This is a genomic window from Pseudomonas sp. CFBP 13727, assembly GCF_014841915.1.
In the GTDB taxonomy this organism is placed as follows: Bacteria; Pseudomonadota; Gammaproteobacteria; order Pseudomonadales; family Pseudomonadaceae; genus Aquipseudomonas; species Aquipseudomonas baltica.
Genome location: NZ_JACYUT010000004.1, coordinates 57,672 through 113,957, shown reverse-complemented (window position 1 = coordinate 113,957; position 56,286 = coordinate 57,672). Strand labels below are relative to the sequence as shown.

53 protein-coding genes and 1 pseudogene (2 of these 54 running past the window's edge) are annotated in these 56,286 nt (G+C 62.5%); 30 read left to right on the top strand and 24 right to left on the bottom strand.

Translation table 11 applies throughout. From position 1 onward, the window contains the following. The 5 genes from IFT76_RS13805 to IFT76_RS13785 form a co-directional block, all read right to left on the bottom strand. Positions 1–2,157: the 5' portion of a TonB-dependent siderophore receptor gene (locus tag IFT76_RS13805; protein WP_192058887.1), read on the bottom strand. It extends 264 nt beyond the left edge of the window; 2,157 of the gene's 2,421 nt are visible here — the first part of the coding sequence; it begins with the start codon at positions 2,155–2,157; its stop codon lies off the left edge, out of view. A gap of 108 nt (positions 2,158–2,265) precedes the next feature. After that, a complete protein-coding gene (locus IFT76_RS13800; RefSeq protein WP_192058885.1) occupies positions 2,266–3,228 on the bottom strand; it encodes a FecR family protein in 963 nt (320 codons plus the stop codon). Next, positions 3,225–3,722 (bottom strand): RNA polymerase sigma factor, encoded by a 498-nt coding sequence (locus tag IFT76_RS13795; protein ID WP_192058884.1) that lies wholly within the window; start codon positions 3,720–3,722, stop codon positions 3,225–3,227. Before IFT76_RS13795 ends, IFT76_RS13800 begins: the two co-directional genes overlap by 4 nt. A gap of 99 nt (positions 3,723–3,821) precedes the next feature. Next, positions 3,822–4,661 carry an alpha/beta hydrolase gene (locus IFT76_RS13790; RefSeq protein WP_192058882.1) on the bottom strand — a complete coding sequence of 280 codons (840 nt, stop codon included), beginning with the start codon at positions 4,659–4,661 and terminating at the stop codon, positions 3,822–3,824. Positions 4,662–4,815: 154 nt separating this feature from the next. Further along, positions 4,816–5,049: a DUF1127 domain-containing protein gene (locus tag IFT76_RS13785; protein WP_122795872.1), complete on the bottom strand. Its 234-nt coding sequence runs from the start codon at positions 5,047–5,049 to the stop codon at positions 4,816–4,818. 95 nt (positions 5,050–5,144) lie between these two features. Between IFT76_RS13785 and IFT76_RS13780 the strand changes: the two genes are divergently transcribed. Then, a complete protein-coding gene (locus tag IFT76_RS13780; protein ID WP_192058880.1) occupies positions 5,145–5,999 on the top strand; it encodes a LysR substrate-binding domain-containing protein in 855 nt (284 codons plus the stop codon). Positions 6,000–6,052: 53 nt separating this feature from the next. Here IFT76_RS13780 and IFT76_RS21055 read toward each other — a convergent pair whose 3' ends face one another. The 5 genes and pseudogenes from IFT76_RS21055 to IFT76_RS13760 form a co-directional block, all read right to left on the bottom strand. After that, positions 6,053–6,547, bottom strand: a complete 495-nt coding sequence (locus tag IFT76_RS21055) for a methyl-accepting chemotaxis protein (RefSeq protein WP_446730952.1) — start codon at positions 6,545–6,547, stop codon at positions 6,053–6,055. Positions 6,548–6,919: 372 nt separating this feature from the next. Continuing rightward, positions 6,920–8,074, bottom strand: a pseudogene (locus IFT76_RS21050) (FIST signal transduction protein); the annotation flags it as partial. A 196-nt stretch (positions 8,075–8,270) separates the two neighbouring features. After that, positions 8,271–10,226, bottom strand: coding sequence for a hypothetical protein (locus IFT76_RS13770; protein WP_192058877.1), 1,956 nt, complete (start codon positions 10,224–10,226; stop codon positions 8,271–8,273). Between the two features lie 60 nt (positions 10,227–10,286). Continuing rightward, entirely contained in the window at positions 10,287–10,616 is a 330-nt protein-coding gene (locus tag IFT76_RS13765; RefSeq protein WP_185794863.1) for a hypothetical protein, read from the bottom strand. Positions 10,617–10,892: 276 nt separating this feature from the next. Next, positions 10,893–11,831, bottom strand: coding sequence for a hypothetical protein (locus IFT76_RS13760; RefSeq protein ID WP_192058875.1), 939 nt, complete (start codon positions 11,829–11,831; stop codon positions 10,893–10,895). A 366-nt stretch (positions 11,832–12,197) separates the two neighbouring features. Between IFT76_RS13760 and IFT76_RS13755 the strand changes: the two genes are divergently transcribed. Both IFT76_RS13755 and IFT76_RS13750 read left to right on the top strand, forming a co-directional pair. Further along, positions 12,198–12,401, top strand: a complete 204-nt coding sequence (locus tag IFT76_RS13755) for a hypothetical protein (RefSeq protein ID WP_192058873.1) — start codon at positions 12,198–12,200, stop codon at positions 12,399–12,401. A gap of 133 nt (positions 12,402–12,534) precedes the next feature. Then, positions 12,535–13,665 carry a Fic family protein gene (locus IFT76_RS13750; RefSeq protein ID WP_192058871.1) on the top strand — a complete coding sequence of 377 codons (1,131 nt, stop codon included), beginning with the start codon at positions 12,535–12,537 and terminating at the stop codon, positions 13,663–13,665. Between the two features lie 28 nt (positions 13,666–13,693). Here IFT76_RS13750 and IFT76_RS13745 read toward each other — a convergent pair whose 3' ends face one another. Then, on the bottom strand, positions 13,694–14,473 hold the full coding sequence (locus IFT76_RS13745; protein WP_122480588.1) for an IclR family transcriptional regulator: 780 nt from the start codon (positions 14,471–14,473) through the stop codon (positions 13,694–13,696). Positions 14,474–14,688: 215 nt separating this feature from the next. Between IFT76_RS13745 and IFT76_RS13740 the strand changes: the two genes are divergently transcribed. The 7 genes from IFT76_RS13740 (at position 14,689) to IFT76_RS13710 (ending at position 19,286) form a co-directional block, all read left to right on the top strand. Beyond that, complete coding sequence (locus IFT76_RS13740) at positions 14,689–15,453, top strand: ABC transporter substrate-binding protein (protein WP_192058870.1); 765 nt, start codon at positions 14,689–14,691, stop codon at positions 15,451–15,453. A 14-nt stretch (positions 15,454–15,467) separates the two neighbouring features. Then, positions 15,468–16,136 (top strand): ectoine/hydroxyectoine ABC transporter permease subunit EhuD, encoded by a 669-nt coding sequence (gene ehuD / locus IFT76_RS13735; protein WP_192058868.1) that lies wholly within the window; start codon positions 15,468–15,470, stop codon positions 16,134–16,136. Then, positions 16,133–16,885: an amino acid ABC transporter ATP-binding protein gene (locus IFT76_RS13730; protein WP_192058866.1), complete on the top strand. Its 753-nt coding sequence runs from the start codon at positions 16,133–16,135 to the stop codon at positions 16,883–16,885. Before ehuD ends, IFT76_RS13730 begins: the two co-directional genes overlap by 4 nt. A 5-nt stretch (positions 16,886–16,890) precedes the next feature. Then, complete coding sequence (locus IFT76_RS13725) at positions 16,891–18,159, top strand: NAD(P)/FAD-dependent oxidoreductase (protein ID WP_342365582.1); 1,269 nt, start codon at positions 16,891–16,893, stop codon at positions 18,157–18,159. Positions 18,160–18,255: 96 nt separating this feature from the next. Further along, a complete protein-coding gene (locus IFT76_RS13720) occupies positions 18,256–18,531 on the top strand; it encodes a hypothetical protein (protein ID WP_122480593.1) in 276 nt (91 codons plus the stop codon). A gap of 172 nt (positions 18,532–18,703) precedes the next feature. Beyond that, positions 18,704–18,982, top strand: a complete 279-nt coding sequence (locus tag IFT76_RS13715) for a type II toxin-antitoxin system RelE/ParE family toxin (RefSeq protein ID WP_122480594.1) — start codon at positions 18,704–18,706, stop codon at positions 18,980–18,982. Between the two features lie 13 nt (positions 18,983–18,995). Further along, the gene (locus IFT76_RS13710; protein ID WP_192058861.1) at positions 18,996–19,286 is read left to right on the top strand and encodes a HigA family addiction module antitoxin; all 291 of its coding nucleotides are present in this window, start codon (positions 18,996–18,998) and stop codon (positions 19,284–19,286) included. 21 nt (positions 19,287–19,307) lie between these two features. On the opposite strand, the gene IFT76_RS20905 is transcribed toward IFT76_RS13710, so the two are convergent. Further along, positions 19,308–19,436: a hypothetical protein gene (locus tag IFT76_RS20905; protein WP_274598216.1), complete on the bottom strand. Its 129-nt coding sequence runs from the start codon at positions 19,434–19,436 to the stop codon at positions 19,308–19,310. A 54-nt stretch (positions 19,437–19,490) separates the two neighbouring features. On the opposite strand from IFT76_RS20905, the gene IFT76_RS13705 reads away from it, so the two are divergent. Genes IFT76_RS13705 through IFT76_RS13695 form a run of 3 tightly spaced genes read left to right on the top strand, consistent with a single transcriptional unit; the run spans position 19,491 to position 22,809 of the window. Then, the gene (locus IFT76_RS13705; protein WP_192058859.1) at positions 19,491–20,864 is read left to right on the top strand and encodes a CHASE2 domain-containing protein; all 1,374 of its coding nucleotides are present in this window, start codon (positions 19,491–19,493) and stop codon (positions 20,862–20,864) included. Continuing rightward, positions 20,861–21,220: a hypothetical protein gene (locus IFT76_RS13700; protein ID WP_192058857.1), complete on the top strand. Its 360-nt coding sequence runs from the start codon at positions 20,861–20,863 to the stop codon at positions 21,218–21,220. The genes IFT76_RS13705 and IFT76_RS13700 overlap by 4 nt, the downstream gene beginning before the upstream one ends. Then, positions 21,217–22,809: a M48 family metallopeptidase gene (locus tag IFT76_RS13695; protein ID WP_192058855.1), complete on the top strand. Its 1,593-nt coding sequence runs from the start codon at positions 21,217–21,219 to the stop codon at positions 22,807–22,809. Before IFT76_RS13700 ends, IFT76_RS13695 begins: the two co-directional genes overlap by 4 nt. A gap of 14 nt (positions 22,810–22,823) precedes the next feature. On the opposite strand, the gene IFT76_RS13690 is transcribed toward IFT76_RS13695, so the two are convergent. Next, positions 22,824–23,450: a glutathione S-transferase family protein gene (locus tag IFT76_RS13690; RefSeq protein ID WP_192058852.1), complete on the bottom strand. Its 627-nt coding sequence runs from the start codon at positions 23,448–23,450 to the stop codon at positions 22,824–22,826. Between the two features lie 291 nt (positions 23,451–23,741). On the opposite strand from IFT76_RS13690, the gene IFT76_RS13685 reads away from it, so the two are divergent. The 8 genes from IFT76_RS13685 to IFT76_RS13650 all read left to right on the top strand — a co-directional run bounded on the left by IFT76_RS13685 (position 23,742) and on the right by IFT76_RS13650 (position 32,727). Further along, positions 23,742–24,794, top strand: a complete 1,053-nt coding sequence (locus IFT76_RS13685; RefSeq protein ID WP_192058850.1) for an ABC transporter substrate-binding protein — start codon at positions 23,742–23,744, stop codon at positions 24,792–24,794. Positions 24,795–25,098: 304 nt separating this feature from the next. After that, a complete protein-coding gene (locus IFT76_RS13680) occupies positions 25,099–26,019 on the top strand; it encodes an ABC transporter permease (protein WP_192058849.1) in 921 nt (306 codons plus the stop codon). Next, on the top strand, positions 26,019–26,816 hold the full coding sequence (locus tag IFT76_RS13675) for an ABC transporter permease (RefSeq protein WP_122480602.1): 798 nt from the start codon (positions 26,019–26,021) through the stop codon (positions 26,814–26,816). The genes IFT76_RS13680 and IFT76_RS13675 overlap by 1 nt, the downstream gene beginning before the upstream one ends. Before the next feature lie 137 nt (positions 26,817–26,953). Further along, positions 26,954–28,414, top strand: coding sequence for an NAD-dependent succinate-semialdehyde dehydrogenase (locus IFT76_RS13670; protein WP_192058847.1), 1,461 nt, complete (start codon positions 26,954–26,956; stop codon positions 28,412–28,414). Between the two features lie 180 nt (positions 28,415–28,594). Next, a complete protein-coding gene (locus IFT76_RS13665) occupies positions 28,595–29,683 on the top strand; it encodes an ABC transporter ATP-binding protein (RefSeq protein WP_192056596.1) in 1,089 nt (362 codons plus the stop codon). A gap of 214 nt (positions 29,684–29,897) precedes the next feature. After that, the gene (gene gabT / locus IFT76_RS13660; RefSeq protein ID WP_192058845.1) at positions 29,898–31,190 is read left to right on the top strand and encodes a 4-aminobutyrate--2-oxoglutarate transaminase; all 1,293 of its coding nucleotides are present in this window, start codon (positions 29,898–29,900) and stop codon (positions 31,188–31,190) included. A gap of 320 nt (positions 31,191–31,510) precedes the next feature. Continuing rightward, a complete protein-coding gene (locus IFT76_RS13655; RefSeq protein WP_185794848.1) occupies positions 31,511–32,197 on the top strand; it encodes a hypothetical protein in 687 nt (228 codons plus the stop codon). 38 nt (positions 32,198–32,235) lie between these two features. Next, positions 32,236–32,727: an Lrp/AsnC family transcriptional regulator gene (locus tag IFT76_RS13650; protein WP_043191751.1), complete on the top strand. Its 492-nt coding sequence runs from the start codon at positions 32,236–32,238 to the stop codon at positions 32,725–32,727. Between the two features lie 107 nt (positions 32,728–32,834). On the opposite strand, the gene IFT76_RS13645 is transcribed toward IFT76_RS13650, so the two are convergent. The 4 genes from IFT76_RS13645 to IFT76_RS13630 all read right to left on the bottom strand — a co-directional run bounded on the left by IFT76_RS13645 (position 32,835) and on the right by IFT76_RS13630 (position 36,701). Further along, a complete protein-coding gene (locus IFT76_RS13645; RefSeq protein ID WP_192058843.1) occupies positions 32,835–33,545 on the bottom strand; it encodes a cupin domain-containing protein in 711 nt (236 codons plus the stop codon). Between the two features lie 33 nt (positions 33,546–33,578). Beyond that, positions 33,579–34,862 carry an NAD(P)/FAD-dependent oxidoreductase gene (locus IFT76_RS13640; RefSeq protein ID WP_192058842.1) on the bottom strand — a complete coding sequence of 428 codons (1,284 nt, stop codon included), beginning with the start codon at positions 34,860–34,862 and terminating at the stop codon, positions 33,579–33,581. Positions 34,863–34,909: 47 nt separating this feature from the next. Beyond that, positions 34,910–35,614, bottom strand: coding sequence for an HAD-IA family hydrolase (locus IFT76_RS13635; RefSeq protein ID WP_122480608.1), 705 nt, complete (start codon positions 35,612–35,614; stop codon positions 34,910–34,912). A gap of 139 nt (positions 35,615–35,753) precedes the next feature. Continuing rightward, complete coding sequence (locus IFT76_RS13630; protein WP_192058840.1) at positions 35,754–36,701, bottom strand: LysR family transcriptional regulator; 948 nt, start codon at positions 36,699–36,701, stop codon at positions 35,754–35,756. A 278-nt stretch (positions 36,702–36,979) separates the two neighbouring features. On the opposite strand from IFT76_RS13630, the gene IFT76_RS13625 reads away from it, so the two are divergent. Continuing rightward, entirely contained in the window at positions 36,980–38,407 is a 1,428-nt protein-coding gene (locus IFT76_RS13625) for an aldehyde dehydrogenase family protein (RefSeq protein ID WP_192058838.1), read from the top strand. A gap of 115 nt (positions 38,408–38,522) precedes the next feature. Here the strand turns inward: IFT76_RS13625 and IFT76_RS13620 are convergent, their stop codons facing one another. The 3 genes from IFT76_RS13620 to IFT76_RS13610 all read right to left on the bottom strand — a co-directional run bounded on the left by IFT76_RS13620 (position 38,523) and on the right by IFT76_RS13610 (position 42,445). Next, a complete protein-coding gene (locus tag IFT76_RS13620; RefSeq protein ID WP_192058836.1) occupies positions 38,523–40,196 on the bottom strand; it encodes a GMC family oxidoreductase N-terminal domain-containing protein in 1,674 nt (557 codons plus the stop codon). Positions 40,197–40,209: 13 nt separating this feature from the next. Then, on the bottom strand, positions 40,210–41,247 hold the full coding sequence (locus IFT76_RS13615) for an ABC transporter substrate-binding protein (RefSeq protein ID WP_122480612.1): 1,038 nt from the start codon (positions 41,245–41,247) through the stop codon (positions 40,210–40,212). 283 nt (positions 41,248–41,530) lie between these two features. After that, positions 41,531–42,445, bottom strand: a complete 915-nt coding sequence (locus IFT76_RS13610) for a LysR substrate-binding domain-containing protein (RefSeq protein WP_192058834.1) — start codon at positions 42,443–42,445, stop codon at positions 41,531–41,533. A 107-nt stretch (positions 42,446–42,552) separates the two neighbouring features. On the opposite strand from IFT76_RS13610, the gene IFT76_RS13605 reads away from it, so the two are divergent. Both IFT76_RS13605 and IFT76_RS13600 read left to right on the top strand, forming a co-directional pair. Further along, a complete protein-coding gene (locus tag IFT76_RS13605; protein ID WP_122714417.1) occupies positions 42,553–43,632 on the top strand; it encodes a tartrate dehydrogenase in 1,080 nt (359 codons plus the stop codon). A gap of 275 nt (positions 43,633–43,907) precedes the next feature. Next, positions 43,908–44,834, top strand: a complete 927-nt coding sequence (locus IFT76_RS13600) for a 2-hydroxyacid dehydrogenase (RefSeq protein WP_192059168.1) — start codon at positions 43,908–43,910, stop codon at positions 44,832–44,834. Between the two features lie 120 nt (positions 44,835–44,954). On the opposite strand, the gene ptsP is transcribed toward IFT76_RS13600, so the two are convergent. Both ptsP and IFT76_RS13590 read right to left on the bottom strand, forming a co-directional pair. Further along, entirely contained in the window at positions 44,955–47,234 is a 2,280-nt protein-coding gene (gene ptsP, locus IFT76_RS13595) for a phosphoenolpyruvate--protein phosphotransferase (RefSeq protein ID WP_043191774.1), read from the bottom strand. A 22-nt stretch (positions 47,235–47,256) separates the two neighbouring features. Next, on the bottom strand, positions 47,257–47,736 hold the full coding sequence (locus IFT76_RS13590; RefSeq protein ID WP_043191776.1) for an RNA pyrophosphohydrolase: 480 nt from the start codon (positions 47,734–47,736) through the stop codon (positions 47,257–47,259). Positions 47,737–47,876: 140 nt separating this feature from the next. On the opposite strand from IFT76_RS13590, the gene IFT76_RS13585 reads away from it, so the two are divergent. Continuing rightward, a complete protein-coding gene (locus tag IFT76_RS13585; protein WP_192056504.1) occupies positions 47,877–48,530 on the top strand; it encodes a histidinol-phosphatase in 654 nt (217 codons plus the stop codon). Positions 48,531–48,689: 159 nt separating this feature from the next. Here the strand turns inward: IFT76_RS13585 and IFT76_RS13580 are convergent, their stop codons facing one another. Together IFT76_RS13580 and ilvA are read right to left on the bottom strand one after the other, a co-directional pair. Next, entirely contained in the window at positions 48,690–49,136 is a 447-nt protein-coding gene (locus IFT76_RS13580; protein ID WP_192058832.1) for a DUF2269 family protein, read from the bottom strand. 171 nt (positions 49,137–49,307) lie between these two features. Beyond that, positions 49,308–50,822, bottom strand: coding sequence for a threonine ammonia-lyase, biosynthetic (ilvA, locus tag IFT76_RS13575; RefSeq protein ID WP_192058831.1), 1,515 nt, complete (start codon positions 50,820–50,822; stop codon positions 49,308–49,310). 137 nt (positions 50,823–50,959) lie between these two features. Here ilvA and rpiA point away from each other — a divergent pair, with 137 nt between their 5' ends. From rpiA to IFT76_RS13550, 5 genes are all read left to right on the top strand, one after another. Then, positions 50,960–51,637, top strand: coding sequence for a ribose-5-phosphate isomerase RpiA (rpiA, locus tag IFT76_RS13570; protein WP_192058829.1), 678 nt, complete (start codon positions 50,960–50,962; stop codon positions 51,635–51,637). A gap of 358 nt (positions 51,638–51,995) precedes the next feature. Then, positions 51,996–53,246 carry an SfnB family sulfur acquisition oxidoreductase gene (locus IFT76_RS13565; RefSeq protein WP_192058827.1) on the top strand — a complete coding sequence of 417 codons (1,251 nt, stop codon included), beginning with the start codon at positions 51,996–51,998 and terminating at the stop codon, positions 53,244–53,246. Positions 53,247–53,266: 20 nt separating this feature from the next. Then, a complete protein-coding gene (locus IFT76_RS13560) occupies positions 53,267–54,472 on the top strand; it encodes an SfnB family sulfur acquisition oxidoreductase (protein WP_192058825.1) in 1,206 nt (401 codons plus the stop codon). Next, positions 54,472–55,830, top strand: coding sequence for an LLM class flavin-dependent oxidoreductase (locus IFT76_RS13555; RefSeq protein WP_192058823.1), 1,359 nt, complete (start codon positions 54,472–54,474; stop codon positions 55,828–55,830). Before IFT76_RS13560 ends, IFT76_RS13555 begins: the two co-directional genes overlap by 1 nt. Positions 55,831–55,948: 118 nt before the next feature. Beyond that, positions 55,949–56,286, top strand: partial view of a MetQ/NlpA family ABC transporter substrate-binding protein gene (locus tag IFT76_RS13550; protein ID WP_192058821.1) — the beginning only. 454 nt of this gene lie beyond the right edge of the window; the window shows 338 of its 792 coding nt (coding positions 1–338); it begins with the start codon at positions 55,949–55,951; its stop codon lies off the right edge, out of view.

Genomic DNA, 56,286 nt, shown 5'->3' with positions numbered 1-56,286 from the left:
CAGGCGGTAGGTCAGGCTGCCGCGCAGGGTGTGGGTGGGGATGTACTTGCGGGTGTCGTCGCCGTTGTCGTCTTCGATCTGCACAAAGGTGTAGCCGCCCGCTATGTCCAGGCCGGGTAGCGCTTCGCCCGACGCGCCCAGTTCGAAGCCATGGCTTTTGACGTTGGTGCCGCGGTACAGGTACTGGCCACCGACGATTTCGCCGGTGAGTTCGGCGACGTTTTGCTGATCGGTTTTGAACGCGGCAGCGGTGAGGGTGAGTCGCTCGTCGAGCACGAGGCCTTTGACACCCACTTCCAGGCTTTTGCCTTCGAGCGGAAGGATCAAGCCGCCGCTGGTGCTGCGCAGGTATTGCGGTTTGAAGATTTTCGTCCAGCTGGTGTACAGGCTCCACTGTGGGGTGAGGTCGTAGACCAGGCCGGTGTACGGGGTCACTTTGCCGTGCACCCGTGTGTCGTGAGGCGATCCGTAGCCGGCGCCATCGCCGTCGGCGCTGAGCATGCGCGCGCCGGCAATCCAGTGCAGGTCGTCGATGACGCTGAAGCGCGCGCCGGCGAACAGGCTCTTTTGTCGGTCGGTGAACAGCTGGGTATTGAGGTCGTCGGTGTAGTTCAGCGGCGGTTGCACGACGTTGCCGGACAGCGCGTCGGCCAGGCTCACCATTTGGTTGCCGGTTGAGTCTCTGTAATGGCCGATCTCATCGTGGTGGGTGCGGCCGTAGTTGGCGCCCAGGGTCAGTTCATGTTCCCTGCCGAACAGCGCGAAGGGTCCGGACAGTTTCGCTTCGGCGGTGACTTGCTCTTCCTTGCTGGTGGTACGGTTGATGTAGCCGTACACCTGGTCCGCGGTGGCGGGGATGGCGTAGAACATCTTGGTGTCGGAATCCTGCTTCATTCCGGCCAGGGTCAGGGTGCTGGTCCAGCCATTGTCGAACGCGTGGGTCAGCTCGGCGAAGGCGCGCTGGGTGTGCACGTCCCAGTGAGTCCAGGGCTGGCCGACACTGGAGCTGCGGCTGCTGTAGTGAATGCGGTTGCCCTGGTAGTCGGCGATGGGCAAGGCGCCCCAGGTGCTGCCATTGGAGTAGCTGTTCTGCTGGGTGAAGCCTACGGTGAGGGTGTCGGCATCGGACAGGTCGAAAGCCAGCAGACCTGCCGCGACGTTGACCTCATGGCCGTACTGATCGAGGTAGGAGTTGCCTTTGTCATGGGAGGTGATGAAGCGGCCGCGAACGTTTCCGCTTTCGCTGAGAGGTCCCGACACGTCAAAGCTCAAGCGGCGGTTGTCCCACGAGCCCACGCTGCTGTCGACCCGCGCCTGGAACGTGTCCGTGGGGCGTTTGCGCACCAGGTTGACCGTGGCAGACGGATCGCCGGTGCCGCTCATCAAGCCGTTGGCGCCGTGCAGCACGTCGACCTGCTCGAACTCGGTCATGTCCTGATCGCCGACCAATACGCCACCGGAGAACGGCAGGCTCATGCCGTCGAACTCGAAGTTTTCGATCTTGAAACCACGTGAGGTAAAGGCGGTGCGATCGGTTTCGAACTGTTCCACGGTCACCGACGGTGCGTTGCGCAGCGCGTCCTTCACGCTATTGAGCTGGAAATCGTCCATCTGCTCGCGCGTAATCACGGTGATCGCTTGCGGGGTTTCCTTGTCGCTCAGGCCCAGGCGAGTGGTGCTGGACACCGGGTTTGCCCGGTAACCGCGGGTTGGGCTGACGTCGCCGGAGGTTTGATACTGGATCTGCGTGGGCGCCAGCAGGATTTCGCTGCTGGCCTGCGTGTTCTGCACCGGGACCAGGTAAACGGTCATGGCATCGGTTCGGGCGAAGGTGTAGCCACTGCCCTGCAACAACTTCGTCAGTGCCTCTTCCGACGAGTAGCGGCCGTCTACGGCAGTGCTGCGCAGGGCACTGTCCAGGTTGCCGTCCAGCAGCACGTTCTGGCCGGACTGCTGGCTGAACTGGAGCAAGGCCTGACGCAGGGGCTGCGCGGAAATATTGAGTGACAGCCGCTCTACGGACGTCGCCGCCGAATGAACCTGCGCGCCATGAGCCTGAAGTGCGCCGACGAGCAGTGTGCACGCCAATGCGGTGCCCAGTGCGTTGCGCTGCCAGCGGCTGTCGATGCTGGATTCATGGTTGAGTTGCCTTGCCATTGCGGTCGTACCCCAGGAAGTGCGCGAAAATGCGAATACCAATCAGTCAGGCTAAGACGCATGAGCGCAGGCAATTCCTTGAGGCTGCGTGAATTATTTCCTGCAAGATCAGGCGGGATAGATCAGCGTGATCAGGTCGGTGTAGCGATCCACACGGACCGCCAGGGCTTTGGTGATGGCATCGAGCATCTGCTCGGGCTTGTTCAGATTGAGGATCAAACTGACCCGGCGGCTGGCAAGTTGCTTGTCCATGATGAAGATTCGGCCTTCGCGCCAGCGTTGCAACTCATCGATGACCGTGAACAAGGGCTTGTCGAAGAACACCAATCGTCCGCTGCGCCAGGCGAGTACCTGGGCCAGTTCGGCATGCTGGATGGGGCCGGTCCGATCACTGCTGAAACGCAGCGATAAGCCCTCCGCCAGATCGATCTGCTGGTTGGCCGTTATCACACGGACCGTCTTGCGGCTTACCGTCAGCAGCGTCGATGCGTCATCGCATGACAGACAGAATTCGCCCTCGGCGGCCACTACCTGCCCGGATCGGCTGTTGACCGTGAACTCATCGGCGGCTGCGGGCAGCACATTGAAGTAAGCCTCGCCGTGAAGCAGTTCCACGGCGCGCCGGGTCGGTGAAAAATCCACATTCAGTGCGGTGTGACCGGCAAGGTCGACGGTGGACCCATCGGGCAAGCTGACCGTCCGCCGCTCGCCCACGGCGCTGCGAACATCGGCGAACGGCAAGCCCATATCGTTGAGCCACAGCATGGAGGCGCATGCGCTGACGGCCACGGCACTGGCGGCGATGCCCATGCCGACGAAACGCCGTCGAGACAGGTGCGCAGCGGCCGGTGCCGCGTTGAGCGAAGGCAACTGCGCGGACGCGGCCCACAGGTGCTCGAGCTGGGCATAGGCCTCGGCATGTCGGGGGTCGGCATCCAGCCACGCGGCCAACTCCGCCTGTTCCGCCGCAGTGGGCGACCCGCCCTGCATCAACGCAAACCAGGCGCTGGCTCGATGGCTTATGTCGTCGACGTGCGCCACAGGGGACGTTGGCGGTGGTTCGGCGCTCATTCGGACATACCGATCTTGAGCAGATCCAGGGCGCGCACCATGCGGCTGTAAGCGGTTTTGGCGGGAATACCCAGGCGCTGGCCTATTTCCACATAGGTCAGGCCTTCCACGCGCACCATCAGGAACACCTCGCGACAGGGCGCGGGCATGTTCTGGATCACGACGTTCAACGTATTCAGTTGTTGATGGGCAATTGCCGCTTGTTCAAGCGTTGGGGTGGTGGGCTCGAAGCTTGAGGTTGTCTGCGGGTCGAGGGCCTCGCCTTTGCGATGTTCCTGACGCCGGGTGTGATCGATGAACAGATTGCGGGCGCTGGAGAACAGATACGCGCGGAAATTCGCAATCGGCGTTCGACCCATCTGTTCGGAGAGGCGAATGAACGTGTCCTGAGTCAGATCGGCGGCGGTCTCTTTGCAACGCAAACGACGGTCCAGGTAATCCTGAATTTCGCTGCGGTGGGCGAGGTACAGCGCCTTGAGATCTGGGCCGGACATGAAGGAACCTTGAAAGGCGGAGTGGCAAGGGCAGGAAAATATCACAAAGAGAATCATTTGCGCTTGCGAAGGCGTTGGTGCCTGCGCTTTCCTGCCTGCTCAATAGCGCCTTGCGCCAATCAACTCACCCAGGACCTGATTGGGGATGCGAAAGGGTATGGAGGCGTGGTCCTCGCCAGGTTCGACCACAAAGCCGGTGCGCAGCCCGGTACCGGACAACTGCTGCAGGCGTGAATACAACGCCTTGGCATCCTGGATGCCCTGAACCGAATCGCGCTCGGCCATCACGATGCTCAGGCTGGTCTGCGTCATGTCGAGTTGCCCGGCGCGGACGCGTTCGGTGAAGGCGCGTTCAGGTGCCAGCAGGAATTGGTCGCGCCACCACAGACTGGGGCTGACCGCTACAACGTGTTGAAACAGAGTGGGACGAGTGAACATCGCGTACACGCCCAGCATGCCGCCGAACGAGTGCCCGACCAGGCTGCGCTGGTCTTCGTCGACTTTGAAATGCTCGGACACCTTGGGCATCAGGCGCATCTGGATAAAATCGAGAAACAGATCCTGACCGCCTTGTGGAGGTGTGTTGCGATCGGCGGGCGCAGGTGGGGTCAGGTCGAACGCGCGCCTGGCAAAGTCCAGGGGCGTGTCACTCGGATAACCGATGGCTACCAGGATGGATCCGCGCAATTTAGCCTGGGCACGCTTGGCGGCATGAAACGCCGGGAAATAGGCATTGCTGTCCAACAGATAAATCACTGGATAACCGCCGGTGTAAGGCACGTCACCCTCGGGAAGGCTGATCATGATGCGGTATTCCAGCCCGCCTTCGCTTTGCATGGTCCATTGCTCGGTACCGTCCAGCGTGACCGGCTGCGCATGAGCGGCCATCGCCGCGCCAAGAAGCCAGGCGGTGAACACTGCTATTACTTTACGAATCATGATTTCAGACGGTCCTCGTTGGGCAGGCCCGCAAGCGGATGCCGTCGACGTCAAAGAAGCCGACCGGCACACCTGCGCGGTGGAGAATGCTCTCGCATGCCCATAAGACGGATGACGGCGTCGTTTGTCTTGATCTGGCGATGGCCAAACCGATTTACTTGCAGAACGGATCGTCCCAGAACGGACGCTCGATCTCTTTATAGATATCCGCCCGGCTCAAGCCCAGGTCCTTGAGCCCGGCGTCACTCATCTGCTCCAATTGGTGCCGTTGCCGAGCTAGTTCATACCAGCGCGTGATGCGCTTCCAGAGATTGGCTAGAGGCCCCAACGACTTATGCTGGGTGCAGCCGTCGTTCGAAACACAGGCATTCACTGTTTGACCTTTCATCTGCTCATCCTCGTGGTTGATGGCTTGATTCTCGGTTCAGGCCTAACATCAATCCAACGAATGTTTTGAATGCCGTGCATCTCGGAGATTGATCAATGTCCCACTACCAGAGCATCGACTCGGAAGTGCTCCGTACCTTCGTGGCCATTGCCGACGAAGGCGGTTTCACCAAAGCGGGCGAGCGGGTTAACCGCACTCAATCGGCAGTGAGCATGCAGATGAAGCGGCTCGAGGAGGACGTGCTGTGTCGGCAATTGTTCGAACGTGATGGCCGGCAGGTGAAGCTGACGGCTGAAGGGCAGATTCTGCTGGGTTACGCGCGCCGCATTCTCAAATTGCACAGCGAAGTGTTCACCACCCTGCGCGAGCCGCACATGGTCGGCACCGTGCGCATCGGCACTCCGGACGACTACGCCATGCGCTTTCTGCCGGGGATCTTGTCCGGCTTCGCCCAGGCGTTTCCGCTGGTGCAGGTGGAGGTCCATTGCGAGAGCTCCCGGCAATTGATGCAACGCAAGGATTTGGATCTGACGATCGTCACCCGTGAGCCCGGGCGTGAAGTGGGCCAGTTGCTGCGCCAGGAGCGCTTCGTGTGGGCTGAAGCCGAAGGGTTTTTTCTCCACGAACAAACGCCCGTGCCACTGGCGATGTTCAATACCGATTGTTTTTGCCGGATATGGGCCTGCAACGCCTTGGACGCCGCGCAGAAGCCGTACCGGATCGCCTACTCCAGCCCCAGCCTCGCGGCGATAATGGCGGCGGTCGGCGTGGGCCTGGCGGTCACTGCACAGTTGCAGAGCCTGGTCACGCCAGGGATGCGGATCATTGGCGAAGCCGAAGGCATGCCCTTGTTGCCCATCGCGAGCATCATGTTGCTGCGCAACCCTGATACCCGTTCGCCGATGATGGATGCATTGGCCGAGCATATCGTCGAGGGGTTCAGGCTTTGAGTACCGGAGCAGACTCGACGTCATGACCGATCCCCAACCTGCGCAAAGCTCCCCTACCCCCGCGTCAACCCGGTCAAGGTATCCGCAATGCCCTTCGTGCGCCTCGCCGTGCCTTCCGTGGCCTGGCTCGATGCCTCCAGGGTATCCAGCATCTCCCTCAGCGCGCCCACCCCTGTGGACTGGTCTTCGATCTGCTGAGCCACTCGCTGAATTTCGCTCGACAGCAAGTCGACATCCACGCCGATATCCGCCGCATTCTTGCGGGTGATCTCCGCCAACTTGCGCACCTCGTCGGCCACTACTGCAAACCCTCTGCCCAGTTCGCCAGCGCGGGCTGCTTCGATAGCAGCGTTCAACGCAAGCAAATTGGTCTGCCCGGCAATCTGCTGGATCACCTGCACGATGGACTGGATCTGCAGGCTCGAACTGGCCAGCGCACGTGCGCCTACCACCGCTTCGTCCGCCTGCCGGGCAAGGTCTTCGACGGTGTCGCCGGCCTGGCTGGACACGGTGTTCTGGCGGTCGATGGTGGCCGCCAGGTCATCCATGGAAAGGTGCAGTTCGCCGGAGTAATGCTTGATCTGGGTGGCCATCTGCTCCTGTTGCTCGCCCGCGTCGGAGAGCACCTGACCCAGAGCCGCGAGGCCTTTGAAGACGGGAAGGATGCCGTTGTCCAGGCCGCGGGTGTCGAGGGCGCTGGTGAAGTCGTTGCGTTTGAAGGCTTCGATCTGTTTGACCACTACGTGATTCAAGCCAACCATTTTCTTCAGTTGGCGGCGCAGGAAGAACGCTTTGAACTCGCCGTAGTGGGCGATGAAGCGATCCACGTATTCGTCGGTGAACGAAGCACCCTTGGCGACGTGAAAGAAGAAGATCGCGGTCAGGGTCTGGTTGAGGTTCAGGCCGAGGATTTCGCCGAAGGTCGAGAAGCCCACCACCGGCACATCGCCAAAGAGCCCGCGCATGCTGCCCAGGTCATTGGCGTTGTTGAGCCTGCGCAAGATGCAGTCGTTGAGAATGGCGGCGACCGGCTGGCCGCCCTTGCCTTGCAGGAACTGTCGGTAGTCTTTTTCCGTGGCCTGACGCAACGGCGTGCGCTTGACCATGACCAGTTCTTCGCCCGGCGCAACGTCGCAGAACAGTTTGATGATCTGCTGGGCGTGGTCGATGCGGGCAATGGAGCGCACGAACAATTCACTGCCGACACGGATGGCGAACGAGTACTCGGCCAGGTTCTTTTCCAGGGAGTGGCTGTCGCATTTGAATGCGTTGCACAGGGCCTGCACCATGCTCATGATGTTGCCGTTGCTGTCGATCACCTGGTCGATGGTGCGGTCTTCGACGGAGGCGGTGAGCACGCTGAACGTCAGCCCGACCGGTTCGAAGTTCTGACTTTTGAACACACCGAACCGGATATCCGGAGCCGTCTTCAGGAAAACGATCTGGGCGTGGTTCTGGTAGCTGCGTTTGCCGTCGTGGATCAGGGTTTTCTGGAAGTCCGATTTGCCGCCGGCGGAACCGCCGACGAACAGGCATGGAAAACGACCGGACTCGTAGAGCGCCTCCATGAAGAACGATTCGGACGCCGACAGCCCGTCGAACACCACATAGGCGAGGGTGTCGCGGTGGTCGATGGGCGTGCTGACCTGCACGCGCTTGATGTTGTTGACCAGCTTTTCGATGCGCTCGCGCATCTCCATGCGTTTGCCGCCCTTGCGAATGTCTTCGCACTCCAGCGGCACCATGACCACTTCCGCCGAGGCAATCACGCTGCGCTCGAAGCACTGCAGGACGATACGGTCCCAATGCTCGCCTGCGGCGCAGTACAGGCCATCGGCGCTGTTGCACAGCTCACCCGAGGTTGTGCACAGGCTGATGGTGCCATTGGGAAAGCGCTGCCTGACGCTGGCCGCAACCTTGTCGATGTCCAGGTGGGGCGAGACGAAACCTGTCACCAGCACGGGATCCGCGCGCAAACCGGCCAGGGCACGGTCCAGCTCACCGGCCGTGCAACTCAGGCTCACGGCGCCCTGGCTGTTTGCGCGGGCGTTGTTGAAGCGTTTGAAAAGGTTCATCACTGGGCTCGCTAGAAGAGGGCACAGCCCACGCGGGGCGTGGGCTTGCATTGGTTCTGCTATCGGCCTTGGGAAGGGGGACTTGAAGCAGGTGGTCGGGTTTATGGGGATCGAGGCTACTGTGACCTGCCGGGTTGTGTGCCTGCGTTCCAACCGCCAGACCGAACGCTTTCTTGCAAGCATTCAAAATGCATCATCAATAACCGTGAAGCTGCCGAAATGGCTGGCCCTTATGGTATTCAACCCACTCCTCCACATCGTAAGGAATGTACAGCTGGTGCCGAGCGCGGGAAATTGCGACATACACTGCACAAATTCGCTCGTCGAATTCGTAGGCATCCTTGAACGCCCCCGTGGTAAGCAGCTCGGGGGTCAGTAGCACCTGATCGAACTCCATTCCGCCAGCGTCCTGGGCCATCATCAGCACACAACTGGTGCCGAGCTGGCCTTGCAAGCGGTTCAGCCGTGTCATGTCTGCAACGTTGAACCCCTTCTCCAGCGCGTCTTCTACCCATGAGAACGAATTGTCGTATCGATTGGCTTCGCGCACCTGGGCCCAGTCGAGCAATTCGTTAAGATCCGGGTGTGCGCCTTTGCCATGATGGTCAAGGCTGTAATATTCAGGCTTGTAGAGCGCGATGGCCGTGGACATGAAGTGCTGAAGGTCGTCCTGAGCCTTTTTGTTCAGGAAGCTGAAGCCACAGTTGGCGTCGTGAAGCTGCATGACCCATTTCATGGTGTCCCAATGCGAAGCCGTCAACACCGCACAGCTTTCAGGTGGCACGAAACCCTCGTGATAATGTTCCACTCGTACGTCCGCGTTGCGAGCCCCCTCGAAATACACTTTGCTCTTGGCCGAGTGCCGAGAGATAAGCGGGTTGACCAACTTCTCCACGTTGCGCCCCGAACGTAACGAATAGCTGATATCACTGCGACGCACTCCATGACGGCGCGGCACAGTTGCACCCTTGATCTGCTGATACTCGTCGCCAAGGGTGATCAACACTTGTTTGCCACGCTCGATGATCTGCAATAGCGACGCGGGAATGTCCTGACTTTCATCGATGAGCACATGGGTAAACCGTGCCGGTACCACGCAGTCCGCCAAGCTGGCACGTTTGATCATCAACAGCGTGGCGAAATACCCATGACCTGCCCATGCCGGGGTCGAGTCCAAGTACCGCCATAGGCGTCTGGCATACTCGAGCAACACCTTGGCATCCTCACTGGTCAATGCCTGCTGGAAATGCGGAAGATGTGCAGCGCTCAAGCTGTAGTCTCTGGAAGCGCTGTAGTTTTCCAGTACTTTGAGGCACAGGCCCAAGGTAGTCGGCCCGTCATACTGACGCAGGCCCAGGATGTTGAGTTCCAGAGCCAGTGCCTGCTTCGTCGGCAATCTGGCCGGGGCCGTTGCCGTGTTGAACCTGGAATGCTTCAGCAGTGCGTGCGCAAAGCCCTGGAAGGTGGAGCCGGCTTTTCTGTCGCGATCGCCGCCCATGTGCTTGCGCAAGACTTCAAGCTTGCTCTTCGTGCGCGCCAGTACAAGGGTGGTTTCGGGGCGCAGAAACTCCAGCAGTGCGCCCAGCAAATGGCTTTTCCCGACGCCGGCATAACCTTGCACATGCAAGTCTTCATTCAGATTGGCGCGGAAGGTGCGCAGCAGGTTGTCTTGCGCGTCGCTCAACCAGCGCTCCCGATGCCGCGGCGTAATCACATGCTCGCGGTAGGGGTTGTTCGCTCGGTAGTGTCGAATACTGAAGCTGCTATCCCACTCCCCCCCAGGCAAGAGATAATCCTGGGCGGCGACCTCTTCGTCTTCCAGCAAACGCAGTTTCAGGGGTTTGATCGCCTCAAGGCCGTAATACAGCTTGCCTTGGTCGAACAAGCGTTGTGCTTCGGATAACAGGCCGGTCGGTTCTCGAGAGGCCACGGCCCATCCGATCAACTTGGCCAATATTCTTTCGGCCCCAGCGGCGTTCAAGTCTTTTTCAGCGGCCTGTGCCAGGTTTTGAATGACGAGCACGGCAGCCAGCTCCGGACCGCTCAGAGATTCAAGCTGGGCCGCACCGTCCTCGGCGAGCAGGCGTAAACAGGTTTCCTCGGCGACAGGCAGGAAAACGGGATGGGATAAATCAACATGTTCGGCGTGCATAGACTCTCATTGCCAAGCGGTACGTTTCACGAGGGCCGTGGCTGCGCCACCCATCACTCATCATGCAAACGTCACTATACGGGTAGTCCCGTGACCGACGTGCCAACCAGTTCCGGGGTTGCTCCCATGCGTGGAAGCGTGGGAGGCGCGCCGAACGTCTTTGAGCCAGTTCAACTGCATCAGCCTGAACCCTACCGCCGATGTCGATACACCCAAAGCGATGCTCAAATCGGTAACAATGCGTTGCGCCGTTTCGATATTGTGGCGTTGGTAGTCGACATAGAGGCGGCCATGTCCACGCCATTTGACATCGTAGTGCTCAAGTAAAGGCGTCAGATGACGATTGAGAACGTATTCGTCACTCCACTGGTCAATCTTGCTTTCGTCCATTCAATGCACCTCCCACAGGTAGGCACATAAGTATGCCACCTTGATTTGCATTGATGTCCGGATCCGCAGGTTGGATAGGGAAAATAATCTTTAACGGACGTTTCAAGCGACGTCGTGCATGTGGGCTAGGCATTAGACAGTCTCAAACCTACACGACCTTTTCACTAGCCTGTGTTGGACCAACGCAGGCTGTGCATTGGAGCCAACCGGGCGCCCGCTGTAGCTTTCAAAACTAACAGAACAATCCTTCCGGATGGCGCGCTAAATTCGCTATTTCTACTGTAGGTGATGCGTATAGCGGGGCCGATGAAGCCGCTTCGCGCGTCGAATACCCCGACGAATTTTGGGCAATTCATGTATTGGTGAGACGAGGACCCGCACGCTCCAATATGCCCATCCTACCGTTTTTCGAAGCAATAGGCGGTCGCCCAGATCGTGCAACTCCAAGACTTCCGCAATAAACCTATAGAAGGCTGTATTACTAAGGTACTGATCATTTATGGACTCCAGCAATACATCGCCAACTAACTTCAGCGAGCCAAGAATGACTGCGCAGGGCAACACACAAACGGTAATAATTATAACCAGCCAAAACAGCTCGGTCATCGCCAAAGCGATATCAACATAGTCATTGATAGAACCAAACACGGCATCGGGCGTCATCGTTGCAATGACTATACCTGCCACTACCGCAAGGATACCAGTGACATAAGCTGCAAAGTTAGACGCTGAAGGAAGCCTAAAAAAACCAGAGGCACGTATCAGCCAGGTTTCTTTACACCGAAGCTTGATTTTCTCGCGCCACTCCCATTCATCGACCAGTTCAGCGGCCAATCTCATCAAATCATCTTCGATACGAAAAATCTTCTTCAGATAAGCCGTTTTTTCATTTGTAAGATTCGAAAAGGATCGCCGGAAGCCGAATGATATGGCATTGGGATTGTATAGCCTATACCGGCGCGCCCTGCCTAGGTAATAAGCCTGCCCAAGCCCCAATAGTGCAGGCAGCTCTGCTAAGAGTAGTGAAAATTGAGAATGGGAACTGAGTAAGAAGGTATTGCCCGCAAGCCTGATAGAAAGATCACTGAGAACTAGCGAAAGGATTAGCGCTACGAGCACCAGTGAGAGCCATAGTACCAAGCTTCCCATGGCGTAGAAAACTGGCGGACGAAAGGTTTTTCGGTAGTGACGAATCTTATCGCTAATGGCTTGCACGACAACTCCTTTGATCTGGCTGCTCCATATTATGGTCATCATACTACTAAAGCGCCTCGCCGTAGCTCATGAGAAATTTTTCTAACTTACTGTATAGCCGCGACAGCGAATACACACACCGCCAGGTGACTCTCTCTTGAACAGGTAACACCCAGATAGTTTGCGACTTTGATGGTCAGCTCCGACAAGAGTTTTCACGCGTACAGAACATCAAGCCGAGTATCTATTGCATTTCATGGGTAGCAGCCTTTGCTCTTGACCCCCCTCACCTCCTCCAACCTCACTAACCTGCACGACTCAATGCTCAAACATCTGGACATCCCCAACCCAGTTCCCCAAGCCACGCTCCAACAATGGCTAAGCTAGGTGAATGCCCTCAGTCAGGCGCTCGAAGGTATCCAGCCTGCGATTCAGCAAGTGGTGGATGTCACCGATGCATTGGCGTTGACAGGGCAGTTGCTGGGTGCCGACCACCCCACGGCGCTGGATGCCGACAAGATGCGTTGCCTGCTCGAGCCGTTTTGCAAACGGTTGGAGTGGGCGGGCGAGCGGATTCGTCAGGTGCTCTAAAAACGAGCCGTGATTGGCCCGTATCATAAGCATCTAAAACGGCCCTTGATATCCAGCGTGAGCCGAATAAACTCAACATTCGGCTCACAAAATGAGCCGAATAAGCTCCCCAATCGGCTCATCAAGGCGAGGAATGCTCATGCCCCAGTGGATCTGGCAGCAACCTCAATGGCCGCAATTCTCCTGGCAACCCGACAAGCTGGCTGACCTGCTGCGTCAATGTACAAGCGAGCAAGGGCGGCTATTGGGCAGGCTTGGCGCCGTTGGTGATGAGAGCAGCCGACAGGGCATGCTCGATACGCTGCTGCAGAACATCATCACGTCCTCGGCAATCGAGGGTGAGGCACTCAATGCCGGTTCGGTTCGATCTTCCCTGGCTCGCCGCTTGGGTGTACACGAGCCCAAAGAGGCGCAGAGAACTTCGCGCAGCGAGGGTCTGGCGCAATTGATGGTCGATGCAACGTGCAATCACGCTCAACCTTTGAGCGTAGAGCGCTTGCTGCAGTGGCATTCGCTGCTGTTTCCAGCGGACGATTCGAGTCAGCTGCACACGCCGGTGCGTGTGGGTGAGTTGCGTGGCAATGAGCCAATGCAGGTGGTGTCGGGCCGGCTGGATCGGCCAACGGTGCACTTCGAAGCCCCATCCCGGCACGGCCTGGAACAGCAGCTTGAAACGTTCGTTGACTGGTTCAACGTGGCGTCGACCACGCTGGATCCCCTGTTGCGCGCGGGTCTCGCTCACCTGTGGTTCGTGACTCTGCACCCCTTCGACGACGGCAACGGTCGTTTGACCCGCGCGCTCACCGACCTGGCGCTTGCCCAGGGTGACCACCAAGCGGTGCGTTTCTACGCGATGTCAGCCAGCATTCTGGACAACCGGGTGGGTTACTACTCGGTTCTGGAACAAACGCAGAAAGCCGACATGGACGTCACGCCGTGGCTGGTGTGGTTTCTTCAGACGTTGCTCGCAGCAATTACCGCAGCGATCAAGAACATCGATCGAGTGCTGAACAAGGCGCGCTTTTGGCAGGCGCACCGTGCGCTGCCGTTATCGAAGGAGCAGCTGAAAGTGATCAATCGCCTGCTCGATGGTGGCGCCAAGGGATTCGAAGAAGGGATCAGCGCCGCGCAGTATCAAGCGGTAGCGAAGGTCAGCAAGGCCACCGCCACACGCCATCTCGCCGATCTATTGGAAAAGGGCCTGCTGCAACGATTGCCAGGTGGGGGTAGGAGTACGCGCTATCGGATCGTCGCAGCAAGGTAAGTCTGCGTGCCACGTTTACCCTCGCTCCCTACCCCAAACTCCGCGCCGAATTGCTCAACACCTGCACACACTGCATCAACGCCGGCACCAGCTGGCTTTCGGCGTCGGCGCGAGTCCAGCGGCTGGTGGGGGCGACCACGTGGACGGCGGCCACGGGGCGGCCGTTGCCGCCGATGACGGGGGCGGCGATGGTCATGTCGCCGAGGAACAGTTCCTGGGTGTTCACCGCGTAGCCGCATTCGCGCACGGTTTGCAGCGAGGCCATGATCTCGTCCACGTCGGTGTGGGTGTGCGGGGTGTGCGCGACGCGTGCGCTGCTTTGCACCAGGGCCAGGGCCTCGGTGGGTGGCAGGGCGCTGAGGTAGGCACGACCGGAGCCGGTGCAGTACATCGGCACGCGGCTGCCGATGGGCATGTGCACGGGTACGAAGCGGGCGCTGACGAAGCGCGCGATGTAGGTCATTTCCACACCGGTGGGCTCGGTCAGGCAGGCGGTCTCGCCGGTCAGCCGAGTGAGTTCGGCGAGAAACGGGTTGCCCACCTCGATCAGCGAGTGAGCGTCCAGATAGCTGAAGCCCAGTTCCAGCACATGTGGGGTCAACTGGTAATGCCGAGTGCGCGAGTGTTTCCGAAGGTAACCCAGGCTTTCCAGGGTGAACACCATGCGCTGGGCCGAGCTTTTAGTCATGTGGGCGGCTTCGGCGATCTCTGCAAGGCTCATGCTGCGGCGCTTGGCGCTGAATGTACGCAGTACGGCCAGGCCTTTTTCCAGGGACTGGTTGAACAGGCTGTTGCGATCTTCGGACATGAGGGCCTCTAGGAAATGACCAGCGATTGAACCCGGACGACAGCTATCAGACAGCAAATAACGGGCCCGAAAATCGTCTAGCGATACGAAACATCCGCTAAACGATTTTTCAGCTGCGTAAATTGATTGCAAAGACCTGGAATGGCACAGAGCTTGCGACCTTCCTCAGGACCGCATGGCGGTACCCACCTTCCGATTCCTTCTGGAGTGACCCGATGAACAGCCTTTCCCCTCTGTTTCGCCGTTTCGCGCTCGGTATCTGCATGACGCTCGGTGCCTCCCTGGTGCACGCTGCCGAGGCACCGATGTACAAGGTTGGTGCAACCGCCACGGGTTCGCCTTTCACCTTTCTGGACATCAAGAGCAACAGCATTCAGGGGATGATGGTCGACATCGCCAAAGCAGTCGGCGAGGCGGGCGGCTTCGGCACGCAGATGGAACAGACCAATTTCGCGGCGCTGATCCCGTCGCTGACGTCGGGCAAGCTGGACTTTATTTCGGCGGGCATGCTCAAGACCGAAGAGCGCGCCAAGGTGGTGGACTTCAGCACGCCGGTCTATTCCTACGGCGAAGGCCTGATCGTCAGTGCCGACGACAACACCGCCTACCCCGACCTCAATGCGTTGAAGGGTGAAGTGATCGGCGCCCAGGCGGGCACCGCCTTCTACGACCTGGTCAACAAAATCGGCATCTTCAAGGAAGTACGCACCTACGATTCGATTGCCGAGATGGTCCGTGACCTGTCCCTGGGTCGCATCAAGGCCGCCGTGGCCGACCAGCCGATCGTGGCCTACCAGATTCGTCAGAACACCTTCAAAGGGGTGAAGCTGGCTGCGGATTACACGCCGGCCAAAGTAGGCGATGTGTGCTTCGTGGTGCGCAAGGGTGACAGCGAAACCCTGGAGCGCCTGAACAAGGCCATCGACACCATCAAGGCCAACGGCACGCTGCAGGGCATCGTGCAGAAGTGGGGCGTGTAGGCTGAGGAGCGACCATGAAGCTTGCTGAATTCTTGCAGAGCGCGCAGGACTTCCTGCCGATTCTGCTTCAGGGTGCGTGGGTGACCATCCAGATCACGGTGCTGTCGTTTCTGCTCAGCAGCGTGCTCGGGCTGGTGCTGGCGCTGCTCAAGCTGTCGCCGATCCGCGCGCTGTCGTGGGCGGCGAGTACGGTGATCAACGTGATCCGCGGGCTGCCGATCATCGTGCAGCTGTTCTACATCTATTTCGTGCTGCCGGAGATGGGCATTCATCTGACCGCCTTCCAGGCCGGCGTGATCGGCATGGGCATCGCCTACTCGGCGTACCAGGCGGAAAACTTTCGGACCGGCATCATTGCCGTCGACCAAGGCCAGCGCGAAGCGTCGGAAGCGCTGGGCATGCGTTCGTTCATGATGATGCGCCGGGTGATCCTGCCGCAGGCGTTTCGTATCGCGCTGCCGCCCTACGGCAATACGTTGGTGATGATGCTCAAGGACTCCTCGCTGGTGTCGACCATCACCGTGGCCGAGATGACCCGTCAGGGCCAGCTGATTGCCTCGTCGACCTTCCAGAACATGACCGTCTACACCTTGGTGGCCTTGCTGTACCTGCTGATGAGCCTGCCGCTGGTGTACGGGTTGCGGCGCATGGAGCAGCGTCTGAGCCGGAGGAAGAAGGCATGATCAAGATCAGCCAGTTGCAGAAGAACTATGGCGACCACCGCGTGTTGCACGGGGTCGATCTCGAGGTGCAGAAAGGCGAAGTGGTGTGCCTGATCGGCCCGTCGGGTTCGGGCAAATCGACGTTGCTGCGCTGCATCAATGCGCTGGAAACCTATGAAGGTGGCTCGATCCAGGCCTTCGGTGAAACCGTGCAGCGCGGCAGCAAGACGGTGCACACCCTGCGCAGCCGCATGGGCATGGTGTTCCAGCGCTTCAATCTGTTCCCCCATCGCACGGTGCTGGAAAACGTGATGGAGGGGCCGCTGTACGTCAAGGGCGAACCGGCCGCGCAGGTGCGCAGCGAGGCGCTGGCGTTGCTCGACAAGGTCGGCCTGGCGGAAAAGGCCGATGCCTACCCGGAGCAGTTGTCCGGTGGCCAGCAGCAGCGTGTGGCCATCGCCCGCGCACTGGCAATAAAGCCTGAGGCCATGCTGTTCGATGAACCGACGTCGGCGCTGGACCCGGAGCTGGTGGGCGATGTGCTGCAGGTGATGCGCACCCTGGCCGACGAAGGCATGACCATGATCGTCGTCACTCATGAAATGGGCTTTGCCCGCGAGGTCGCCGACCGCGTGTGCTTCCTGCACGGCGGTTATCTGGTGGAGACCGGACCGGCCGACGAGGTGCTGGGCAATCCGCAGCACCCGCGCACCCAGGATTTTCTGCGCCGGGTCTTGCACCCGACCACCAGCACCCGGAGCCAGCCATGATCGATGTGCCTTCACTGTGGGCGGCGACCGCGCCGCCTGCGCGGGTCACCCCGCCATTGCGCGAGTCGGGTACCTACGATGTGGTGATCGTCGGCGCCGGGTACACCGGCCTGTCCACTGCGCTGCACCTGGCCGAGCGTGGCGTCAGCGTGTGCGTGCTGGAGGCGCGGGAGCCGGGCTGGGGCGCTTCGGGACGCAACGGCGGGCAGGTCAACCCGACTTTGAAGCATGACCCGGACGAACTGGTGCGGCTGTACGGCGCAGCCATCGCCGAGCCGTTGATCGACACCGTGTCGCGCTCGGCCGACCTGGTGTTCGACCTGATCAAGCGCCACGGCATCGAGTGTGCAGCGGTGCGCAAGGGCTGGATGCAGGTGTCCTATTCGCACAAGGGTGTGGCTGGCCTGCACGCTCGCGCCGCGCAGTGGGAGAAACGCGGGGTGCCGGTGCAGTGCCTGGATGCTGGCGAGGTCGCTGCGCGCATGGGCAGCCAAGCGTTCGCCGGCGGTTGGCTGGATGGCCGCGCCGGCGCCATCCAGCCCCTGGCCTATGCCCGCGGGCTGGTCACTGCGGCGCAAGCGGCTGGCGCCAGTGTCCATGGGCAGAGCCCGGTGACCGGGTTGCAGCCAGTGGGGTCAGGCTGGCAGGTGCAGACGGCCAATGGCGCCCAGATCAACGCAACCCAGGTGGTGCTCGCCACCAACGGTTACAGCGATGGCCTGTGGCCGGGCATGGCGCAGAGCGTCCTGGCGGCGAACAGCTTCATCGTTGCGACCCGGCCGCTGCAGGGCGCGGCGGCACAGAGCATTCTGCCCGGGCAGGAGACCGTGTCCACGGCGCAGCGGCTGCTGCTGTACTTTCGCAAGGACAGCCACGGACGGTTGCTGATGGGCGGCCGCGGCACCTTCAGCGACCCCGGTGCGCCGCAGGATTTCGGCCATCTGGAACGCTCGCTGGCGTTGCTCTTCCCGCAGCTGGGCAAGCTGGATTTCGAGTACCGCTGGGCCGGACGCATCGCCATCACCCGGGACTTCATGCCCCACGTGCACCAACCCGCGCCGGGCCTGACCCTGGCACTGGGTTGCAATGGCCGCGGCATCGCCCTGTGTACCAGCCTGGGGCAACAACTGGCTGCCAGCCTGTGCGACAGCCGTGCCGAATTTGCCTACCCGGTGAGCCCTCTGCAGAAGCTGCCCATGCATGGCCTGCAACGCTTTTACATCGGCGCAGGCGTGGCCTGGTACAGCCTGCTCGACCGTTTGAACGTGAGCTGAGCGCCTGCGGCAGAGCGTCGCGCACGGGATTGGCGGTGAACCAATCGCCGTGCGCCGGTTTCAAAGGGGTTCACTCCGAACAATGGTTGCACCTCCATGCCTAAGAAACTTTCCCTCGCTCTGCTGATGATTTCCGCCCTGGGCCTGGCGGCCTGTGACAAGACCTCCGAAGACCATGTGCAGAAAGCCAACGAGCACACCGAAGCCGCCGCCCAGAAGCAAGCCGAAGGCAAGCCTGCGCAAGCCGCCGAGGAAAAAGCCGAAGCCGCCGAAGAACACGACAAGGCCCGCGAGAAGCGCGTGACCGAAGACCGCCATCAGGCGCTGTCCTCGGACGTACCGGACGAAATCAAGGCGCCCGAGAAGAAGTAATTCGATCGCGATCGACCCAGGCCCCGCCAGTGATGGACGGGGCTTTTTTGTACCGGGCGCTTGGCTCCAGACCATATTTGGAAACAGCCGGGTGTTCGAAGACCTCTCACAATGTCGTTACTCTGAGATGCCGATACGCAGAAAGCGTGATCGTTTACATCACGGAATAAGCATAATAAAAAGCTTTCGACACAAGGGCCTGAAGGCTTTCTTCGAAACCGGATCAACCAAGGGTATCTGCGCTGATCATGCCAAACGCCTTGCTCGCATCTTGCCGATTCTGGAGCGCGCCATTGATGCTGGCGATGTCGACATGCCTGGGTGGAGGCTACATCCACTCAAGGGTGATCTCGTGACGTATTGGTCGGTAACGGTGAGCGGCAACTGGCGGCTGATCTTTCGCTTCGAGGACGGCAACGTCGAACTGCTCGATTACCTCGACTATCACTAAGGATGCCTGCGCCATGCCTATGCACAACCCTCCTCATCCCGGCGAAGCGTTGCTGGAAGATGTACTTCCGGCCCTGGACATCAAGATCGCGGAGTTCGCCCGGCGCCTGGGCTATGCCCGGGAAACCCTTTCACGGATCTTGCACGGTCATGCCCCCATCAGCCCGGACCTGGCCGTTCGCCTGGAGCGTGCTGGAATCGGCAAAGCACGCACCTGGCTGGCCGTTCAGGCTGACTGGGATCTATGGCAGGCAGAGCACCGCCAGCAACCGCTGATCGAGCCGTTTGCAGCTTCCGTGTCTTGACTGCTCTGCCCTCAACTCCGTCTAGACGAAGTCGGCAGCTTCAGCCAGGGCCTTGACGAACACGCGGTAGGTCTTGGGGTTGGCCTCGCGAAACTTCTTGGTGGCGTACTCGTCGCTACGCGGCTCAGCCTGCCATCGCCTTGACATCATCTGTCCAATTCCTTTACAAAGCCGACACACAGGGATTCGCTGATCAGGCCACGGATGAAGGCTAACTATTTTCGATTCTGGCTGGGGCAGGTGCTGCTCGGCCTGTTCATAGGCTGCATCGCACTGCTGGACCCCTTCGGGCTTTCCAGCTCCAGTGACGCTGCGTCTTCGCAGTGGATCAATCGCATCGCCGCCAGCAGCTACCCGGACACTGGGCAGCAGCAGGTGGTCGTCGTGCTGATCGACGACGCCTACCTCATGCGCAACGCCACCTTCTGGCCCCTGCCCTATGCGCAGCAAAGCCAGCTGTTCAGGCGTCTGTTGGCGTACAAACCGCGGGCGGTCTTCGTGGACTTGATGTACAGCCACGACCACTCACTCAATGATGCCGACAACGGCAGCCAACTGCTGGTCAATGTCTTCGAGCGCTATCGAGAACAGGGCATCTCGCTTCTGTTGGCCAACACCGGCGAGACCCGCGGTGTCGACGGTCAGGCCAACGCTTTGGCGCCGCTGGACCAGATGAGCCGTCGTGCACTGGTGAAGTGGAGCGATGTCGGCGACCGATACCCGTTGGCCGTCGAGACGTCGCAGGGGCTGATCGAAACGCCAGCGCTGGGCCTGTACCGCGAGTTTTGTCGCGACCGCGAATGTATCGGGCTGCCTGTCGATGCAGCCCAGGCAGCGCAACGCGCACCCATCGCGCTGCGCTGGGGAAGGACACTGTCACCCCTGCAATCGCTGGCCACCTCGGTGGCGGAATGCTCGGTAGCGGGCAACGCCTGGTATGCCCAGTTATGGCAGGCGATCTTCTGGAAGTTCGGCGACAGCGGCCAGGCCACTTGTGCCTATACCCTCACCCTCAAGGCCAGCGCCCTGGAAGCCAATTCGCCCGAGGACCGTGCGCTCTTGCGGCAGTTGCTCAGCGACAAGCTGGTGCTGGTCGGGGCTCAGATCACCTCGGCCGGCGACCTTACCCAAACGCCGGTGCACGGCCTGCTGCCAGGGGTGTACCTGCACGCCATGGCGCTGGACAACCTGGTGACCTACCACGATGCGTATCAACGCGATCCGGACAGTTACTTCTGGCTGTCGATCAGTTGGCTGGACCTGGTGCAACTGGGTTTCGTCATCGTCATCGTCGGTCTGCGTGCCTGGTATCGACGGCGCCGCCATCATCGCGCCAAAGCGTGGCGCGCCCCCCTGTTCAGTTGGGCCATCGTCCAGGCAGCACTGGCCGTGATGTGCTGGGGACTGTGGCAAAACAACATCAGCCCGGCCAATGTCCTGGCCATTGCCGTGTTGTCGATTTCAATCATCTCAGCGCCGATCGGCCTGTTTGCCAAGCGGCGATGGCGATCGCTCGTGCGTTATTTCGCCCAGCGCAGGCGCGCTCGTATTTCACTTGTAGAAGGAACTCAAGGATGACCCGAATCACGTTTTTGCTGTTGGCAGCGCTGTGCAGCCCGAGTGTGTTGGCCACCACCGTCGACGCCTATGAAGCCGATCCGCTGACATTGCTCGACGAGCATGGCAAATCTCAGGGCAGGTTGCCTTTGAAGGATACACCCAAGCCGCCGTTGCAGGTGTTGGCCACCCACCCGAATCTGGATCAGGTACAGGTCGAGCTTGGCGGACGCAAAGTCTGGCTGGACACCATGGACCTGCGTTTGAGCGAAGGCAAGATCGTTACCACGCCTTGCGAAAGCCTGCCCATCAGCCAGAAGGCCGACACCCGGAACGCTTCGACCATCGGCTTCGGTTCTGGCTGCAGCAAACCATGAGCGCCGGGACGGTGAGGGACCGGGCCTTGCACACCAGCCTTTGCGCCTTGGCCTGCCTGCTGCTCGGTGGTTGTGGCACGCTCAAGGGCGCAGATGCTGCATTCATGAACCTGGTAGGGCCTTCTACCCAATCCCAGGTCAAAGGACGCTATCTGGACACGGCGGATGTACGCCAGTACTACAGGCTCGACCCGCAACGGGTCAGCGCACAGCGCCTGAGCTATGACGGCATGGCGGTCCCGGCCGGGGAAATTCGCCAGCACAATGTGGTGCTCATTCCACCTTTGCAGACGTACCTGCAAGGCATCGTCGGCAGGCTCGGCAAAGGTTGGCCAGGCGAGTTGCCCGCTCTGCAGGTGAAGGTCATCGACAGCTACGGCTTCGGGCCATCGGCCGACCCGTATGGCAATCTGTTCGTCCCCTTGGGCATGCTCGACAACGTCCAGAGCGAGGACGAGATCGCGGCGATGCTGGGGCACGAAATGAGCCACGTACTGCTGCACCATCATGATCGACGGGCAGCGTTCCAGCAGCAGAATGCTGTGCTGAGCAACGTGGCAACCTCGGTGGTGCTCGCGACCATGATCGCTGACACCGGAGTGAACCGTAGCTCGGGCAGCTTGAAGTTCATCAGCAAGGACCCGCAGGGCATGCAGAAAACCGTGGGCAATACGGTGCTGTATACGGCCTTGGTGAACAGCTTCTCGGAAAACATCTGGAGCACGGCCTGGGGCCGCAGCCAAGAGGACCAGGCCGATCTGCTGGGTGCCGACTTGATGATCAAGGCCGGCTATGCTCCGCGCGCCGCCAGCCACAGCCTGCAGCGCCTGAGCGATTTCCAGGGCAAGCAGAACTCCTTGCTCGGCAGCTTTGCCACGCAGCGAAAGGAAGCCATGCAGGCGTCGTTGCAGAACCTGCAGGTCGATCGCTTGGTCAAGGAGGTGGAAGTCACCTTGAATCAAGGGCTGGCCACCGGCATCACTGCCGCAGGCCAGTATTTCCAGCGCTCGCACATGTCGCCGCTGGACCGCGATACCGAACTGCGCCAGTACCTGCAACGCCAGTACGATGGGCAACGACGTGCGCCGGTCAATGCCGATGACTGGCAGCGATTGCGGGCCTCTGGCGCGGTCGCACCGTCGCTGCAAGCCTACAAGGACGCCTATGCGGCGACCGTGGCACTTGAACAAAAGAAACTGCGCGAAGCGCAGCTGTTCAGCGACCGGGCGCTGACGTCTGCGGTACGCGACCAGCCCGGCATCCGCCGAGCCGCCTTCAGTGTCGACATGGCGCAGGGCAAACGCCGCGAAGCGCTGATCGAGTTGCAGTCGATCAAAGACTGGTCACTGGCCAGCCCTGAGCTGTACGACTTGATGATCGCTCACCATCTGCGCAACGACGATCCACGCGCAGCCTTGGCACTGATCGCCCAAGCGGAAAGGACACTGGGCTCCGAAGAGCTTTTCATCACCGAGAAGCTGGCGGCGAACCAACAGCTCAAGGACGATGCACAGGTCAAGCTACTGGCGCGCAAGTGCGCGCAGTACCCGACGCGCAAGGACGGCTGCAAGAAGCTGCTGCCGGCCTGACGCGCGTCGCGTGTTCACTTGGCGAACTTGTACTCGCCGCCCTGCTCCAGCGCTCTTTGATACGCCGGCCGTGCTTGCAGGCGCTCGACCCAGGCAGCCAGGTGCGGGTAGGCGTCCAGCTTGCCCTGGGCTTTGGCCAACTCGCCGACGAAGCTCATCTGCACGTCGGCGCCGGTCAGTTCTTCACCCACCAGGTAAGGCGTCAGGCTGAGGGCGGTATTCAGGTAGCCCAGGTAGTTGTCCAGTTCGGATTCGATGCGCGGATGCAGCGGCGCGCCGGCTTCGCCCAGACGGCCGACGTACAGATTGAGCATCAACGGCAGCATGGCCGAGCCTTCGGCGAAGTGCAGCCACTGCACGTACTCGTCGTAGGTGGCACTGGCCGGGTCAGGCTGCAGGGCGCCTTGGCCGTGACGACGGATCAGGTAATCGACGATGGCGCCGGACTCGATGATGGTGTGAGGGCCGTCCTGAATCATCGGCGATTTGCCCAACGGATGGACGGCCTTGAGTTCGGCTGGCGCGAGGTTGGTCTTGGTGTCGCGTTCATAACGCTTGATCTCGTAAGGCACGCCGAGCTCTTCCAGCAGCCAGATGATGCGTTGCGAGCGTGAATTGTTCAGGTGGTGAACGGTGATCATGACGAAGACCTTCTGTAGGGGCAGGTTAAGAGCAGACCCGGCCTGATCTGCAGAGTGCAAAAAATCCCTGCGCGGGGAGCGCGCTCTTCACTCATCTCGATAGCTTCCTGTGGGCAAAACAGTTCCTGCTGCGCCACTCGGTGTTTTCGCAATAAAACGCTTCGACGGCGCCGATTTGTGGCCGCTTGCGCGCAGCCCCTGGCGGTAGATTGGACAGCAGCGGTCCAGCAGAACGACCGAGCGACAACAACCAGCTCGCCTCCCACCTGCCAACCTTCAGGAGTCCCGTACATGACACCGACGCCACTGCGCGCATTCAAGTTCGCAAGCCTTGCACTGCTGGTCGGCGCCTTCGGGCAGGCTTGGGCAGAAGACATTACCTTCGTATCGCAGGGCGGTGCCTACCAGGAGGCACAGAGCAAGGCCATCCTCGAACCGGCGGCCAAGAAGCTTGGCCTGACCCTCAGGCAGGACAGCTCGCCCAAGGCCTACCCGATCATCAAGACCCAGGTCGAAAGCGGCAAGGTCAGTTGGGACGTGGTCGACCTGCCCACCGGCGATTGCCTTCGCGGCGAGGCCGAGGGCCTGTTCGAAAAGCTCGACCCAGCCCTGGTGCCGAACGCTGCGCAGCTTCCGGCGGCGCTCAAGGACGACTACACCGTCGGCTACATCAGCTACTCCACCGTGCTGGCCTATCGCACCGATGCCTTCAAGGGCGACAACGTGCCCAGGACCTGGGCGGATTTCTGGGACACGAAGAAATTCCCGGGGCAGCGCTCACTGCGCAACCTGCCGCGCCCTACCCTCGAGATTGCCTTGATGGCAGACGGCGTGGCGCCTGACAAGCTGTACCCGCTGGACGTGGAGCGGGCCTTCAAGAAGCTCGAGGAAATCAAGCCGCACATTGCCACCTGGTGGACGTCCGGCGGGCAGTCGGCGCAGTTGATCAGTGACGGCGAGGTGGACATGATCCAGGCCTGGAACGGTCGCATCACGGCGGTGCAGGCCGACGGTGCGCCGGTAGCCTTCGACTACAACCAAGGCGTGCTGGAAACCAACTCGCTGTGCGTGCTCAAGGGTACGGCGCACCGGACGGCAGCGATGAAGTTCGTCAACGAGGCCATCGACGCCAAGCTGCAGGCTGCGCTGCCGATGATCATCGACTACGGCCCGCTGAATCCCGAGGCGTTCAAGACCGGCACCATTCCTGCCGAACGTGCGACCAAGCTGCCGTCTTCGCCTGAAAACATCTCGCGTCAGGCGCTGCTGTCGGCCAAGTGGTGGGCGTCGCAGGAAGGGGTGAAGGCCGAAGAGCGCTGGCTGGCCTTTGTGCAGAAAAAGTAGGCGTGCCAGGGCGGGCCTCTTCGCGGGCAGAGCCCCGCTCCCACAGAAGCACGTCTGAAGCCTGCTCCTGAAGTGGGGCACTTGAGCGCTGCCTTTGTGGGAGCGGGTCTCTGCCCGCGAAGGGGCCGACGCAGTTGCTGCTGTCGCCCACCCTCAATACGAAACAAACCACTCCGGCGCAGGCCTTTTAAGCCCGTTTCGTTCTTGGCTGAGTCGGTACATTGAACCTTGAGGGTCGCCATGACCGACCAACAACAAGCTGCTTGCGCTGGTTCACCGGCGCTCGGCCGTGAGGAATCGTTCCATGTCCAACGCCTATCTCGCCAAATCCATGCCTGACGCCCACAGCGAGCCGCCTGCAAGCAATGCCGATGCCCTGGCGCGCGAGGAACGTCGGGATAATACCTCGATGTTGCTGCTGCTCGCCCCGGCGCTGTTCATGGTGGTGGTGCTGTTGATCCTGCCGATGTGCTGGCTGGCGTTCCAGTCGGTACAGACCGAAGACGGCTTTTCGCTGGCCAACTACGCGCGCATCTTCGAAGAACGCATCTACTGGGATACGTTCTACCTGACGTTCAAGATCAGCCTGATCGTGACCCTGCTGTCGATCGTCATGGGCTTCCCGATTGCCTACGCCGCCTCGCGCCTGCAGGGCTTCTGGGCCAACCTGATTCTGATCTGCGTGATCCTGCCGTTCTGGACCAGCGTGCTGGTGCGCTCCTACGCCTGGCTGGTGTTGCTGCAGCGGCGCGGGGTGGTCAACCAGACGCTGCTGGACATGGGCATCATCGACCAACCGCTGAACATGATGCACAACACCACCGGCACGGTGATCGGCACTCTGCACGTGATGTTGCCGTTCATGGTGCTGCCGCTGTATTCGGTGATGAAGAAGATTCCCCAGGACCTGATGCAGGCTTCCGAAAGCCTGGGCGCCAAACCCTTCTACACCTTTCGCCGGGTGTTCCTGCCGATGGCGGCGCCGGGTGTGATGGCCGGTTCCATCCTGGTTTTCGTGATCTGCCTGGGCTTCTTCATCACCCCTGAACTGCTGGGCGGCGGTCGCACCATCCTGGTGTCGATGCTGGTACAGCGCAACGTCGAGCTCTATCACGCCTGGGGCGCCGCCAGTGCGGTGGGCCTGGTGCTGCTGTTCGTGGTGTTCCTGATCTTCTGGGGCATCAACCGCTTCATCCCCATCGAACGCATCCTGGGAGCACGCTGATGAATACGCTTGCCTACCTGCGCCAGCTACGCCTGTCGCATGTGCTGTTCACCGTGCTGGTCGCGGCGATTCTGCTGTACCTGATCATCCCGGTGCTGATCGTGGTGCCGATGTCGTTCTCCGAGGCGCGCTTCCTGCAGTTCCCCCCCAAGGAGTGGTCGCTGCGCTGGTATGAAGCCTTCTTCCACAGCGCCGAATGGATGTCGGCGGCGCGGGTCAGCCTGATCACCGCCGTAGTGACCACTGCAGTGAGCCTGCCGATCGGCATGGCCGCGGCCTACGCCATCAACAACTCGAGCCTGAAGGTCATCCGCACCCTGCAGATCGTGTTGCTGCTGCCCATGATGGTGCCGATCATCCTGATCGCGGCGGGGGTGTTCTTCGTCTACGCGCGGGTGGGGCTGATCAGCTCGCTGACCGGCCTGGTACTGGCGCACATCATGCTGGCCCTGCCCTACGTGATCATTGCCCTGCTCGCCGGGCTGCGCAATTTCGACATGTCGCAGGAGATGGTCGCGCGCAGCCTGGGCATGAACCGCTTTCGCGCGTTCATGGCGGTGACCTTGCCGCAGATCAAGCCCAGCGTGGTCTCGGCAACCCTGTTCGCGTTCATCACTTCGCTGGATGAAACGGTGGTAGCGCTGTTCATTTCCGGGGGTGACAACCAGACCCTGACCAAGCGCATGTTCACTGCACTGCGCGACGAAATCGACCCGACGATTGCGGCGATCAGTTCGATCCTGATTCTGGCGTCGCTGATTCTGGTGGTGGTGGCCGGACGCAACAAGCAGGGGTAACACCCCCCAGCACAGCCTGCCGCCACTCCACCGCAATTCAGCATCCACGCCGCGCCGCGTGCCCCATCTCGGCATCGCCCGCTGCGTGGACATTTCTACACTAGGTCCATCGTTCGGACTGCAAAGGCACCTTGATCATGTTGAAGCATTCACTGCGTGACCCTTCCCTGCTCGTCGAGCGCGCCTACGCCAATGGCCAGTGGATCAGCGCCGATGACGGCGCCACCCTTGCCGTGACCAATCCTGCCGATGGCAGCGTGATCGCCAACGTACCGGCCTTGCAGGCGGCCGAAACCCGGCGCGCCATTGCCGCCGCCGAGGCCTGTTTCGTCACCTGGCGCGAAGTGCCTGCGGCCGAGCGCGCCAAATTGCTGGAGAAGTGGTACCAACTGATCCTGGACAACCAGGAAGACCTGGCCTTGATCATGACCGCCGAACAGGGCAAACCCCTGGGCGAGTCGCGCGGTGAAATTGCCTACGGTGCGAGCTTCGTCAAATGGTTCGCCGAGGAAGCGCGGCGCATCTATGGCGACACCATTCCTTCACCCGCCGCCGACCGCCGCATCCTGGTACTCAAGCAGCCGATCGGCGTGGTCGCGGCGATCACCCCATGGAATTTCCCCAACGCCATGATCACCCGCAAGTGCGCACCGGCCCTGGCCGCCGGTTGCCCGGTGCTGGTCAAGCCGTCGGAGATGACCCCGCTGTCGGCCCTGGCCCTGGCGGTGTTGGCCGAACGCGCAGGCATTCCGGCCGGGGTGTTCAACGTGCTCACCGGCCTGCCGGCAGGCGTGGGCGGCGAGATGACCAGCAACCCGGCCGTGCGCAAGCTGTCGTTCACCGGTTCCACCCGCGTCGGCCAGCTGTTGATGAGCCAGTGCGCCACGACCATCAAGCGCCTGAGCCTGGAGCTGGGCGGCAACGCGCCGTTCATCGTGTTCGATGACGCCGACCTGGACCTGGCCATTGCCGGCGTCATGCAGAGCAAATTCCGCAACGCCGGGCAGACCTGCGTGTGTGCCAACCGCATTCTGGTGCAGGACGGCATCTACCAACGTTTCGCCGAACGCCTGAAGGCGGCGGTGGCCGAGCTGAAGGTTGGCGACGGTCTGGCCGAGGGTGTGACCATCGGCCCGTTGATCAACGCCGCGGCAGTCGACAAGGTGGCCCGCCACATCAGCGATGCCGTGGAGAAAGGCGCTACCGTTGCCATTGGTGGGTTGCCGCAAAACGATGGCCTGTACGTGCAGCCCACGGTGTTGCTGGACGCCCACGCCGACATGCTGCTGGCCGGCGAGGAAACCTTCGGCCCCGTGGCGCCGCTGTTCCGCTTCCACACTGAGGACGAAGCGCTGACGCTGGCCAATGCCACGCCCTATGGCCTGGGGGCCTATTACTTTACTCAGGACATGCGCCGCGCCTGGCGCGTGGGCGAGCGTCTTGAGTTCGGCATGGTCGGCTTGAACACCGGGATCATCTCCATGGAAGTGGCGCCCTTCGGCGGCGTGAAGCAATCGGGCACCGGCCGCGAGGGATCCAAGTATGGCCTGGACGAATTCCTTGAAGTGAAGGCCTGGCACATCGGTGGGTTGGGTTGATCTGTGTCGGGCATCGGCATCGCATGACGGCCCTGACGCGGCTCGCGCCGCTGCTACAGAAGATCGCATTCCCTTGTCGATCGCATTCTCCTGTAGCAGCGGCGCGAGCCGCGTCGGCGGGCAGCGCGGATTGTCAGGTAACCCATGACCACCTATTCAGCATTTTCTGGAGCACCACAGATGAATTTCACTGAAGGTTTCGAATCGGTCAGCGTCAACCAGGTCAGCAAGCACTACGGCAGCCTCAAGGCGCTGGACAACGTCAATCTCAAGGTGGAAGCCGGCGAGTTCATGTCGCTGCTGGGGCCCTCGGGTTCGGGCAAGACCACCTTGCTGAGCATTCTGGGTGGCTTCATACGGGTGAGCTCCGGCAATATCCTGTTCGGCGAGCGCAACGTCACCCTGATGCCGCCGCACAAGCGCGAAATCGGCGTGGTCTTCCAGAATTACGCGCTGTTCCCGCACATGACCGTGGGCGAGAACGTGGCCTTCCCGTTGCGTGCCCGCGGCGAAAGCGCGGGCAAGAGCCGGGAGCGGGTCAAACAGGCCCTGGCCACGGTGGAACTGAGTGGCTACGAAGAGCGCTCGATTGCCGCGCTTTCCGGCGGCCAGCGTCAGCGTGTGGCGCTGGCCCGAGCCATCGTTTTCGAACCCAAGCTGATCTTGATGGACGAGCCGCTGTCGGCGCTGGACAAGCAGCTGCGCGAGACCATGCAGATCGAACTGCGCGCCCTGCACAAGCGCCTGGGCGCGACCATGATCTACGTCACCCACGACCAGCGTGAAGCGCTGACCATGAGCGACCGCATCGCCATCATGCGCGGCGGGCAATTGGTTCAGGTCGACACGCCACGCCGCCTGCACGACCACCCTTCGGACGACTTCGTCGCCAGCTTCATCGGCGAAAGCACCTTGGTGCCGCTGCAACGCAGCGCGAACAACGGTTTGACCCTGGGCTCCACGGCCCTGCGCACCACGCGCCCGGTGCCCGCTACGGGCGATGTATTCCTGGCGCTGCAAGCGGAAAAGCTGCTGCTGGACAGCGCCAGCGCCGGGCCTGAATGGAACCGTCTGAGCGGGCGCGTCGCAGACATCGTCTTTCAGGGCGAAAGCTTGAAGGTCTTCGTCGATCTGGACGGTGGGCCCACCGTCAGCCTGCGCCAGCCAAGCCACCACGAAGGCAACCTGAGCCTGCCGCCGATCGGCTCGCCGATGCTGATGCGCCTGCATCCGGAAGACACCATCGTGGTGCCGCGCGCCGGGGTTTGAAGAGGTCAGTGCAGGCCCCTTCGCAGGCAGAGGGCCCGCCGCCCGCGAAGAGGCTAGCACTGACACCCCACCATCCAAACAACCGAATCTACCGCCCCACCCGCAAAAAAAACGCAAACACCCCAGCGCAACCCGCAACTTCGGTGCTTGTGATTTGCGCCACTCCTTATCCTGATCACATCACCCGCCACGCTCGGCGCTCACGGAGATCGAGATGAATTCTGCACTGACCGAAAATCAACGCCTGCTGGCCCTGCGCGAACAACACGTGCCCCGTGGCATCGCCACCGCGCACCCGATAGTGGCCGCGCGCGCCCAGGGTGCCGAGCTGTGGGATGTGGACAACAAGCGCTATCTGGATTTTGTCGGCGGCATCGGCGTGCTCAATGTCGGCCACAATCACCCCGCTGTGGTCGAGGCGGTGCGCAGCCAGGTGGGCAAGGTGTCCCATGTCAGTTTTCAGGTAGCGGCCTACGAGACCTACATTGATGTGGCCGCGCGGCTGAACGTGCTGGTCGGCGGGGACGAGCACTACAAGAGCGTGCTGTTCACCTCCGGCGCCGAAGCGGTGGAAAACGCCATCAAGATCGCCCGCGGCTACACCCAGCGGCCTGCGGTGATTTCGTTTCGCGGAGGGTTCCACGGACGCACCCTGTTGGGGGTGACCTTGACCGGCATGAGCCAGCCCTACAAACAGAATTTCGGCCCGTTCCCGGCGGAGATCTATCACGCCAGCTACCCCAATGCCTATCGCGGCATCAGCAGCGACGACGCCCTGGCGCAGTTGCACGAGCTGTTTGCCAGCGACGTGGCGCCGGATCGGGTAGCGGCGATCCTGATCGAACCGGTGCAGGGCGACGGCGGTTTCCTGGCCGCGCCGGTCGAGTTTCTCCAGGCGCTGCGTGCGCTGTGCACGCAGCATGGCATCGTGTTGATCGCCGATGAAATCCAGGCTGGATTCGGCCGCACCGGGAAAATGTTCGGTTTCCAGCATGCGGGTATCCAGCCGGATCTGGTCACGGTGGCCAAGTCGCTGGCCGGTGGCATGCCACTGTCGGGCGTGGTGGGCCGAGCCGAGATCATGGATGCGCCGACGCCCGGTGGGTTGGGCGGCACCTACGGTGGCAACGCCGTGGCCTGTGCGGCGGCGCTGGCGGTGTTGGACCTGTTCGAGCACGAAGACCTGCTGGCGCAGGGCGAGCAGCGTGCGGTGCAGTTGCGCGAGGGCTTGCTGGGGCTGCAGAAACGCTATCCGCGCATCGGTGATGTGCGGGGCCTGGGCTTCATGCTGGCCATCGAGATGGTCAAGGACGATGCCGGGCACAGCGCCGATGCCGATCTGGCCCAGCGGGTCATCGACCAAGCGCGCCAGGCGGGGTTGCTGGTGATCAAGTGTGGTTTGTATCGCAACGTGGTCCGCTTCCTCGCGCCGCTGGTGACCAGCGCCGAGCAGGTGGCAGAAGCCTTGCAGATGCTCGACACGGCATTGGCAAAAGCCGGGGCCTGACTGTGGGAGCGGGGCGGGCGGCGCGCTCTTCGCGGCCACGGACCGCTCCTACAGGGATCAGGGCCAAACGTAGGAGCGGTCATCGGCCGCGAAAAATGCGCCGCGGTACACCTGGCACACTGCGGCGCGCTGTTCGCGGCCACCGACCGCTCCTACAGGGATCAGGTCCAAACGTAGGAGCGGTCAGCGGCCGCGAAAAATGCGCCGCGGTACACCTGGCACACTGCGGCGCGCTGTTCGCGGCCACCGACCGCTCCTACGGTGGAAAAGCTGTAGGAGTCTGCAGGGAAGCCCTTCATACCGTCGCTCAGGAGCATTCCATGAAAGTCACACAGTACAAGGCCCTGGGGTTCTCTTATGCCACCCTGGTCGACCGTGAACGGGGCATTCTCGAAGGCCTGCGACCCTTGTCGGTGCAGAGCGAGACTCCCGGCAGTGACGCGCAACTGCTGACGGCCTACCGCGCCATCGCCCAGGAGCTCGGCCAGGCGGGCGGCAACCCCAGTGCCAGTGCGTTCCACGGCCAGCTGTACCAGCGCATGGCGCACCGATTGCATGTGATTCCCGGCTGGGATGAAAGTGTGGCTTTCGGTAGCTCGTCGGCCCATTGGCCGATCTTCGAAGACGCCCCCGGCGCCCTGCAGTACCTGAGCAAGTTCTACCGGTTGATACTGATCGCCCCACCCCACGGCATCGATGTCGGCGCCCTGACCCAACGCTTGCCGGTGGCATTCGATGCGGTCATCGAACCTTGCAACGATGACTGGCACAGCAGCCTCGCCACCGAGCTGCAGCGCCTGGGCCTGGAGCGCTCGCAGTTGCTGCCGGTGCGCAGTACCGAAACGGATGACCCCTGGAACCTGCGCGTGGATTTTCCGGTGTGTACCCTGCACCGTGACCACCGCCAGCCATGGAATCTTTCGCCCCAGGCTCTGGACGGCAAGCGCTGTGAATACGCCAGCCTTGCGGACCTCGCCCATGCCCATCAAACGGCATTGCACGCCTGAGGCCCACGTTCATGCTTTGACTTGACGAGGTCCACCCCATGGATGCTGCAACGAAACTGGATCGCATCGACATCAATATTTTGGTGCAGCTGCAGAAGGACGGGCGCATGACCAACGTCAGCCTCGCCGAAGCCGTTGGCCTGTCCCCCAGCCCCTGCCTGCAACGGGTCAAACGCCTGGAGTCGGCGGGCTACATCAGTGGCTATGAAGCGCACGTCAATCTGGCCAAGTTCGCCAGCTCCGTCACGGTGTTCACCGAGGTGACCCTGTCGGACCACAAACGCGCCGATTTCGTGAAGTTCGAATCGAGCATCCGCAACATCGACGAGGTGCTCGAATGCCATTTGATCAGCGGCGGGTATGACTACCTGGTGCGGTTCCTGTGCAGCAGCATCCAGCACTACCAGGAGCTGATGGAGTCGATCCTCGACAAGAACATCGGTATCGACAAGTATTTCAGCTACATCGTCATCAAGAGCCCGGTGCTCAAGAGCGCTGTGCCGTTGCGCAGTTTGGTGCGCGCGGTTTGATTCCCGCACCGCGGTGACCCCGGACGCGGCTCGCGCCGCTGCTACAGGCCGATGTTCACGTCCGCCCACCCTACACATCCCACGCCGCGTCCGGCCGTTACGCCGCCTCAACTCAAAATGCAAAACACCTTGCGCACCGTCTGCCCGCTCGACCAGGCATTGGTCGCCCCCGCCGGCACCACCACGACCTCGCCGGCGCTGACCGTGCAGGCGTCGCCCTGCTCGGGCGTCAAGGTCACTGCGCCTTCCAGAATGAACATCAGCTCGCTATAGGCCGGCTGCACCTGCTTGCGTGCATAGGGCTCGCACTGCCACAGACCGATGCGCAAATTGGCCGCGCTGAACAGCGTTGCGCTCCAGGCTTTCGGAGCCGGAGTCAGCAGCACCGTCGCCGACGGCGGCTCGCTGGGCGGCAGTGATTGAGCGAAGTCGATCTTCAGCGGCGTGCGAGGCATGTCATTGCTCGGCGGCAAGCCGGGAAAAGCCATGAACAGACGGCGCAGCTGCCCGCGATGCTGCCAGCGCACCGCCACACCACGAGGCACCACGAAACAATCGCCGGCCTTCAGGCGCAGGTCGAAGCCCTCGCCCTGCAGGGTCAGCTCGCCGGCCTCCACAATCCCCAGTTCGACCCAGGGAAAATCATCGATCGACAAATTGGCGCCGACGCTGGTCGACGCGCCCACCGCGTAGCCCGTGTGGGGGTCGTGGAAATGCACGGTACGGCCGGCCGCCAGGGGGTCGTCCTGCAACGCAAAGGCGGCGACGGGTAGACGGCGTTCGATGGCGGGCTGTGAATAATGCAGGATCGGGGGCATAGGTCTCGTCTTGGCAATGAAGAAGTTCGCGGCTCAGCGGCCGATGGCATCAAGCAGTTGTTGCCAACCTGCCGCCAAGCGTACACCCGGCGCGCGAAAGGCATGCAGGGGAATGGGTTTGAACGTGTCGCCCGCCAGCAGGCCCAGTTGCACCCGTTCGCCCGCGGTCATGGCTGCCAGTTGCTTGCCCATGTAGGTGGACATCGCCACGCCACCGCCGTTGTAGCCGATGGCATAGAAGCTGCGCGCGTCCAGTTGACCTGCATGGGGCAGGTAATCGAGGGTCATGGCCACCAGCCCAGACCAGCGAAACGCCACAGGCTGGTCGCGCAGGACCGGAAACACCTCGCCCATGCTGCGTTGCAGGGTGGCGAAGGCGCTGTCCGAATCGTCCTTGCCGAACGCTCCGCGGCCGCCGAAGATCAACCGGTCGCCGACCACCCGGAACCATCGCAGCATGCGTTTGGTGTCGCCACAGACCTGGCCGCCGGGCATCAGCGTGGCCAATACGTCGGCCGACAGTGGTGCAGTCGCGATGATTGCGCTACGAAAGGGAATAAGCCGTCGGTGCAGAGTATCGGTCGCGGCGCTCTGGTCGGAATAGCCATTGGTGGCATACACCACCTGTCTGGCACTGACTCGACCCTGGGGCGTCTGCACGATGATCCGGTCGCCTTCCTGGCGAACCTGCAACGCCGGGCTGTTGATGAACATCTTCACGCCGCGCTCGTTCAGGCTGTGAGCCATGCCCCGGGCATAGTTGAGCGGGTGAATGCCGCCCGCCTTCGGCGTCAGCAGCCCGCCGTGAAAGAGGGTCGAGCCGGTCATTTCCCGCACCTGCACCGCGTCGATCATGCGCGACGACTCGCCGCCGGTTTCGCGCTTGATCCAGTCAGCGGTGTTGCGCAGCCCGGTCAGGGCAAGTTCGTTGTGGGCCGCGGCAATGTGCCCACCCATGTGCAACTGCGCACCCTCGATGCCCAGGCTGTCGATCATTTCCACCAGGCTGTCCACGGCGGCATAACCGGTGCGGTACATGTGCAGAGCGGTGTCGCGATCGAAGCGCTGCATCAGCGCAGGAAAGCCGACGCGAAACTTGGGTGACACCACGCCGCCGTTACGGCCACTGGCGCCCCAGGCCAGGGTATTGGCTTCCAGAATCAATGGCTCGCGGCCGCTCAGGGCAATGTGGTGAGCCGCAGACAGCCCGGTGTAGCCGGCACCGACGATCACCACGTCGCACTGCCGCTCGCCCTGCAATGCTTGCAGGGCCGGGGCCGGTCGGGCGGTGGCCGCCCATAAACTCTTCGCAGTCATAGCCGGTTTCCACCAGAAGGCGGCGCTCGGAGCAAGCGCCGCTGTTGTCAGCCCAGTTCCTGTTCGACCGCGTCGGCCAGTTGCGCCAACGAGGTGAAATGGTAGTGCGGCTTGGTGTGCTCGGATTCCAGGGTGCCGCCGCTGCCCTTCTGCGCGTGGCGACGTTCGATCCAGCAGGTCTGGTAGCCCAGGCGCATGGCCACGCCAATGTCGTGGTACTGGCTCTGCGCAACGTGGAGAATCTCTTCGAAGACGATGCCCTGCGTAGCCAGCACCCCGCGGGTGTAGGCGAAGAACTGCGGATCGGGCTTCTCGAAACGCACATCGTCGACGGTCACGCGCACATCGAACGGCTCGTCGAGGGTCTTGGCCATGTGGTTCAAGGCCCAGATCTGCGAGTTGGTGGTGGCCACCAGTTTGAAGTGCTTGTGCAGACGCTTGAGCGCCTCGATCGAGTCGGGGAAGGCCGGGAAGTTTTCCACCGCCAACGCCAGGCCGCGGGCGTATTCGTCGCTGTCCGGCAAGCCGAGCTGGCGCGCGATCAAGTGATAGCAGCGCTCCAGGTCATCCGGCCACCAGCCCGAATCGGGCATCGCGCGGGCATCGCGGTAGGCCTTCAGAATGTCGTCGTCGCTGCACGCCTTGCCCGCTTCGCCAGCCACTTCGCGCACATGGTTGAGAATGCCGGCTTCGAAATCGATCAGGGTGCCGACGACATCGAACGTCAGGGCTTTGAACTGCTTGAATGACATAGGGCGCTCCGCATGATGAACCAGGGGAAGGTGCAAGGTGTGGTTCAATTATCAGCCGGGTGAATCGCCATATGTTCTGTTTTGTCCTTACCTCAGGGCATAACCTACTGTTTTTCCCGCGATGGCGGCATACCTGTGTTCATGACGCCTGCGCGATCTTCCGTGCCAGGCATAACTGTGGGTAAAGCGCGTCGACGCGCACGATGTCGGCCTGCATTTCTTCGATGATCCACTGGCGCACGCTTTCCACGATAGGGCGGCTCGGACGGTTGGCCGGTGTCACCAGGCAGCAGTGCCGGGCACTGACCGTGACCTCGTCACCCACCGGCAGCAACTGCCCATTGGCCAGGCAGTGCGAGACCACGTTGAGCCAGCCCAGGGCCATGCCCTGGCCAAGCAAGGCGGCCTGCACCACCACCGCATAATCGGAGAACACCAGGGCATTGTCTGCGCGTCCACCCTGGTCGAAAGGCGCCGCCCAGGTACGGTCCTGGTTGTCCATGTGGATCAGCGCAGGCATTGCATTCTTGCCCTTGCCGCTCGGTACGCCGGCACGGTACTGCGGGCTGCACACGGGCAGGGTGATCTCCGGTAGAACCAGGCTGTCTGCGGCTTTGACGCTGCCGGCGTCGAGGTAGCGCATGCCCAGGTCGACATCCATCAACGGCCCGCCGATGCGCCCGGACATGAGTTGGTAACGCATGTCCACCGCGGGAAAGCGCTCGCTGAAACGGCTCATGCGCGGCATCAGCCAGTGTGTGGTGAACGCGGTGGACACCGACAGGGTGATGGTTTCCATGCCGGTAGCGCGGGCCGAGATTTCGCCGATGGCCGATTCGATGGTGTCGAAACCTTCCTGGACGCGGCGGTAAAGAAGGGTCCCGCTTTCGGTGAGCCGCGCGCCGCCACGAACGCGTTCGAACAACTGTACCCCAAGGTGTTCTTCCAGGCGCGAGAGCATGCGGCTCACGGCAGGCTGGCTGACGCACAGTTCGTCGGCCGCACGGGTGAAACTGCCGCAACGGGCGGCTGCCTCGAAAACGAACAAGGAACCGGAGCTGGGCAGTTTTCTGCGAAGGTTGGACATGACCTGAGTTTATGCCTGGGAAAACTATTAGTAAATTGCCCTGACAGGAAAACCGTTCCTATTCTGACGGCACGTAACTCCTTTTTCCCCGCAGCGAACCCGGACGCGGCTTGCGCCGCTGCTACAGGGGATCGCGGAGTGCCTGTAGCAGCGGCGCGAGCCGCGTCGGCGGCATATGCGGTACGCCTGACCGACCGCGGCGAACTCGGACGCGGCTTGCGCCGCTGCTACGGGGACGCAGGCGCATCGGCCTTTTTTATCACTGTGGAGAGCGAATTTTGGACAACGCGTTGAAGTTCTATATAGACGGCCGATGGGTCGAGCCTTCAGGCGCGCGGCGTCTGGCGGTGATCAATCCGGCCAGCGAGCAGGCGTTTACCGAAATCGCCTTGGGTGAACAGGCCGATGTCGATGCGGCGGTCGCGGCGGCGCGACGCGCCTTTACCGAATTTGCCTTTACGACCCCGGCCGAACGCAAGGCGCTGCTCGAACGGATTCTCGAGTCGTTCATGGCCCGCTACGACGACATCGCCGCTGCCATCATGCAGGAAGTCGGCGCGCCCAAAGCTCTGGCCCACGACTGGCAGGCCGGTATCGGCAAGCGTCACCTGGAGCAGATGCTGCGCACCCTGGACAGCTTCGAGTTCCGCACCCGGCGCGGCACCACGCTGATCAACCAGGAGCCAGTCGGCGTGGTGGCCTTGATCACGCCCTGGAACTGGCCGATCAATCAGATCGCCTGCAAGGTGGCACCGGCACTGGCCGCCGGCTGCACCCTGGTGCTCAAGCCCAGCGAGATCGCGCCGATCAACGCCATCATTTTTGCCGAAGTGCTGCACAGCGCCGGAGTGCCGGCAGGCGTGTTCAACCTGATCAATGGTGACGGGCCTGGCGTGGGCGCAGCGCTGGCCAGTCACCCCGACGTGGACATGGTGTCGTTCACCGGCTCCACCCGGGCCGGCGTGGAAGTGGCGCGGCTGGCCGCACCGACGGTCAAGCGGGTGCACCAGGAACTGGGCGGCAAGTCGGCCAATATCCTGCTCGACGATGTAGACCTGCACGCAGCGGTGACGGCAGGGGTCAACGGGTGCTTCGGCAACAGTGGCCAGTCCTGCAACGCGCCCACGCGGATGCTGGTGCCTGCCGCGCTGCACGACCAGGCAGTGGCGATCGCTCGCGTGGCGGCATCGGCCCATCGAGTCGGCGCACCCGACGATCCGTCCACCACCCTGGGCCCGGTGATCAGTGACCGGCAATACCAGGCGATCCAGCGGATGATCGCCATCGGCATCGAGGAAGGGGCGCAGTTGGTGTGTGGCGGTCTGGGCCGGCCGGCCGGGCTGGACTTCGGGTATTACGTGCAGCCAACGATCTTTGCCGGGGTGGATGCACAGATGACGATTGCCCGCGAAGAGATCTTCGGCCCGGTGCTGGTGATCCAGCCCTATACCGATGAGCAGGACGCGGTACGCATGGCCAACGACAGTGTGTTCGGCCTGGCGGCGTACGTGCAGTCGGCCAGCCTTGCACGGGCACGCCAGGTGGCCCTGCAGATGCGCGCCGGCAGCGTCTACATCAACTATCCCAGCTGGGACGCAGCGGCGCCGTTCGGTGGCTACAAGCAATCGGGCAATGGCCGCGAATACGCCGAATGGGGGTTGGAGGCGTTTCTAGAGGTGAAGGGTATCGTGGGTTGGGGTACCTGACACACCACAGCGCGCCCTTCGCGGCCAAGGACCGCTCCTACCGTTGACCGGCAACCCGTAGGGGCATCCATCGGCCGCGAACCAGACGCCGCGGCCTGCCTGGAGGAACGCGGCCTCACCCCGCCTTGATCAGATCGGCGATACGCTCGGCCATCATGATGGTCGGCACATTGGTGTTGGCGCATGGAATCGACGGCATCAACGACGCATCGCACACCCGCAATCCCGTTACCCCGATCACCCGCCCGTCACTCGAGGTCACTGCCTGGGGATCCTCCGCGCGGCCCATGCGGCATGTGCCTGACGGATGCCAGGTGCCGCCCACATTGGCGCGCACGAACGCCGTCAGTGCCTTGTCGTCGGCCAGCAACTTTTCCAGGGTCACACCTTGGGTCACCAGGCCTCGCACCAACAGCCCGCGCAAGGGGCCGGCGATGTCCAGCAGCACGCTCAACAGCCCACGCTGCAGGGCATTGAAACGGCCAGGCATTGCCACCTTGGCCACCCGCGGCGAGTAGCTGGATGGAAACACCACACTGCGCAGACCGCCCAGCCCCGGTGCCGACAGCGTCTCGGCACCCATGCGCAGGGCCTGCTTCAACCGCTGCAGGTCACGGGCTTCGGACAGCATCGAGAAACTGACCTCGGGCTCCTGCAACGGATCCAGCGACGTCACCTGCACCCGCCCTCGCGAGTAGGACTTGTTGACCCAGAAAAACATCGTGCCCAGCCGGTAGCCCACCGAGTGCCAGCCGGAACGCGACAGGATCGCACCGTGCATGTCACCCGGCACCGTGCCCGGCAACCCGGATGAAAAGCGCACGATGGCCTGCTCGTGATGCTCGTCGACGTGAGGTGTTCGTCCCTGCGCCGTCAGCAGCGCCGACACGGCAATCGACGGATGCTCCATGAGATTGCCACCCACGCCCGGCCGGTCGGCCACCAGCGGCACGCCCAGATCGAGCAATTGGTCCAGCGGGCCAACGCCACTGCGGATCAACAACGCAGGGCTGTGAATCGCCCCGGCGCAGACGATCACCTCCCCGGCAAACACTTCCTCGGCCACGCCGGCCTGGCCCAGCAGACGCGCGCCCACCGCCTGGGTGCCGCGGAACAGCACGCGGTCCACTACACACTCGGTGCGCAGGGTCAGGTTGGGGCGGGCACGCACCTCGTCGGTGAGATAGCACACCGACACCGGAATCCGTTCACCCTGCTCGCTGACACCGATGGCACCCACGTAGACGCCATCCTGCCACTGCCCATTCTGGTCCGGGCGGGTGGGCAGGCCACAAGTCGCCAATACGCCCATGACCGCTTTCACGAAGGGCGACAGAAAGGCCGGCGCCGTACGCCGGATCCGTATCGGTCCGTCGCTGCCGTGCAGCGGCCCGCTGAAATCGCAGTCGGTTTCGAGTTTGCGAAAGTACGGCAGGCAGTTTTCCCAGCTCCAGCCTTCGGCACCGAGCCGCCCCCACTCGTCGTAGTCATCCGGCGCCCCGCGGTTGGTCATCAGCGCATTGATCGCCGATCCGCCGCCGAGCAGGCGCGCCTGCTCATAGCGACGGCTGCCCTGGGTGGACATGCGTGCGGTCAGGCGCTGCCAGATGTTGCGCCCATCCAGATAGGCACGTCCGGGGTAGCGACTGGCGATGGCCGCGGGCATCTTGCCTGGCGCAATGTCACGCCCGGCTTCCACCAGGCACACCTGCTTGCTGGGGTCTTCGGACAGCCGCGCGGCGAGCACGCACCCCGCGCTGCCGCCGCCGAGAATCAGATAGTCGATCACGCTTGCGGCCGCCTTACTGGACGAATTTCAACCAGCGGTCCTTGGCGGCAATACCGTCAGCCGACGACCACCACTCTTCGGACATCAGCGCCTGCTTGGCGGCGTTCTCCGGCGAGCTTGGGAGTTCCTTGCCCCGTTCGGCGCTGAGCTTGCCAGTAGCGAACGCGGCGGGGTTGCCAGGGCCGTAATCGATGTACTTGGGCAGGTCGGCCTGCAGATCGGGCGACACTGCGGTGTCGACGAACTTGACCGCCTGGGCCAGGTTCGGCGCGTTCTTGAGAATGCACAGCTGGGTGTTCTGCAAGATGCCGTCGTTGTAGGTGAAGTCGACATCGGCGTTGTCTTTCTTCACCGCGCCCACGCGGCCATTCCAGATCATCAACATGTCCACTTCGCCGTCGTTGAGCAGTTGCGCCGACTGCCCGCCCGAACTCCACCACACGGCAATGTCCGGCTTGATCTGGGCCAGGCGCTTGTAGGCACGATCGACGTCCAGCGGGTAGAGCTTGTCGCGCGGCACGCCGTCGGAAATCAGCGCCGCTTCCAGGGTGCCCATGGGGTCGTTGCGCAATGCGCGGGTGCCGGGGAAGTCCTTGACGTTCCAGAAGTCGGCCCAGCTTTGCGGTACTTTCTTCAGGCTCTTGGTGTTGTAGCCCAGTACCGAGGAATAGAACTCGTAGGCCACCGAGTAAGGCGTGCGATAGGCCTCGGGCATGCCCTTGACGTTAGGCATTTTCGCCAGGTCCAGCGGTTCGATCAGGCCTTCGCGGCCGCCACGGATACAGTTCGAAGGCGGGGTGTCAATCACGTCCCACACCGGCTTGCCGGTTTCGCCCTGGGCCTTGACCATGGGCCAGGCGTCCGGAACGCTGTCCTGCTTGATGGTGATGCCAAGCAACTTGGCGGCGGGGTCGAGGATGGCCTTGGTCTGCGCTTCTTGATACACGCCACCTTGGGACACGAAGGTAATCTGCTCGGCCTGGGCGCTGGTGGAACACGCCATGGCCACGTACAACAGGGATAGGACAGAACCGAAAGACAAGGTTTTCATGGCAAATCATCCTGGGGGTAGATTAATTCGGCAGCGACAAAAACCTCGACGGGTAGCCCATGTTTGCACCGGTTCTGTATTTTTGTTTGACCGAGCGGGACCGCTGGAAGGTACAAGAGGCGAAGCCTGCGCGACAATGCACCATTAGTCAGTACCACCATGATTTCAGGTTATCTATACCCACCCCGGCACGCTTACCCTGTAGCAGCGGCGCGAGCCGCGTCACCAACGCCGCGGTACATCTGCCCCACCGCGTCGAGGCCGGACGCGGTTCGCGCCGCTGCTACAGGTCACCGACCGCAAACGGCAATCGTTGGCCCAGCGCCTCGCGCAGGTAATGCACGAATGCGGTGATGCGCTGGGGCGTATGGCGCCGTTGCTGGTACATCGCAAACACGTCGGCCTGCGGTGCCTGATGATCGGTCAGCAGCGCCTGCAGCCGGCCACTCTGCAGATGGGCCTGCACGTCCCAGTGCGACCTCAGGATCAAACCGTGGCCGTCCAGCGCCCACCCCAGCGCCACCTCGCCATCATTGCTCGACAGCGTCCCGGTCACCTTGTGCGCATAGTCCTGGCCATCCTTGCGGAAGCGCCAGATGGCGTAATCGCTGCCGAACTGACGCAGCACGATGCAGTTGTGGGCGGCCAGATCGGCCACCCGGAGGGGTGCAGGCATGTTCTCAAGGTATCCCGGTGCTGCACACAGCACGCGCGGATTCTCCAGCAGGCGCACGGCGATGAGCCGCGAATCGGGCGGCTCGCCCATGAACACGCCGAGGTCGAACTGATCATCGAGCAGGCTCATGGGCTGGCTGCTCAGTTCCAGGGATACTTCTAGCTCGGGATGCAGGCGCGCGAATGCAGAGACTACCTGAGCCAGATGCCTGCGACCGAAGCCCAGGGTGGCGTTGATCCGCAGTCGCCCGTGCAGGGTCGGTTGACGCGTGCCCAGCGCGCTTTCCAGTTCATCGAGCTGACGCAGGATAGGCCGCCCGCCCTCCAGATACAGCACACCCTCGGGCGTCAGCGACAAGCGTCGCGTGGTGCGTTGCAGCAACTGCACGCCCAGGCGCTGTTCCAGTTGGCTCAGCCGTTTGCTCACCGCTGGCAGCGACAGGCCAAGATGGCGGGCCACCTCGGTCAGGCTGGCGCGGGTGGCCACCTGCTGAAAGAAGCTCAGGTCGTCGATCATGCTCATGGATTGTTTACCTGAATCTAAGAATGGCTTAACCAACAGGCCAATTATTAATCCCCACACCCTGATTACACTGAGTCGGCAAGTTCATCAACCCGTGGAGTGGCACCATGAGCAAGTCCAATTACAAGATCGCAGTGATCCCCGGTGACGGCATCGGCAAGGAAGTCATGCCCGAAGGGGTCCGTGTGCTGGATGCCGTGGCTGCCCGCCACGACCTGAACTTGCAATGGGACTGGTTCGACTTCGCCAGCGCCGATTACTACCTGGCTCACGGCAAGATGATGCCGGACGACTGGTTCGAAACGCTCAAGGGCTACGACGCCATCTACTTCGGCGCCGTGGGTTGGCCCGACGTGGTGCCCGACCATGTGTCGCTGTGGGATTCGCTGTTGCAGTTCCGCCGCGAGTTCGACCAGTACGTCAACCTGCGCCCTTGTCGGCTGATGCCGGGGGTGAAGGCGCCGCTTGCCAACCGCAAGCCTGGCGACATCGATTTCTGGGTCGTGCGCGAGAACACCGAAGGCGAATATTCCAGCGTGGGCGGCAAGATGTTTCCCGGCACCGACCGCGAGATCGTCCTGCAGGAAACAGTGATGACCCGGGTCGGCGTCGACCGCATTCTCAAGTTTGCCTACGAGCTGGCGCAGAGCCGTCCCAAGAAGCACCTGACGTCGGCCACCAAGTCCAACGGCATTGCCATCACCATGCCGTACTGGGACGAGCGCGTGGTCGAGATGGGCAAGAAGTACCCGGAAGTGAACGTCGACAAGTACCACATCGACATTCTCACGGCCAACTTCGTGCTGCATCCGGACTGGTTCGACGTGGTGGTGGCGAGCAACCTGTTCGGCGACATTCTATCCGACCTTGGCCCGGCCTGCACCGGCACCATCGGCATCGCACCGTCGGCCAACATCAATCCGGAACGCAACTTCCCCAGCCTGTTCGAACCGGTGCACGGCTCGGCGCCGGACATCGCCGGCAAGGGCGTGGCCAACCCCATCGGGCAGATCTGGTGCGGCGCCATGATGCTCGAACACCTCGGCCATCCGGAGGCTGGCGCGGCCGTACTCGCGGCCATCGAGAAGGTCCTGGCGATGGGCCCGGAACACGCGCCGCTGACTGCCGACATCGGCGGCACCGGCACCACCCGTGCCCTGGGCGAAGCCATCGCCGCCGCCTGTTGAGGCCGCGGTACCCCTGACACCGCACCGCCCCTTTCGCGGCCACAGGCCGCTCCTACAGGGATTGCGCAGCTCGTAGGAGCGGTCATCGGCCGCGAACCAGACGCCGCGGTACCCCTGACACACCGCACCGGCCCGTTCGCGGGCTAAGCCCCGCTCCCACACAGTACCGCTGCTACGGTCAACTTGTTCTGTTTCACCCGCTCGATTCGGAAGAATGTTGCGTAGCGATCTGGCATCGTTGGTGTAAACCCCGATGGTCCATGAGAACCCACCTTATGACGCTGCTGTTCAAAGTCCCCGACGAGCGTGCATCGGCCTGGAAGGCACTGTTCGCCCAGCATGCACCGGATATTCCCGTGCGTTTCTGGCCGGACATCGGCGACCCGGCGCAGGTCCGCTATTTCGCCGCCTGGCAGCCGCCAGCGGACCTGTATGACCGATTCCCCCAGCTGCAGGTGGTTTTCGCCACGTCAGCGGGGGTGGATCAGTTCGACCTTGCGCACGTTCCCGAAGCGGTCAGCGTGGTACGCATGCTCGACCCCGGCATTGCCCAGGGCATCATCGAGTACGCCGGCTTCGCCGTGCTCGCCCTGCATCGCCAGATGCCGACCTATCTGCAGCAACAGCGCGAGGGCAAATGGGCGATCCATCCGCTGCTGGAAGCCGGCAAGCGCCGCGTCGGTGTGATGGGCCTGGGCAATCTGGGCCAGGCGGCATTGAATGCGCTGCGGCCGTTCGGCTTTGCCTTGAGTGGCTGGTCGCGCACGCTCAAGACACTGCCCGGCGTGCAGTGCCATGGCGGCCGCGAGCAGTTGCCGGACTTTCTCGGCAGCTGTGACATCCTGCTGTGCCTGTTGCCCTTGACCGCCGACACCGCCGGCATCCTCGATGCGCAGACTTTCGCCGCGCTGCCGGCCGGCGCCAGTCTGATCAATCTGGGCCGCGGTGGTCATCTGGTGGAAGCCGACCTGCTGGCCGCGCTGGATTCAGGCCATCTGGGCCATGCAATCGTCGACGTGCTGGAAGAAGAGCCGCCGCGCAGCGATCACCCCTTCCTCAGCCACCCGAACATCTGGCTCACGCCACATATCGGCGCCATGACCGATCCGCATTCGGCATTCCAGGTGCTGCTGGACAACATCCGTCGGCATCAACGGGGTGAACCTATGGCAGGTCTGGTGGAGCCTGGGACAGGCTACTAGTGGCAAGCGTGGGGATACAGAATCTACTGTAGGAGCGGTCTTCGGCCGCGAAACGAGCACTGCGGTGTTTCATTTGATCTGCAGGGATGCCGTTGCGGCCTTCACCGCTTGCAGCACGCCTCAGTGCTTCTTCGGCGTGCTCGGATTGATCATCCGCGACAGGCCCAGGTTCTTCAGGGCCAGTTGCAGCGAGCTGTGGATAACTTGCGGGTTGTCGATCTTGCTCAACTGCGCCAGCAGCTCCTTGGCCTTGCTCAGGTTCACCTGGCGCAGCATCCACTTCACCTTCGGCAGGTTGGTGGCGTTCATCGACAGGCTGTCGAACCCCATGGCCATCAACAAGATCGCCGCCGCCGGATCGCCAGCCATCTCGCCACAGATACTCACCGGCTTGCCTTCGGCATGCGCCTCGGTGACCACGTGCTGCAACGCCTGCAGCACAGCCGGGTGCAGGTAGTCGTACAAATCGGCCACGCGCGGGTTGTTGCGGTCCACGGCGAGCAGGTACTGGGTCAGGTCGTTGGAGCCGACCGAGAGGAAATCAACCTGCCGCGCCAGTTCCTTGGTCAGGTACACCGCTGCGGGAATCTCGATCATCACCCCCACCGGCGGCATCGGCACGTCGGTGCCTTCGTCGCGCACCTCGCCCCAGGCCCGGTGGATCAGGTGCAGGGCTTCTTCCAGCTCATGGGTGCCGGAGATCATCGGCAGCAGGATACGCAGGTTGTTCAGGCCCTCACTGGCCTTGAGCATGGCGCGGGTCTGCACCAGGAAGATTTCCGGGTGGTCGAGGGTGACGCGGATCCCGCGCCAGCCCAGAAACGGGTTTTCCTCCTTGATGGGGAAGTACGACAGCGACTTGTCACCACCGATGTCCAGGCTGCGCATGGTCACCGGCAGGGGGTGGAAGGCCGCCAGCTGCTCACGGTAGATCGCCAGTTGTTCCTTCTCGCTGGGAAAGCGCTGGTTGATCATGAATGGCACTTCGGTGCGGTACAGCCCCACACCCTCGGCGCCGCGTTGCTGGGCACGGGCCACATCGGCCAGCAGGCCGGTGTTGACCCAAAGCGGCATGCGGTGGCCGTCCAGGGTCACGCAGGGCAGCTCGCGCAAGGCATCGAGGCCCAGCGCCAGTTGCCGCTCTTCCTCGACCACATCGGCAAATTGCTTGCTGAGAATGTCGCTGGGGTTGGTGTAGACCTCGCCATGGTAGCCATCGACGATCATCTTGATGCCGTCGACCTTGGAATACGGCAGGTCGACCAGGCCCATGACCGTCGGGATGCCCATGGCGCGCGCCAGAATGGCGACGTGGGAGTTGCCCGAGCCCAATACCGACACCAGGCCCACCAGCTTGCCTTCCGGCACCTCGCCGAGCATTGCCGGCGACAGTTCTTCGCTGATCAGGATGGTGTTATCGGGGTAGACCAGGGTTTGCTGACGCGCTTCCTGCAGGTAGGCCAGCAGGCGCCGCCCCAGGTCCTTGACGTCGGAGGCGCGCTCGCGCAGATACGCGTCGTCCATCAATTCGAAGCGGTTGACGTGCTCGGTGACGACGTGGCGCAGCGCACCCTGGGCCCACTGCCCGGTCTTGATCACGTTGGTCACTTCGCTGCCCAGCGAAGCGTCGTCGAGCATCATCAGGTAGACGTCGAACAGGGCCCGCTCTTCGGGGCGCAGCTGCGTGGCCAGTTTCGCCGACAGGGTGCGCATGTCGTTGCGCACGCCTTCCAGGGCGTTCTGGAACAACGCCAGCTCGGCATCGATGTCGCTGACGCTCTTGTCGGGCACCACGTCCAGATCGGCCGGCGGCAGCATCACCACCGCGGTGCCGACCGCCGCACCGGGCGAGCCAGGCACGCCGACGAAGCGCGCTTCCTGGATGCCCTTGCCCTGGCGCCCCAGGCCGCGGATCGAACCGGTGGCTTCGGCGTGGGCGATGACGCCCGCTAGTTGCGCGCTCATGGTGACCAGGAAGGCTTCTTCGCCTTCGTCGAACTGACGCCGCTCCTTTTGCTGGATCACCAGCACCCCCACCACACGCCGGTGGTGGATGATCGGCGTGCCGAGGAACGAGGCGTAGCGCTCTTCACCGGTTTCGGCGAAGTAGCGATAACGCGGGTGGCCGGCGGCATTTTCCAGGTTGAGCGGTTCTTCGCGCGTGCCCACCAGGCCCACCAGGCCTTCGTTGGGGGCCATGCTGACCTTGCCGATGGAACGCTTGTTGAGGCCTTCGGTGGCCATGAGGACGAAACGGTTGGTTTCCAGATCCAGCAGGTACACCGAGCAGACCTGGCTGCCCATGGCTTCCTTGACGCGTTGCACGATGATCCCCAGCGCCGACTTGAGATCCTTGGCGGAGTTGACTTCCTGGACGATCTTGCGCAGCGTATTGAGCATGGCTCGGGGTCGAACTCCGTCGTCAGTCGCGCGAAAGAAGGCGCGGGGCTAGCTCTTTGAGCGCGCGTCTGTAGACCTCGCGCTTGAATGTCACCACCTGGCCCAGCGGATACCAATAGCTGACCCAGCGCCAGCCATCGAACTCGGGCTTGCCGGTCAGGTCCATGCGCACGCGCTGTTCGTTGGACACCAGGCGCAGCAGGAACCACTTCTGTTTCTGGCCGATGCACAACGGTTGGCTGTGCGTACGCACCAGGCGTTGGGGTAGACGATAACGCAACCAGCCGCGGGTGCAGGCAAGTATTTCAACATCCTGGCGTTCCAGCCCGACTTCTTCATTCAGCTCGCGGTACAAGGCCTCTTCCGGCGTTTCCTGAGGGTTGATACCCCCTTGCGGGAATTGCCAGGCGTCCTGATTGATACGCCGAGCCCATAGCACCTGACCGGCGTCATTGGTAAGAATGATGCCAACGTTAGGGCGAAAACCATCGGGGTCGATCACGGCAACAACCTCGTAAACGCATGTTCTGGCATTGTTCCACAAAGCCTGTGAAGGCAGCAACGACGCCGCGTAGCTTATGTGCACGCATGTGAAAAGTCCGTATTCTGTGGGCCTTTTCCTTACTTCATGCGAGTCATTTCATGCGCCTGGCCCTCTTCGACCTCGACAACACGCTGCTCGGCGGCGACAGCGACCATGCCTGGGGTGACTATCTGTGCACACGCGGCATTCTCGATGCCGACACGTACAAGGCACGCAACGATGAGTTCTACGAGGATTACCTGGCCGGCCGCCTGGACCTGAATGCGTACCTGGATTTCACCCTGGAAATCCTCGCGGCGACCGACGTGGCGCAACTGGATGAATGGCATCGCGAATTCATGCGCGATTGCATCGAGCCCATCATGCTGCCCAAGGCCGCGGCCTTGCTGCAACAGCATCGCGATGCGGGTGACAAGCTGGTGATCATCACTGCTACCAACCGCTTCGTCACTGGCCCGATCGCTGCGCGGCTTGGGGTGGAGACCTTGCTGGCAACCGAAGTCGAAATGGTTGACGGCCGCTACACCGGGCACAGCTTCGACGTGCCGTGCTTCAAGGAAGGCAAGGTGACGCGTTTGAATCGCTGGATGGAGGAAAACGGCTACGACTTGCAGGACAGTTATTTCTACAGTGACTCGATGAATGACCTGCCTCTTCTGGAGCAGGTCACCCACCCGGTGGTGGTGGACCCGGACCCACGCCTGCATGAAGAAGCCAAACGCCGCGGCTGGAAAGAACTCTCGCTGCGCTGATAGCTGCTAACTGTGGGAGGGGGCTCTGCCCGCGAAGAATGCGCTGCGGTTTGTCTGATACACCGCGGCGCTCTTTTCGCGGGCAGAGCCCGCTCCCACAGGGATCGGGACCAACCGTAGGAGCGGTCATCGGCCGCGAAGAATGCGCTGCGGTTTGCCTCAGGCGGGCTTGGTCACCATCAAGCCGATGATCGACAGCAGCACCACCACTGCAACGGTCGCGATGATCAACACATTGCGGCGCTTGGCCGCGATTACGCCTTCGTTCAACCCAGTCGCGAAGCGCAGGCGGTTCACCCGGTTGATCAGCAGCAACCAGACCCCACCGCCGATCACATACAGCACCGCAGCGGTGAGAATCCAGGTTTGCCCCAAAGGCCAACCGACCCTGTGCACCAGCCACCATCCCGTGACGGGAAAGCTCAGCAGGCTCAGGGCCATGACCAGCCAGGCATACACCCAGGGCCGTTGCAGGGTGCTGGCGAACGGTAGCCGGTCGCCGCCCTTCCAGCTGCGCCAGGCTCGGTAGATGACGGCCGCCACACTGCCCAGCAGCACAACAGTGGCAGCGACGTGGAATATTTTCAGAACCGCCAGGCTTTCCATGACGCGTGATCCCCGTGGGCCATTACGATGCATCATCGACAAGCGTAGCAGCCATCGAGTTCAGCGCAGCGAGACCTACCCCTGTAACAGCTGGCACACCCCATCGCCCCTGTGGGAGCGGGCTCTGCCCGCGAATGGCACACCGCGGACTCAAGCCAGTGCACCGCATCACTAACCCAGGAACAACTTGTACGCCGGATTATCCGTTTCATCCCAGAACGGGTAGCCGATCTCGGCCAGCGCGCCGGCTACCAGATGGCGTTCATCCTCGGGCACCTGCAACCCAGCCACCACACGCCCATCGGCGGCGCCATGGTTGCGGTAGTGGAACATCGAGATGTTCCAGCGCCCGCCCAGCTTGTCGAGAAAGTTGAACAGTGCCCCCGGACGCTCGGGGAACTCGAAGCGCAGCACCATCTCGTCACTGACCCTGACCGCATGGCCACCGACCATATGGCGAATGTGCAGCTTGGCCAGTTCGTTGTCGGTCAGGTCCAGCACCGGGAAGCCATGCGCCTCGAGGGTCTGCAGCAGCACCGCGCGCGGGTCCCGCTCGGGATGGGTCTGCACCCCGACGAAAATGTGCGCTTCATGGCCGGTGTGGTAGCGGTAGTTGAACTCGGTGATCTGGCGTTTGCCGATGGCCTCGCAGAACGCCTTGAAGCTGCCCGGACGCTCGGGGATGGTCACCGCGATGATGGCCTCACGGCCCTCGCCCAGCTCGGCTCGCTCGGCCACGTGGCGCAACCGATCGAAGTTGACGTTGGCACCCGAATCGATCGCAACCAGGGTCTGCCCCGACACGCCTCGGGCGTCGACGTACTTCTTGATCCCGGCGACCCCGAGCGCGCCCGCAGGCTCGGTGATGGAACGGGTGTCGTCGTAGATGTCCTTGATCGCCGCGCAGATCTCGTCGGTGCTGACGGTGATCACCTCGTCCACGTGGTCCTTGCAGATCTCGAAGGTGTAGTGACCGATCTGCGCCACCGCCACGCCATCGGCGAACAGCCCGACCTGCGGCAGCACCACGCGCTCCCCAGCGTGCATGGCCTGCTGCAGGCAGTTGGAGTCGTCCGGCTCGACGCCGATGATCTTGATGCCCGGCCGCAGGTATTTGACGTACGCGGCAATGCCGGCGATCAACCCGCCGCCGCCCACCGGTACGAAGATCGCATCGAGATCGCCCGGATGCTGGCGCAGGATTTCCATGGCCACGGTGCCCTGCCCGGCAATGGTGTAGGGGTCGTCGTAGGGATGGATGTAGACCATGCCCTGTTCGTCCACCAGCTTGAGCGAGTGGGCCAGGGCTTCGGCAAACGAATCGCCATGCAGCACCACGATGCCGCCGCGCGAGCGCACACCCGCGATCTTGATTTCGGGGGTGGTGTTGGGCATCACGATGGTGGCCTTGATGCCCAGCTCGCGCGCCGCCAGCGCCAGGCCCTGGGCATGGTTGCCGGCCGACGCGGTGACCACGCCGCATGCTGCTTCCTGCGCGGTGAGCTGCGACAGCTTGTTGTAAGCGCCGCGAATCTTGAACGAGAACACCGGCTGCAGGTCTTCGCGCTTGAGCAGAATCTTGTTGTTCAGACGCTCGGACAGCTGCCCGGCGGGCTGCAAAGGGGTTTCCACCGCGACGTCGTAGACGCGCGAGGTGAGGATCATCTTTACGTACTGTTCGAGCATGGCAGACATCACTGACGATAACGGGCGGGGCCGATGAGTCTAAGCCAACGACCACCGCAAAACCAAGGTTTTGCCCTTATAATGCGTGGCTTCGGGGCCGCAACCACTAGAGCCCCAACTGCCGCTGCGGAGCTTGCATGACCCAGGACCAACTCAAACAGGCCGTCGCCCAGGCTGCCGTGGATTTCATTCTGCCCAAGCTGGGCGAAAAGAGCGTTGTCGGTGTCGGCACCGGTTCCACCGCCAATTGCTTCATCGATGCGCTGGCCCAGCACAAGAGCGCCTTCGACGGCGCCGTGGCCAGCTCCGAGGCAACCGCTGCGCGGCTCAAGGGCCATGGCATCCCGGTGTATGAACTCAACAGCGTCGGTGACCTGGAGTTCTATGTCGACGGCGCCGATGAAAGCGACGAGCACCTGAACCTGATCAAGGGCGGCGGCGCTGCGCTGACCCGCGAGAAGATCGTCGCTGCCGTGGCCACCACCTTCATCTGCATCGCCGATGGCAGCAAGCTGGTGCCGGTGCTGGGCGAGTTTCCACTGCCGGTGGAAGTCATTCCCATGGCCCGCAGCCACGTCGCGCGCCAGCTGGTGAAGCTGGGCGGCGACCCGGTCTATCGCGAAGGCGTGGTGACCGACAACGGCAACATCATCATCGATGTGTACAACATGCAGATCACCGACCCGGTGGCGCTGGAAACGCAGATCAATGCCATCGTCGGCGTGGTCACCAACGGCCTGTTCGCCGCTCGCCCGGCCGATGTGCTGCTGCTGGGCACCGCCGAAGGCGTCAAGACCCTCACCCGCCCCGCCTGACCCTTTATTGTGGGAGCGGGGCGGGCGGCGAGCCCTCTGCCCGCGAAAAACACACTGCGGTGTACCTAATACACCGCAGCGCCCCCTTCGCGGCCACGGACCGCTCCTACGGGAATCACCGGATGCCCCCCGTAGGAGTGGTCATCGGCCGCGAAAAACACACTGCGGTGTACCTGGTATACCGCAGAGGCTGCTCCCACAAGGGTCACTATACGGCTCCAAGGAAAAACCCATCTATCCATATTCCCAATCGTTAGTTCATTTAAATTTAACAAACGATTAGGGTATATACACCGGACCACCGGACCTGCGTACACCCAAGCAAGGCGACATACGCCGTGCATGACGTGAGGACGGTATGGTCACCCACTCGATTTCCCGCGAACACTCCCAAACCTTGCCGGCCGACGACGGCCCGGCGCTCGTGCCCGCGCAGATACTGCGCAATGACCTCGACGCGCTCGACGCCGCGCAAACCCTCGCCGCCAGCGCCCGTACCCATGCCGCCCGGCGCGACCAGTACCGCGAGCTGCCTTGGCAACTGATCGAGCAATTCACCGCGAGCGGCCTGGGCAGTATCACCGTGCCACGTGCCTTCGGCGGCCCGGACGTCAGTTTCGAAACCCTGGCCGAGGTATTTCGCCTGATCAGCGCCGCCGATCCGGCCCTGGGGCAGATTCCGCAAAACCATTTCGGCATCCTGCAGATGCTTCGCGGCACCGCCACCGCGCACCAGCAGCAGACGCTGTTCAGCGCCGTGCTGCAAGGCGCGCGCATCGGCAATGGCGGCCCTGAACGCGGCACCCGCAACACCCTGGAGATCAAGACTCGCATCGTCCGCGAAGGTGACGACTGGCAGATCAGCGGACAAAAGTTCTACTCCACCGGCGCGCTGTTCGCCCACTGGGTGGCGGTCAAGGCCGTGGATGAGCACCAGCGCCTGGTCATGGCCTTCGTACGGCGCGGCACACCCGGCCTGCAAATCATCGACGACTGGTCCGGCTTCGGCCAGCGCACCACCGCCAGCGGCACCGTGGTGCTGGAACACGTGCAGGTGCCCGCCACCCATGTCGTGGAGATCTGGCGCCAGGCGCAGCAACCGAACATTCAGGGCGCCGTATCGCGACTGATGCAGGCGGCCATCGACGCCGGCATTGCCGCTGCGGCCATCGACGACACCATCGCCTTCGTCCGCGAGAAATCCCGCCCGTGGATCGACGCCGGGGTCGAGCGCGCCAGCGACGACCCTTTCGTGATCGCCGATATCGGTCGCCTGAAGCTGGAACTGCACGCGGCCCAGGCACTGCTGCGCAAGGCCGCGCGCGTGCTCGACCAGACTCGCCACGCGCCCGTGGACGCCACCTTGGCAGGCCAGGCGTCGATCGCCGTGGCCGAGGCCAAGGTGATCACCACCGAAATCGCCCTGCACGCCAGCGAAAAGCTCTTCGAGCTGGCCGGCAGCCGCGCCAGCCTCGCCGAGTTCAACCTCGACCGTCACTGGCGCAATGCCCGCGTGCACACCCTGCACGATCCCGTGCGCTGGAAATACCACGCTATCGGCGCCTACCACTTGAACGGCAGCCTGCCTGCGCGCCATTCCTGGATTTGACCAGACCGCTGGAGATCAGCATGAGCTCATTGCCCCACCCCCTCGACGGCGTCGCATTGATCGCCAACGACCAACAGGCCCTGGACGTTGCCCGCCAACTGGCTCCCCTGTTGCAACGCGACAGCGCCCTGCGCGACCGCGAACGGCTGCTGCCCCACGGCGAACTGGCGCTGTTCTCGCGCTCTGGCCTGGGCGGCATCAGCGTGCCCAAGGCATTCGGCGGAGCGGCTGTGTCCAACGTCACCCTGGCCCAGGTCATTGCCTTGCTGGCCGCCGCCGACGGCTCGCTGGGCCAGATCCCACAGAATCATTTCTATGCCCTGGAAGTGCTGCGCATCAACGGCAGCCCGGCGCAGCAAAAGCGCCTGTACGCCGACGTGCTGGCAGGCCAGCGGCTGGGTAACGCCCTGGCGGAACTGGGCACGCGAACCGCCCATGACCGCACCACGCGCCTGACCCGCGACGGCGACGGTTTGCGCATCAATGGTCGCAAGTTCTACGCCACCGGCGCGCTGTATGCCCAGTGCATTCCTACCTCGGTGGTCGATGAACAGGGCGTGCAACAACTGGCTTTCGTACCCGCCGACAGTGCCGGTGTACAGGTCATCGACGATTGGAGCGGCTTCGGCCAGCGCACCACGGGCAGCGGCTCGGTGGTGTTCGACAATGTCTGGGTCAGCGCCGACGCCATCGTGCCGTTTCAAAGCGCGTTCGAACGGCCCACCACGGTCGGCCCGTTCGCGCAGATCCTGCATGCCGCGATCGACACCGGCATTGCCCGCGGGGCGTTCGAGGACGCCTTGCAGTTCGTCCGCACCCGCACTCGGCCATGGATCGACGCCACCAGCGACAAAGCCGTGGAAGACCCGCTGTCACTCAAGAGCTTCGGTCATCTGGCGATCCGTCTGCATGCTGCCGAAGCCCTGCTCGAGCGTGCCGGCGAGGTGCTCGACAAGGCGCAGGCCGAGCCCAGCGCGGAAAACGTCGGCGCCGCTTCGATTGCCGTGGCCGAGGCTCGGGCGCTGAGCACCGAAATCTCCCTGGCCGCCGGCAGCACCCTGTTCGAGCTGGCGGGCAGCCAGGCCACCCTGGCCGAGCACGGCCTCGACCGGCATTGGCGCAACGCCCGCGTACACACCCTGCACGACCCGGTGCGCTGGAAGTACCACGCCATCGGCAACTACTACCTCAACGACCAGCTACCACCACGCCGGGGGACGATCTGATGAGCAAGAAACAGATCCTGCTCAACGCCTTCAACATGAACTGCGTGGGCCACATCAACCACGGCCTCTGGACCCATCCGCGCGATACCTCCAGCCAGTACAAGACCCTGGAGTACTGGACCGATCTGGCCCAGTTGCTGGAGCGCGGCCTGTTCGACGGCCTGTTCATCGCCGACATCGTCGGGGTCTACGACATCTATCAGAACTCGGTCGACGTGACGCTCAAGGAGTCGATCCAGCTACCGGTCAACGACCCGTTGCTGCTGGTCTCGGCCATGGCCGCGGTCACCCGCCACCTGGGTTTCGGCCTGACCGCCAACCTCACCTACGAGGCGCCGTACCTGTTCGCACGGCGCCTGTCCACGCTCGATCACCTGACCCGTGGCCGGGTGGGCTGGAACATCGTCACCGGGTACCTGGACAGCGCCGCCAAAGCCATGGGCCTGACCCACCAGGTGGAGCACGACCGTCGCTACGATCAGGCCGACGAATACCTGGAGGTGCTGTACAAACTCTGGGAAGGCAGTTGGGAAGACGATGCCGTGATCGAGGACCGCGAACGGCGCATCTACGCCCAGCCGGAAAAGGTCCACAAGGTAGAGCATGAAGGCGAGTTCTACCGCGTCCAGGGTTACCACCTGTGCGAACCCTCACCGCAGCGCACGCCGCTATTGTTCCAGGCGGGCAGTTCGGCACGCGGCCTGCAGTTCGCCGGTCAGCACGCCGAATGCGTGTTCATCAGCGGGCAGAACAAGCAGGCCACCCGCGCTCAGGTGGACAAGGTGCGCGACGCAGCCCGCGCGGCCGGCCGCGACCCGCAGGCGGTGAAAGTCTTCATGGGCCTGACGGTCATCGTCGCCGCCACCGAGGCGCAGGCCCGGGCCAAGCATGACGAGTACCGCAGCTACGCCAGCGCCGAGGCCGGTGTCGCCCACTTCGCCGCCTCTACGGCAATCGACTTCGCCCGCTACGAACTCGACGAGCCCATTGAGTACGTCAAGGGCAATGCCATCGAGTCGGCCACCAAGACCTTGCAGAACAACGACTGGACCCGGCGCAAGCTGCTCGATCAGCACGCCTTGGGCGGGCGCTACATCACCTTGGTCGGTAATCCGGAACAGGTCGCCGACGACCTTGAAGCCTGGATCGTCGAGACCGGCCTGGACGGTTTCAACCTGACCCGCACGGTGACCCCGGAAAGCTACGCCGACTTCATCGACCTGGTGATTCCCGTGCTGCAGGCACGCGGTTCGTACAAGACCGCCTATGCCCAGGGCACGCTGCGCGAAAAGGTCTTCGGCCAAGGCCCGGGGCTGCCTGAAGGGCATGCTGGCTTCAGTTACAAGCGCGGTGCCTGATCGGGCCTCTTCGCGGGAAGCCCGCTTCCACAATCAACGAGCGCGCGCTCGTGTGGGAGCGGGTTCTACCCGCGAAGAGGCCACCCCAAACAACACAAAAAATCACTGGAAACCCAACATGCTCAAACCCACCTTGCTCCTCGCCCTCACCCTCCTCACCGGCCTGGCCCATGGCGCCGATGACAAGCCGCTGATCGTCGGCACCACCGCCGCGTTCGCCATCCCCCTGGAAAGCGCCGTGGAGGAAGCCAAGAAACAGGGCCTGACCGTCAAGCTGGTGGAATTCACCGACTGGATCGCGCCCAACGTCAGCCTGGCCGCCGGCGACATCGACGTGAACTACTTCCAGCACATGCCGTTCCTGGAAAACGCCAACACTCAGGCCGGCACCGACCTGGTGCCCTATGCGCCGGGCATCATCAACAACGTCGGCCTGTATGCCAAACGCTACAAAAG

Excerpts from the sequence above, each read along its gene's own strand:
- IFT76_RS20905 (WP_274598216.1), bottom strand. The coding sequence starts at position 19,436 with ATGATGTCAAGGCGATGGCAGGCTGAGCCGCGTAGCGACGAGTACGCC.
- IFT76_RS13770 (WP_192058877.1), bottom strand. The coding sequence starts at position 10,226 with ATGCACGCCGAACATGTTGATTTATCCCATCCCGTTTTCCTGCCTGTC.
- IFT76_RS13555 (WP_192058823.1), top strand. The coding sequence starts at position 54,472 with ATGAGCAAGAAACAGATCCTGCTCAACGCCTTCAACATGAACTGCGTG.
- gabT (WP_192058845.1), top strand. The coding sequence starts at position 29,898 with ATGAATTCTGCACTGACCGAAAATCAACGCCTGCTGGCCCTGCGCGAA.
- IFT76_RS13655 (WP_185794848.1), top strand. The coding sequence starts at position 31,511 with ATGAAAGTCACACAGTACAAGGCCCTGGGGTTCTCTTATGCCACCCTG.
- IFT76_RS13765 (WP_185794863.1), bottom strand. The coding sequence starts at position 10,616 with ATGGACGAAAGCAAGATTGACCAGTGGAGTGACGAATACGTTCTCAAT.
- IFT76_RS13600 (WP_192059168.1), top strand. The coding sequence starts at position 43,908 with ATGACGCTGCTGTTCAAAGTCCCCGACGAGCGTGCATCGGCCTGGAAG.
- IFT76_RS13670 (WP_192058847.1), top strand. The coding sequence starts at position 26,954 with ATGTTGAAGCATTCACTGCGTGACCCTTCCCTGCTCGTCGAGCGCGCC.
- IFT76_RS13720 (WP_122480593.1), top strand. The coding sequence starts at position 18,256 with ATGCCTAAGAAACTTTCCCTCGCTCTGCTGATGATTTCCGCCCTGGGC.
- IFT76_RS13580 (WP_192058832.1), bottom strand. The coding sequence starts at position 49,136 with ATGGAAAGCCTGGCGGTTCTGAAAATATTCCACGTCGCTGCCACTGTT.
- IFT76_RS13560 (WP_192058825.1), top strand. The coding sequence starts at position 53,267 with ATGAGCTCATTGCCCCACCCCCTCGACGGCGTCGCATTGATCGCCAAC.
- IFT76_RS13750 (WP_192058871.1), top strand. The coding sequence starts at position 12,535 with ATGCTCATGCCCCAGTGGATCTGGCAGCAACCTCAATGGCCGCAATTC.
- IFT76_RS13700 (WP_192058857.1), top strand. The coding sequence starts at position 20,861 with ATGACCCGAATCACGTTTTTGCTGTTGGCAGCGCTGTGCAGCCCGAGT.
- IFT76_RS13605 (WP_122714417.1), top strand. The coding sequence starts at position 42,553 with ATGAGCAAGTCCAATTACAAGATCGCAGTGATCCCCGGTGACGGCATC.
- IFT76_RS13680 (WP_192058849.1), top strand. The coding sequence starts at position 25,099 with ATGTCCAACGCCTATCTCGCCAAATCCATGCCTGACGCCCACAGCGAG.
- IFT76_RS13640 (WP_192058842.1), bottom strand. The coding sequence starts at position 34,862 with ATGACTGCGAAGAGTTTATGGGCGGCCACCGCCCGACCGGCCCCGGCC.
- IFT76_RS13795 (WP_192058884.1), bottom strand. The coding sequence starts at position 3,722 with ATGTCCGGCCCAGATCTCAAGGCGCTGTACCTCGCCCACCGCAGCGAA.
- ilvA (WP_192058831.1), bottom strand. The coding sequence starts at position 50,822 with ATGCTCGAACAGTACGTAAAGATGATCCTCACCTCGCGCGTCTACGAC.
- IFT76_RS13610 (WP_192058834.1), bottom strand. The coding sequence starts at position 42,445 with ATGAGCATGATCGACGACCTGAGCTTCTTTCAGCAGGTGGCCACCCGC.
- ehuD (WP_192058868.1), top strand. The coding sequence starts at position 15,468 with ATGAAGCTTGCTGAATTCTTGCAGAGCGCGCAGGACTTCCTGCCGATT.
- IFT76_RS13785 (WP_122795872.1), bottom strand. The coding sequence starts at position 5,049 with ATGAAAGGTCAAACAGTGAATGCCTGTGTTTCGAACGACGGCTGCACC.
- IFT76_RS13585 (WP_192056504.1), top strand. The coding sequence starts at position 47,877 with ATGCGCCTGGCCCTCTTCGACCTCGACAACACGCTGCTCGGCGGCGAC.
- IFT76_RS13705 (WP_192058859.1), top strand. The coding sequence starts at position 19,491 with ATGAAGGCTAACTATTTTCGATTCTGGCTGGGGCAGGTGCTGCTCGGC.
- IFT76_RS13800 (WP_192058885.1), bottom strand. The coding sequence starts at position 3,228 with ATGAGCGCCGAACCACCGCCAACGTCCCCTGTGGCGCACGTCGACGAC.
- IFT76_RS13790 (WP_192058882.1), bottom strand. The coding sequence starts at position 4,661 with ATGATTCGTAAAGTAATAGCAGTGTTCACCGCCTGGCTTCTTGGCGCG.
- IFT76_RS13635 (WP_122480608.1), bottom strand. The coding sequence starts at position 35,614 with ATGTCATTCAAGCAGTTCAAAGCCCTGACGTTCGATGTCGTCGGCACC.
- IFT76_RS13710 (WP_192058861.1), top strand. The coding sequence starts at position 18,996 with ATGCCTATGCACAACCCTCCTCATCCCGGCGAAGCGTTGCTGGAAGAT.
- IFT76_RS13780 (WP_192058880.1), top strand. The coding sequence starts at position 5,145 with ATGTCCCACTACCAGAGCATCGACTCGGAAGTGCTCCGTACCTTCGTG.
- IFT76_RS13645 (WP_192058843.1), bottom strand. The coding sequence starts at position 33,545 with ATGCCCCCGATCCTGCATTATTCACAGCCCGCCATCGAACGCCGTCTA.
- IFT76_RS21055 (WP_446730952.1), bottom strand. The coding sequence starts at position 6,547 with ATGGATGACCTGGCGGCCACCATCGACCGCCAGAACACCGTGTCCAGC.
- ptsP (WP_043191774.1), bottom strand. The coding sequence starts at position 47,234 with ATGCTCAATACGCTGCGCAAGATCGTCCAGGAAGTCAACTCCGCCAAG.
- IFT76_RS13730 (WP_192058866.1), top strand. The coding sequence starts at position 16,133 with ATGATCAAGATCAGCCAGTTGCAGAAGAACTATGGCGACCACCGCGTG.
- IFT76_RS13695 (WP_192058855.1), top strand. The coding sequence starts at position 21,217 with ATGAGCGCCGGGACGGTGAGGGACCGGGCCTTGCACACCAGCCTTTGC.
- IFT76_RS13665 (WP_192056596.1), top strand. The coding sequence starts at position 28,595 with ATGAATTTCACTGAAGGTTTCGAATCGGTCAGCGTCAACCAGGTCAGC.
- IFT76_RS13675 (WP_122480602.1), top strand. The coding sequence starts at position 26,019 with ATGAATACGCTTGCCTACCTGCGCCAGCTACGCCTGTCGCATGTGCTG.
- IFT76_RS13685 (WP_192058850.1), top strand. The coding sequence starts at position 23,742 with ATGACACCGACGCCACTGCGCGCATTCAAGTTCGCAAGCCTTGCACTG.
- IFT76_RS13740 (WP_192058870.1), top strand. The coding sequence starts at position 14,689 with ATGAACAGCCTTTCCCCTCTGTTTCGCCGTTTCGCGCTCGGTATCTGC.
- rpiA (WP_192058829.1), top strand. The coding sequence starts at position 50,960 with ATGACCCAGGACCAACTCAAACAGGCCGTCGCCCAGGCTGCCGTGGAT.
- IFT76_RS13630 (WP_192058840.1), bottom strand. The coding sequence starts at position 36,701 with ATGTCCAACCTTCGCAGAAAACTGCCCAGCTCCGGTTCCTTGTTCGTT.
- IFT76_RS13650 (WP_043191751.1), top strand. The coding sequence starts at position 32,236 with ATGGATGCTGCAACGAAACTGGATCGCATCGACATCAATATTTTGGTG.
- IFT76_RS13690 (WP_192058852.1), bottom strand. The coding sequence starts at position 23,450 with ATGATCACCGTTCACCACCTGAACAATTCACGCTCGCAACGCATCATC.
- IFT76_RS13745 (WP_122480588.1), bottom strand. The coding sequence starts at position 14,473 with ATGTCCGAAGATCGCAACAGCCTGTTCAACCAGTCCCTGGAAAAAGGC.
- IFT76_RS13565 (WP_192058827.1), top strand. The coding sequence starts at position 51,996 with ATGGTCACCCACTCGATTTCCCGCGAACACTCCCAAACCTTGCCGGCC.
- IFT76_RS13615 (WP_122480612.1), bottom strand. The coding sequence starts at position 41,247 with ATGAAAACCTTGTCTTTCGGTTCTGTCCTATCCCTGTTGTACGTGGCC.